At 70.8% G+C, this 56808-nt stretch carries 52 protein-coding genes and 2 pseudogenes (2 of these 54 running past the window's edge); 29 read left to right on the top strand and 25 right to left on the bottom strand.

Annotation, left to right across the window (positions count from 1 at the left end; genetic code table 11):
* Nucleotides 1-5: the end of a hypothetical protein gene (locus JKP75_RS09715; protein ID WP_200491622.1), read on the top strand. The gene continues 496 nt to the left of window position 1, outside the view; only the last 5 of its 501 coding nucleotides appear in the window; the start codon falls outside the window, past its left edge; its stop codon occupies nucleotides 3-5.
* Between the two features lie 67 nt (nucleotides 6-72).
* Nucleotides 73-462: a hypothetical protein gene (locus JKP75_RS09710; protein ID WP_200491623.1), complete on the top strand. Its 390-nt coding sequence runs from the start codon at nucleotides 73-75 to the stop codon at nucleotides 460-462.
* A 541-nt stretch (nucleotides 463-1003) separates the two neighbouring features.
* On the opposite strand, the gene JKP75_RS09705 is transcribed toward JKP75_RS09710, so the two are convergent.
* The 4 genes from JKP75_RS09705 to JKP75_RS21090 form a co-directional block, all read right to left on the bottom strand.
* Nucleotides 1004-1405, bottom strand: coding sequence for a hypothetical protein (locus JKP75_RS09705; RefSeq protein WP_200493012.1), 402 nt, complete (start codon nucleotides 1403-1405; stop codon nucleotides 1004-1006).
* Nucleotides 1406-1474: 69 nt separating this feature from the next.
* Entirely contained in the window at nucleotides 1475-2431 is a 957-nt protein-coding gene (locus tag JKP75_RS09700; RefSeq protein WP_200491625.1) for a hypothetical protein, read from the bottom strand.
* 62 nt (nucleotides 2432-2493) lie between these two features.
* The gene (locus JKP75_RS09695) at nucleotides 2494-3135 is read right to left on the bottom strand and encodes a hypothetical protein (RefSeq protein WP_200491626.1); all 642 of its coding nucleotides are present in this window, start codon (nucleotides 3133-3135) and stop codon (nucleotides 2494-2496) included.
* 703 nt (nucleotides 3136-3838) lie between these two features.
* Nucleotides 3839-4075, bottom strand: a complete 237-nt coding sequence (locus JKP75_RS21090; protein ID WP_051515995.1) for a helix-turn-helix domain-containing protein — start codon at nucleotides 4073-4075, stop codon at nucleotides 3839-3841.
* Nucleotides 4076-5155: 1080 nt separating this feature from the next.
* Between JKP75_RS21090 and JKP75_RS09685 the strand changes: the two genes are divergently transcribed.
* Entirely contained in the window at nucleotides 5156-6043 is an 888-nt protein-coding gene (locus JKP75_RS09685; RefSeq protein ID WP_040339455.1) for an alpha/beta fold hydrolase, read from the top strand.
* Between the two features lie 510 nt (nucleotides 6044-6553).
* Here the strand turns inward: JKP75_RS09685 and JKP75_RS09680 are convergent.
* Nucleotides 6554-8692, bottom strand: coding sequence for an MMPL family transporter (locus JKP75_RS09680; RefSeq protein WP_207147026.1), 2139 nt, complete (start codon nucleotides 8690-8692; stop codon nucleotides 6554-6556).
* 211 nt (nucleotides 8693-8903) lie between these two features.
* On the opposite strand from JKP75_RS09680, the gene JKP75_RS09675 reads away from it, so the two are divergent.
* From JKP75_RS09675 to JKP75_RS09655, 5 genes are all read left to right on the top strand, one after another.
* Nucleotides 8904-9806 carry an IS982 family transposase gene (locus tag JKP75_RS09675; protein ID WP_200491628.1) on the top strand — a complete coding sequence of 301 codons (903 nt, stop codon included), beginning with the start codon at nucleotides 8904-8906 and terminating at the stop codon, nucleotides 9804-9806.
* A gap of 85 nt (nucleotides 9807-9891) precedes the next feature.
* Nucleotides 9892-10524, top strand: coding sequence for a TetR/AcrR family transcriptional regulator (locus JKP75_RS09670; RefSeq protein ID WP_166518255.1), 633 nt, complete (start codon nucleotides 9892-9894; stop codon nucleotides 10522-10524).
* A 209-nt stretch (nucleotides 10525-10733) separates the two neighbouring features.
* Complete coding sequence (locus JKP75_RS09665; protein WP_040339453.1) at nucleotides 10734-11069, top strand: hypothetical protein; 336 nt, start codon at nucleotides 10734-10736, stop codon at nucleotides 11067-11069.
* A 74-nt stretch (nucleotides 11070-11143) separates the two neighbouring features.
* Nucleotides 11144-11665 (top strand): MarR family winged helix-turn-helix transcriptional regulator, encoded by a 522-nt coding sequence (locus JKP75_RS09660; RefSeq protein ID WP_051515993.1) that lies wholly within the window; start codon nucleotides 11144-11146, stop codon nucleotides 11663-11665.
* A 77-nt stretch (nucleotides 11666-11742) separates the two neighbouring features.
* On the top strand, nucleotides 11743-13371 hold the full coding sequence (locus JKP75_RS09655; protein ID WP_200491629.1) for an MDR family MFS transporter: 1629 nt from the start codon (nucleotides 11743-11745) through the stop codon (nucleotides 13369-13371).
* 681 nt (nucleotides 13372-14052) lie between these two features.
* On the opposite strand, the gene JKP75_RS09650 is transcribed toward JKP75_RS09655, so the two are convergent.
* Complete coding sequence (locus tag JKP75_RS09650) at nucleotides 14053-14397, bottom strand: helix-turn-helix transcriptional regulator (RefSeq protein WP_200493011.1); 345 nt, start codon at nucleotides 14395-14397, stop codon at nucleotides 14053-14055.
* Nucleotides 14398-14614: 217 nt separating this feature from the next.
* A pseudogene (locus JKP75_RS24490) lies at nucleotides 14615-15049 on the bottom strand (AraC family transcriptional regulator ligand-binding domain-containing protein); the annotation flags it as partial.
* Between the two features lie 173 nt (nucleotides 15050-15222).
* On the opposite strand from JKP75_RS24490, the gene JKP75_RS09640 reads away from it, so the two are divergent.
* On the top strand, nucleotides 15223-16725 hold the full coding sequence (locus JKP75_RS09640) for an NAD(P)/FAD-dependent oxidoreductase (RefSeq protein WP_040339451.1): 1503 nt from the start codon (nucleotides 15223-15225) through the stop codon (nucleotides 16723-16725).
* Nucleotides 16726-16798: 73 nt separating this feature from the next.
* A complete protein-coding gene (locus JKP75_RS09635) occupies nucleotides 16799-17734 on the top strand; it encodes an alpha/beta hydrolase (protein WP_137161232.1) in 936 nt (311 codons plus the stop codon).
* Nucleotides 17735-17813: 79 nt separating this feature from the next.
* Here the strand turns inward: JKP75_RS09635 and JKP75_RS09630 are convergent, their stop codons facing one another.
* Both JKP75_RS09630 and JKP75_RS09625 read right to left on the bottom strand, forming a co-directional pair.
* On the bottom strand, nucleotides 17814-18620 hold the full coding sequence (locus JKP75_RS09630; protein ID WP_051515990.1) for an SDR family oxidoreductase: 807 nt from the start codon (nucleotides 18618-18620) through the stop codon (nucleotides 17814-17816).
* A 359-nt stretch (nucleotides 18621-18979) separates the two neighbouring features.
* Nucleotides 18980-19243, bottom strand: coding sequence for an SOS response-associated peptidase family protein (locus JKP75_RS09625; protein WP_040339449.1), 264 nt, complete (start codon nucleotides 19241-19243; stop codon nucleotides 18980-18982).
* Between the two features lie 136 nt (nucleotides 19244-19379).
* On the opposite strand from JKP75_RS09625, the gene JKP75_RS09620 reads away from it, so the two are divergent.
* Entirely contained in the window at nucleotides 19380-20831 is a 1452-nt protein-coding gene (locus JKP75_RS09620) for an NAD-dependent succinate-semialdehyde dehydrogenase (protein ID WP_200491630.1), read from the top strand.
* Between the two features lie 42 nt (nucleotides 20832-20873).
* The gene (locus tag JKP75_RS23835) at nucleotides 20874-21062 is read left to right on the top strand and encodes a hypothetical protein (RefSeq protein WP_309229721.1); all 189 of its coding nucleotides are present in this window, start codon (nucleotides 20874-20876) and stop codon (nucleotides 21060-21062) included.
* Nucleotides 21063-21373: 311 nt separating this feature from the next.
* On the opposite strand, the pseudogene JKP75_RS24485 reads toward JKP75_RS23835, so the two are convergent.
* Both JKP75_RS24485 and JKP75_RS09605 read right to left on the bottom strand, forming a co-directional pair.
* Nucleotides 21374-21610, bottom strand: a pseudogene (locus tag JKP75_RS24485) (MFS transporter); the annotation flags it as partial.
* A 210-nt stretch (nucleotides 21611-21820) separates the two neighbouring features.
* Complete coding sequence (locus tag JKP75_RS09605; RefSeq protein ID WP_040339445.1) at nucleotides 21821-22132, bottom strand: EthD family reductase; 312 nt, start codon at nucleotides 22130-22132, stop codon at nucleotides 21821-21823.
* Between the two features lie 361 nt (nucleotides 22133-22493).
* Here JKP75_RS09605 and JKP75_RS09600 point away from each other — a divergent pair, with 361 nt between their 5' ends.
* Both JKP75_RS09600 and JKP75_RS09595 read left to right on the top strand, forming a co-directional pair.
* Entirely contained in the window at nucleotides 22494-23663 is a 1170-nt protein-coding gene (locus tag JKP75_RS09600; RefSeq protein WP_040339444.1) for an acyl-CoA dehydrogenase family protein, read from the top strand.
* A complete protein-coding gene (locus JKP75_RS09595) occupies nucleotides 23660-24724 on the top strand; it encodes an MBL fold metallo-hydrolase (RefSeq protein WP_200491631.1) in 1065 nt (354 codons plus the stop codon). Before JKP75_RS09600 ends, JKP75_RS09595 begins: the two co-directional genes overlap by 4 nt.
* Nucleotides 24725-24768: 44 nt before the next feature.
* Here JKP75_RS09595 and JKP75_RS09590 read toward each other — a convergent pair whose 3' ends face one another.
* The gene (locus JKP75_RS09590; RefSeq protein WP_081788669.1) at nucleotides 24769-25437 is read right to left on the bottom strand and encodes a TetR/AcrR family transcriptional regulator; all 669 of its coding nucleotides are present in this window, start codon (nucleotides 25435-25437) and stop codon (nucleotides 24769-24771) included.
* Nucleotides 25438-25455: 18 nt separating this feature from the next.
* Between JKP75_RS09590 and JKP75_RS09585 the strand changes: the two genes are divergently transcribed.
* From JKP75_RS09585 to JKP75_RS09570, 4 genes are all read left to right on the top strand, one after another.
* Complete coding sequence (locus tag JKP75_RS09585) at nucleotides 25456-27099, top strand: long-chain fatty acid--CoA ligase (protein ID WP_200493009.1); 1644 nt, start codon at nucleotides 25456-25458, stop codon at nucleotides 27097-27099.
* Between the two features lie 112 nt (nucleotides 27100-27211).
* Nucleotides 27212-27718 carry a PaaI family thioesterase gene (locus tag JKP75_RS09580; protein ID WP_170977905.1) on the top strand — a complete coding sequence of 169 codons (507 nt, stop codon included), beginning with the start codon at nucleotides 27212-27214 and terminating at the stop codon, nucleotides 27716-27718.
* The gene (locus JKP75_RS09575) at nucleotides 27715-28788 is read left to right on the top strand and encodes a BtrH N-terminal domain-containing protein (RefSeq protein ID WP_224499410.1); all 1074 of its coding nucleotides are present in this window, start codon (nucleotides 27715-27717) and stop codon (nucleotides 28786-28788) included. The genes JKP75_RS09580 and JKP75_RS09575 overlap by 4 nt, the downstream gene beginning before the upstream one ends.
* A 52-nt stretch (nucleotides 28789-28840) precedes the next feature.
* Nucleotides 28841-29569, top strand: coding sequence for a dienelactone hydrolase family protein (locus JKP75_RS09570; RefSeq protein WP_051515988.1), 729 nt, complete (start codon nucleotides 28841-28843; stop codon nucleotides 29567-29569).
* A 48-nt stretch (nucleotides 29570-29617) separates the two neighbouring features.
* Here JKP75_RS09570 and JKP75_RS09565 read toward each other — a convergent pair whose 3' ends face one another.
* Both JKP75_RS09565 and JKP75_RS09560 read right to left on the bottom strand, forming a co-directional pair.
* Nucleotides 29618-30049, bottom strand: coding sequence for a hypothetical protein (locus JKP75_RS09565; protein ID WP_200491634.1), 432 nt, complete (start codon nucleotides 30047-30049; stop codon nucleotides 29618-29620).
* Nucleotides 30046-32334, bottom strand: coding sequence for an MMPL family transporter (locus tag JKP75_RS09560; RefSeq protein ID WP_200493008.1), 2289 nt, complete (start codon nucleotides 32332-32334; stop codon nucleotides 30046-30048). Before JKP75_RS09560 ends, JKP75_RS09565 begins: the two co-directional genes overlap by 4 nt.
* A 235-nt stretch (nucleotides 32335-32569) precedes the next feature.
* On the opposite strand from JKP75_RS09560, the gene JKP75_RS09555 reads away from it, so the two are divergent.
* A complete protein-coding gene (locus tag JKP75_RS09555) occupies nucleotides 32570-33274 on the top strand; it encodes a TetR/AcrR family transcriptional regulator (RefSeq protein ID WP_051515987.1) in 705 nt (234 codons plus the stop codon).
* A 139-nt stretch (nucleotides 33275-33413) separates the two neighbouring features.
* Nucleotides 33414-35711 (top strand): (Fe-S)-binding protein, encoded by a 2298-nt coding sequence (locus tag JKP75_RS09550; RefSeq protein ID WP_200491635.1) that lies wholly within the window; start codon nucleotides 33414-33416, stop codon nucleotides 35709-35711.
* A gap of 218 nt (nucleotides 35712-35929) precedes the next feature.
* On the opposite strand, the gene JKP75_RS09545 is transcribed toward JKP75_RS09550, so the two are convergent.
* From JKP75_RS09545 to JKP75_RS09530, 4 genes are all read right to left on the bottom strand, one after another.
* The gene (locus JKP75_RS09545) at nucleotides 35930-36862 is read right to left on the bottom strand and encodes a VWA domain-containing protein (RefSeq protein WP_051515986.1); all 933 of its coding nucleotides are present in this window, start codon (nucleotides 36860-36862) and stop codon (nucleotides 35930-35932) included.
* A gap of 66 nt (nucleotides 36863-36928) precedes the next feature.
* Nucleotides 36929-37837, bottom strand: a complete 909-nt coding sequence (locus JKP75_RS09540; RefSeq protein WP_309229986.1) for a MoxR family ATPase — start codon at nucleotides 37835-37837, stop codon at nucleotides 36929-36931.
* Between the two features lie 120 nt (nucleotides 37838-37957).
* Nucleotides 37958-38794 (bottom strand): mycofactocin-coupled SDR family oxidoreductase, encoded by an 837-nt coding sequence (locus JKP75_RS09535; RefSeq protein ID WP_200491636.1) that lies wholly within the window; start codon nucleotides 38792-38794, stop codon nucleotides 37958-37960.
* Nucleotides 38794-39630, bottom strand: coding sequence for a mycofactocin-coupled SDR family oxidoreductase (locus JKP75_RS09530; protein ID WP_040339434.1), 837 nt, complete (start codon nucleotides 39628-39630; stop codon nucleotides 38794-38796). The genes JKP75_RS09535 and JKP75_RS09530 overlap by 1 nt, the downstream gene beginning before the upstream one ends.
* Nucleotides 39631-39752: 122 nt before the next feature.
* Between JKP75_RS09530 and JKP75_RS09525 the strand changes: the two genes are divergently transcribed.
* A complete protein-coding gene (locus JKP75_RS09525) occupies nucleotides 39753-40355 on the top strand; it encodes a TetR family transcriptional regulator (protein WP_040339433.1) in 603 nt (200 codons plus the stop codon).
* A gap of 507 nt (nucleotides 40356-40862) precedes the next feature.
* On the opposite strand, the gene JKP75_RS23830 is transcribed toward JKP75_RS09525, so the two are convergent.
* Nucleotides 40863-41483, bottom strand: coding sequence for a TetR family transcriptional regulator (locus JKP75_RS23830; RefSeq protein WP_200493007.1), 621 nt, complete (start codon nucleotides 41481-41483; stop codon nucleotides 40863-40865).
* Between the two features lie 318 nt (nucleotides 41484-41801).
* Here JKP75_RS23830 and JKP75_RS23825 point away from each other — a divergent pair, with 318 nt between their 5' ends.
* Both JKP75_RS23825 and JKP75_RS09510 read left to right on the top strand, forming a co-directional pair.
* Nucleotides 41802-42950, top strand: coding sequence for a cytochrome P450 (locus JKP75_RS23825; protein ID WP_309229720.1), 1149 nt, complete (start codon nucleotides 41802-41804; stop codon nucleotides 42948-42950).
* A 511-nt stretch (nucleotides 42951-43461) separates the two neighbouring features.
* The gene (locus JKP75_RS09510) at nucleotides 43462-44652 is read left to right on the top strand and encodes an NAD(P)/FAD-dependent oxidoreductase (RefSeq protein ID WP_200491640.1); all 1191 of its coding nucleotides are present in this window, start codon (nucleotides 43462-43464) and stop codon (nucleotides 44650-44652) included.
* A gap of 57 nt (nucleotides 44653-44709) precedes the next feature.
* Here the strand turns inward: JKP75_RS09510 and JKP75_RS09505 are convergent, their stop codons facing one another.
* Nucleotides 44710-45894 (bottom strand): cytochrome P450, encoded by a 1185-nt coding sequence (locus tag JKP75_RS09505; RefSeq protein ID WP_200491641.1) that lies wholly within the window; start codon nucleotides 45892-45894, stop codon nucleotides 44710-44712.
* Nucleotides 45895-45956: 62 nt separating this feature from the next.
* Between JKP75_RS09505 and JKP75_RS22665 the strand changes: the two genes are divergently transcribed.
* Nucleotides 45957-46538 carry a TetR/AcrR family transcriptional regulator gene (locus tag JKP75_RS22665; protein ID WP_040339429.1) on the top strand — a complete coding sequence of 194 codons (582 nt, stop codon included), beginning with the start codon at nucleotides 45957-45959 and terminating at the stop codon, nucleotides 46536-46538.
* A 164-nt stretch (nucleotides 46539-46702) separates the two neighbouring features.
* Here JKP75_RS22665 and JKP75_RS09495 read toward each other — a convergent pair whose 3' ends face one another.
* The 3 genes from JKP75_RS09495 to JKP75_RS09485 are packed head-to-tail and all read right to left on the bottom strand — an operon-like array spanning nucleotide 46703 to nucleotide 48710.
* The gene (locus JKP75_RS09495) at nucleotides 46703-47581 is read right to left on the bottom strand and encodes a sulfite exporter TauE/SafE family protein (protein WP_200491643.1); all 879 of its coding nucleotides are present in this window, start codon (nucleotides 47579-47581) and stop codon (nucleotides 46703-46705) included.
* A complete protein-coding gene (locus tag JKP75_RS09490; protein WP_200493006.1) occupies nucleotides 47578-47931 on the bottom strand; it encodes a rhodanese-like domain-containing protein in 354 nt (117 codons plus the stop codon). Before JKP75_RS09490 ends, JKP75_RS09495 begins: the two co-directional genes overlap by 4 nt.
* A 26-nt stretch (nucleotides 47932-47957) precedes the next feature.
* Nucleotides 47958-48710 carry a GntR family transcriptional regulator gene (locus JKP75_RS09485; protein WP_051515985.1) on the bottom strand — a complete coding sequence of 251 codons (753 nt, stop codon included), beginning with the start codon at nucleotides 48708-48710 and terminating at the stop codon, nucleotides 47958-47960.
* A 551-nt stretch (nucleotides 48711-49261) separates the two neighbouring features.
* Here JKP75_RS09485 and JKP75_RS09480 point away from each other — a divergent pair.
* The 5 genes from JKP75_RS09480 to JKP75_RS09460 all read left to right on the top strand — a co-directional run bounded on the left by JKP75_RS09480 (nucleotide 49262) and on the right by JKP75_RS09460 (nucleotide 52711).
* Nucleotides 49262-50491: an IS256 family transposase gene (locus JKP75_RS09480; RefSeq protein WP_200491645.1), complete on the top strand. Its 1230-nt coding sequence runs from the start codon at nucleotides 49262-49264 to the stop codon at nucleotides 50489-50491.
* A gap of 85 nt (nucleotides 50492-50576) precedes the next feature.
* Nucleotides 50577-50798, top strand: a complete 222-nt coding sequence (locus JKP75_RS09475; RefSeq protein ID WP_200491646.1) for a hypothetical protein — start codon at nucleotides 50577-50579, stop codon at nucleotides 50796-50798.
* A gap of 150 nt (nucleotides 50799-50948) precedes the next feature.
* Nucleotides 50949-51365: a hypothetical protein gene (locus tag JKP75_RS09470; RefSeq protein WP_200491647.1), complete on the top strand. Its 417-nt coding sequence runs from the start codon at nucleotides 50949-50951 to the stop codon at nucleotides 51363-51365.
* Nucleotides 51366-51380: 15 nt separating this feature from the next.
* The gene (locus tag JKP75_RS09465; RefSeq protein WP_200491648.1) at nucleotides 51381-51863 is read left to right on the top strand and encodes a DUF2243 domain-containing protein; all 483 of its coding nucleotides are present in this window, start codon (nucleotides 51381-51383) and stop codon (nucleotides 51861-51863) included.
* Nucleotides 51860-52711, top strand: a complete 852-nt coding sequence (locus JKP75_RS09460; protein WP_200491649.1) for a cytochrome c oxidase assembly protein — start codon at nucleotides 51860-51862, stop codon at nucleotides 52709-52711. The genes JKP75_RS09465 and JKP75_RS09460 overlap by 4 nt, the downstream gene beginning before the upstream one ends.
* An 894-nt stretch (nucleotides 52712-53605) precedes the next feature.
* On the opposite strand, the gene JKP75_RS09455 is transcribed toward JKP75_RS09460, so the two are convergent.
* Both JKP75_RS09455 and JKP75_RS09450 read right to left on the bottom strand, forming a co-directional pair.
* Nucleotides 53606-55765 (bottom strand): MMPL family transporter, encoded by a 2160-nt coding sequence (locus JKP75_RS09455; RefSeq protein WP_200491650.1) that lies wholly within the window; start codon nucleotides 55763-55765, stop codon nucleotides 53606-53608.
* A gap of 56 nt (nucleotides 55766-55821) precedes the next feature.
* Nucleotides 55822-56808: the 3' portion of an MBL fold metallo-hydrolase gene (locus JKP75_RS09450; RefSeq protein WP_200491651.1), read on the bottom strand. It continues 393 nt past the right edge of the window; only the last 987 of its 1380 coding nucleotides appear in the window; the start codon falls outside the window, past its right edge; the stop codon is at nucleotides 55822-55824.

Raw genomic sequence — 56808 nt, 5'->3', positions numbered from 1 at the left:
CGTAAAGTGATGAACCTACGGTTCAATGGTTTCGCCGGCGAGGTGCCGGCGCCACCAACGAGAGGGCCCACCATGGTCACCGACCCCACCACCCCGCACGAGCTGCTCAACCTCGCCAACGAGCTGGAAGCGACCGCTGAGCGACTGCGGGCGATCGCCCAGCGGACGATGCAAGGAACCCCGAACCGCGACGAGGAGGCCGTTCTCGCCCTCACCGACGCCGGCAGGGACCTCGTGCGCTACCTGCTCACCCAGGAGCAGGAGCGAGCCGACTACGGCAAGGCCCTGGAGGACCTCGGCATCACCGGCCCCTCACTCGGCGGCGTCGTCGGCGGTATCAAGCGGCGAGAGCTGGCCAAGATGCCGCCTGTCGTCGACTACGAGCTCATCGAAGGCACGAAGGACGACTGGCGGGTGCTCATCAACCAGCGATACGTCGAGGCAGCCCGCAAGGTCCTGTAGTTCACTGCTGCGCTCCGCTGCGACCGAAGGGCCGGCACTCCCGCGGGGTGCCGGCCCTCGGCGTGTCCCGGTGCAGGCGACCGCCCCTGAGAACCCCTCCGGTCGCACCCACAGCGCCCGACTTTAGGGCTGCGACCAGAAGGGTGCTGATTCTGCGCGCCAAGGGTGCACGCTCCCGAACCCGCTCGTAGATTCCCACCCTGGCCTGGGGCGTTGCAGATCTGCGAAGACCCCGAAGTGTCGTTCGGCGGAACGGGAGTGTCACTGGTCGGACTCGTTGAGTGGGGAGTGTCGTTCGGCGAACGTCCGCGAAGTGTCGCTCGGCGGAGCACCGCAGGTCGGACGCCGACACTCTCGCCGGATTCCACGCGAGGCGCCTCCTGCCATGCCCGCCGATCTGCTTATCGCGCTGAACACCGGCCCGGTCAGCATGAACCGCCGGCTGACCGCACGGGCCTAGCCGACGTCACCGGGGCGCATAACGACCTACCGCGCCAACGGGCCCACCGGGGCACCGGTAGGCCCGTAGTGCACGTTGTCGCTACTGCTCGCCCTGCACGGGACGCTCGAACAACTGCTGCTTGAGCTTGGCGAGCTCATCGAGGCGCTCCTTGAGGTAGTGGTCGGTGGTGCTGCCGCCGTCGTGGGCCAGGTGCAGCTTGGCGGCCTGCTGGTCGGCGGCCTTGAACACGATGCGCCCGCTGGTGTGCCTGACGTCGTGGCAGCGGAGCTCGATGCGCTCGGTCCACGGCAGGTTGCGGCGGACGCGGGCGAACAGGCTCTCGATGCGCTTGCGGGTGATGGGCCGGACGTGGCGGTAGACGAAGTTGCCGTCGGCGTCAAAGGTGTCGACCGGTCGGCCGTAGAAGACCGGCGAGGTGTCGGTGAGCGCCGGGACGCCGTGCCGGCGCTCCTCGGGCGTCGCATCCGGCGAGGCGGCCACCCGCGGCCCGCGGGCCAGGGCGTGGGTGAGCAGGTCGGCCAGGTGCGTGGGCGTGGTGGGCCGGTAGCGTCACGTCTGCTTCTTCTGGTCCCAGTAGCGGATGCGGCAGCCCTCGACGTCCAGTCCGCCGCAGGTCGTGTCCAGCAGCGCACCACGCCGCACGGCCTGGATGAGCAGGTGACGGAGGATGAGCCCGTCCAGCGTGGGGTCCTGCCCGGTGCTGACGGCGACCCCGTAGACCTCGAGGAACTCTTCCTCGGTCAGCGACCGGGAACCGGCCTCCTGCCGCGGCGGCAGCTTGAGCTTCGCGGCCGGGTTGGCCTTCACCTTGTCGTCGTCGCCGAGCCAGCCGAACATCCAGCGGCTGGCCTGCAGGAACTGCTCACGGGCGCCGCGGCCGTCGCTGTGCAGCAGCGGCCGGCCGGCCTGCTCGCGCTTGACGTTGCGCGCGACGGTGCGCTTGAGGCCGCGCCGCTGGGCCCACCACGCGGCGTCGGACAGGGTGCTGCGGGCGACCTTCTTGACCGGCATGTCCGGCACGCCGACGTAGCGGACGGCGCAGTCGGTGTGCATCTCGTCGTCGGGCATGGCGCAGACGTCAGCGTGGCCGTCGACGCCGCCCGGGCACGGGCAGGGGCCAACCGCGCACGCCGGGCACGGGCAGGGGCACATGCCCGGCAGCCCGTCGACGAGCAGCTGCAGGTAGGGCGCCCACGTCTTCTCGCTGCGCGGCAGGTCCTGACGCATGGCCCTCACGGCGTCGGCGACGGCCAGCCGGACCGTGTAGGCCTTCTTCGACACGTCCGCCGGCGGAAGCATGACCTCGACGACGTCGGGGTCGAAGCCCTGCCCGATGAGGCTGGCGCGCATCGCCTCCCGGGTGGTCGTGGCCGCGTCGACGCTCCTGCTCTTGTTGGCCTTCTTGGCCGGCTTGGCGGCCCGGTCGGCCTCGCGGCGGGTGGCGCGGCTGTCGGTCTCCTCGGGGTCGGGCAGGGCGCCGTCGTGCGGGGCGGGGATGGTGGTCATCGGAGGTCTCTCCTGCGTTGCGGCGGCACCGGTCGTGCCGCGGGCACCGGGGAAGGTGCCGGTCAGCCGACGATGCGCAGTCGCCCGCCGGAGCCGGTGGCGAGGCCGGCATCCGCCTTGCTGGCCTGCGGGATGACGGCGGCGTCTTCGGGGCGGGCGATGTCACCGGAGGCGGCCGCGGCGGGGCGCCGGAGACCGTCGAGCAGGCCGGTGACGCCGGCGTCGACGCGGCTGGCCGCGGTCAGGGTGACGGTGCGCCGGTCGCGATCGAGGACGGCGAGGACGTCGGCGCCGTCGGCGATGCCGGCCTCTCGGCGCACGCCGGCGGTGACGGTGAGCCGGCCACGGGCATCCAGGGGAAGGGCGTTGGTGGCGTAGTTCGGACGCGGCTGGTCCGGGCTTCCGGGCAGGTACACGGTGACCAGCGCGCCGTCGCGCTCGGCGGGGAGCCTGGTGGCGGCGTCGACGTCGACCGGCAGCTGCAGCCGGCCCTTGGCGTCCAGGGTGCGCATGAGCGTGGCGCTGCTGGCGGCGGCCATGTCGACCGACTGAGCCCAGATGCCGGACAGGTCCACGTGGGGACGGCCGTCGGCGCTACCGGCGCCGACGGCGACGGCGACGGCGACCAGGGTGAGCGCATCGGCGGGTGCCCGCTCACCGGCACTCCGGAGCAGCGCGCCGAGGCCCGTCCACGAGGACGGCACACCGGTCAGGGCGGGGGAGGCCTGCCGTCCGGTGGCCGGCGACGGGGTCGTGCCGCCGCCAGCCCCGGGGCGGGGGAGGGAGTGGGCGGGGGGGGGGGTGAGGGGGATTCGGCTGCTCGCCGGCGGGCGGCCGGGGGGGGGGGGGGAGCGGGGTTCGGCATGGACCGACCCGTCCCGGGCGATCCGGGTTGGGCAGTCGCGGCCAACAGCCGTTGGACCACTGCGGCGTCGGAGACGTGATCGGCCGGGGCATTGGGACGGCGATCGGCCGGCTTCGGCGGGATGGTTGCCGTGCCTGGGCCGCCCGGGACGGTGGCCGTGTGTGGATCGAGAGGGACCTGGTTCAGGTCTGGGAGGTGGGCATCAGCCCACTTCTGAGTGTCCGAGGGGGGACTTGAACTCCTGTCCTCGGTTCAGCATCTAGGTACGTCACGATGCTCTGAACTGGGCTTTTGCCTTGCGTCAGAGACGCCCAGACGACCCAGGTTCGCATCCAGATACCCCTAAATCCACGGGCAGCAGTATCACGCGGAGTATCACGAGGCGATCCTTCGCGGACCCGACTTCCGATCGGTCGGCCAGCTCAGGTCAACGAGTACGCCATCCCACGCAGACGATGCGCTGTCAGCTGGGCGGCGACTTGTCGGTACGGGGCCGCTAGGCGTCCTCGTTGCGATCAGCTGGGTCGTTGTGGAGTGCGCGGCTAACGACTACCAGCAGTGGTGTCGTTCGGGCCTCCGACAGCGTCGTCGACTGCCACGCCGAGGACGGCCAGCAGGGGTAGGCGTGGGATCAGTAGTCGTCGACCCAACCGGACCACCGGCAGCTCGCCGTTCTCGATGGCCCGGGTAACCGTGCGGACGTCGACACCGAATACCGAGGCCGCCTGCGCGATCGTCACAACGGCGGAGCCGCTGGCCCTGAGGTCCTCAAGGTTCACCGCGGTCCCTCCCTACGAGCGATGACGTCGGGCTGGATCGGGAGCGCCTTAGGACCGCACCCGTCCGTGCCGGAGGCCCGACGGATGGTCGTCTTACAGCCGGCCCCGAGCAGGCACACCGCCTCCTCCGGCGTCAGCAGCAAGGGACCGGCGCCCAGCACGTCGCGGAGCAGTTGCGCATCGCCCATGTCGCTATCCTCCGGAACTGTCCCGCTCCGCTGCCACGGCCCGAACCGTGCTGGAGCGGTTGCTGCCTGCTGCCTGCTGCCTGCCGTCCAACGATCGCGAACGAGGCTCCAGAAGTTCTCTCGTTCCAGTGCACGGCAGCACCGCCCGCCCGCCGTCATCCGACAGGCCGGCGCCTCGGATCCGTCTTCTGCTACCGGAGGATCCCCCCGGAGAAGTACCGGAGGTCAGCCTTGAGTACGGGACATCGGCTACTGCCCGGGCGCGTCAGTAGTGGGGCGCCCTTACGGACGGCGCACCGAGCTCGACCGTGCGGTCCCGCCCGCATGACCCCCCGGCCAGCGGGCCGTCGCCGATGCAAGTAGGGCACTCACAGGGCGGCCGGAACGTGCGGACCAGCTGGGGCAGGCCGACGGCCAGGTGAGGGTCAATGGGTCGCGCCGCCGCCGGGAAAGGGCCACCGGTGGCGAGTCCTGCATCCCGCTGGACGACACAACCCGCGCCGTCGGCGCCGAGGCCGGCTGGCTGATGGACGACGTACCCCGGCCGGGAACCGGATCCACGTGCGCCGCACCGCCAACCTGGACACCGGCGGAACGATCCACGACATCACCGACCGGCTGCCCCCGGGGAATGCGCTCCGTCGGCCCCGATTGCCGGGGCCGACTACATCGCCGCAGCTCAGGTCCTTGCTGTCGTGACGTCCACCGTGACAGGCCGCATCCGTCGCTAGCTCGTCCTGCGGCACGGTCGGTGACGAGAGGTGGGCGTCGCTACTCACCGGTTCGCGGCCTCCGCTTGACGGAGTTCGGCTGGTCGTCGCAGCGAGGCACCCGCCGCCGGATGACCGGTTTAGCGGGGATAGCCTGCCGTGGCGCATCGGAGGAGGATCCATTGGAGCACCACGATCCATCGCCGGAGACGGCAACCACCCCCCGCTGGTTCTCGGCGGCGCTGGCCTCGCGCCCGGACCACGTGGACGTGGACGTGGACGGCTGCGCGATCCACCTCCGCTGCTGGGGGGACCCGGCGCTCCCGGGCCTGGTGCTGGTGCATGGCGGCGCCGCTCACTCCGGGTGGTGGGATCACGTAGCTCCCTTCTTCGCCGGCGAACAGCGGGTGGTGGCGCTCGATCTGAGCGGGCACGGCGACAGTGGTCACCGTGAGCACTACGACATGACTCTGTGGGCGACCGAGGTGATGGCTGCGGCGGCCGCCGGTGGGATCACCCGGCCACCTGTGGTGGTCGGCCACAGCATGGGCGGCTGGGCGGCGGCAACCACAGGTGTCCAGCACGGCGAGCGACTCGCCGGCGTCGTCATCATCGACTCGCCCTTGAACGACCAGCCCCCGGAGGAGAAGGGAATCCGCCACCGGATGCGGCCGCGGCGGGTCTACCCGACCCTGGAGGAGGCGGTGGCCCGCTTCACCACGCTGCCGCGCCAGGACGTGATGCTCCCCTTCATCGCCCGGCACATCGCGGAGCAATCACTCCGGCAGGTGGAGGGTGGCTGGACCTGGAAGTTCGACCCCGCGATGTTCGGCCAGCGCGCGTTGATGCGGGAACTGCTGCCCGCCCTACGCTGCCGGGCCGCACTCCTCCGGTCCGAGTTCGGGTTGGTCCCGCCGGCGATGGCGGTGCGGATGGAACAGTTGCTACCCGTGGGGGTTCCGGTGATCGAGCTGCCCGACGCGGGACATCACCCGATGCTCGACCAGCCGTTGCCGTTGGTCGCAGCCCTACGCACCCTTCTCACGTCCTGGACCGCAGCGGCCCGCTGAGATCGGCCGCCGCTCTCAGCGGCGCACCACCCGGAGCAGTGCTGCCGGGGCGAGGTGTCCGGTGCCCCTGGCCGATCGTCGGACTCCGCCTCCGTCCACCCTCTACCGGGTCCCCGTCGGCGAGGTCGGGGACTGGTTGTAGTGCCCATGAGGGTTGTTGACGGCGTCGGGGGCTGGACCAATGGGGAGACCTCCGAGCGAAGGTGTGGGTGCTGACGCCGCACCGATCTTGCGAAGGTCCCATGTCCCTTCTGCGTCCCTCATTGCCGAATGGACGGCGTACCGGGGCGGCAACGATCACGGGCGACGCTCACCGGGCCGGTCCGTACGCCGAACCGACGGCAGTTCGGCCAACGGGATGAGCGTGAGGCGTCGGTGGCCTCCCGGAACTCCTTCCCCGACTCGTGGCCCCTGCTGGACCGGCTGGTGGAGCGAAACGCGGTATGGCGACGCTGGGAGGGCTGCTCCTCCATCTCCGGAAGCGGCCCTCCCAGCTGTCGCTCAGTGAGCTCAGCGACGGGCGTCGGCGAGCTCGCGGTCAGGCGCCGGGGTGTGGCGTTCCAGGGTCGAGCCTTCGATGTCCACGTTCGGCAGCCCGCGGTCCAGCCAACGGGGCAGATACCAGGCGCTGCGACCCAGCAGTGTCATGACCGCAGGGACGAGCGCCATCCGGACGACGAAGGCGTCGACGAGGACGCCGAAGGCGAGGGCGAACCCGATGCTCTTGATGGTGGCGTCCGGGCCGAGGACGAATCCCGCGAACACCGACGCCATGATCAAGGCTGCGGCCGTCACGACCCGCGCGCCGTGACGGAAGCCGCCGATGACGGCCTCACGCGGCTCGGCGCCGTGCACGTGCTCCTCCCTCATCCGGCTGACCAGGAACACCTCGTAGTCCATCGCCAGGCCGAACAGCAGTCCGATGAGCAGGATGGGCAGGAAGCTCACGATCGGCCCTGTCGAGGCGACGCCGAGCAGTTCGGCCAGCCAGCCCCACTGGAACACGGCGACGAGGGCACCGAAGGTGGCCGCAACGCTCAGGAGGAAGCCGAGCGTTGCCTTGAGCGGCACCAGGATGGAGCGGAATGCCACCATCAGCAGCAGCATCGCCAGGCCGACGACCACCGCGAGGAACAGCGGGAGTGCATCGGCCAGCTTCTCGGAGATGTCGATGCCGAGCGCGGTGTTGCCCGTGACGGCGAGCTCGGAGCCGGTCTGCTCCCTCAGGCCGGGACGGAGGTCGCGGATGTCGCCGACCAGATCCTCGGTCGCGGCCGCGGACGGCCCCTCGCTCGGGATGACAGTGATGGTTGCCGTATCGCCGGCCGGGTTCGGCCGCGGCGGTGCCGTGGTCGCCACGCCGTCGAGCGCGGCGATCGCCTCAGCAGTGGCGACGAAGGCAGTGTCCGGCGCCTCGGCGTCCGTAGCGTCCACGACCACGGTGAGCGGACCGTTGAAGCCGGGCCCGAAGCCCTCGGCCAGCAGGTCGTAGGCCTGCCGCTGAGTGGCCTCCTCCGACAGGTCCCCGTCGGTGGGCAGCCCCAACCGCAGGTCCAGGGCCGGCAAGGCGATGACCCCGAGGCCGATGACGGCAGCGAGGACGACGGGTACCGGTCGGCGGGTGACGAAGCGCGCCCACCGCGTGCCCCAGGACTCCGTCGTGGCCAGTGCTGCCTGACGGCGCCGCAGACCAGGCACCGGCCAGCGGCTGAACCGATCGCCGGCGAAGCCCAGCATGGCCGGCACCAGGGTCAGCGCGACCAGGACCGCCACGCCGGCCATGCCGGCCGCCACGAGACCCATCGTGGTCAGGAACGGGATGCCGATGACGGCCAGCCCGGCCAGGGCGATCATGACGGTCAGCCCGGCGAAGACGACCGCACTGCCGGCGGTGCCGACCGCTCGCCCCGCCGCCTCGCGGGCCGGCGTGCCCGTCGCCAGCAGCTCCTTGTGCCGGATGATGATGAAGAGCGCGTAGTCGATCCCGACCGCAAGCCCGATCATCAGACCGAGGGTCGGTGTGGCGCTGTCCAAGTCGACGACGGCCGAGAGGGCTTGGACCGCGGCCATGCCGGTGGCCACGCCGATCAGGGCGGTCAGGAGCGGCAGGCCCGCGGCGAGCAGCGTGCCGAAGGTGATCGCGAGGACGACGAGGGCGACGACGACCCCGGCCGCCTCGGCGATGCCCTGCTCGGGTGCGGCCTGGGTGGCCTCGCCGCCGAACTCCACCTGGAGCCCGGCGCCCCGGGCGCCCTCTCCCACGTCGAGAAGGTCGGCTCGCGCCTCGTCGGTGATGTTGTTGGGCTGCACCTCGTAGACGACCGTGGCGTAGGCGGTGGTCTGGTCCGCCGAGACGCCGCGGTCCTGGAAGGGGTCGCTGACCTCGGTCACCTGCTTCGCCTCCGCCGCGGCGGCGAGCGTCTCCTGGATGGCGGCGCCGATCTCCGGATCGCTCACCGTCCGACCTTCGGGAGCGCGGAAGACGATGCGGGCGGTGGCGCCACCCGCCGCGCCGTCGGGGAAGCGCTCCTGCAGCGTCTCCAACGCGGTGACCGACTCGACGCCGGGGATGGAGAGCTGAGCGTCGGCATCCTTTCCGACAGCGCCGGCCAGGCTGCCGAGCGCGACCAGGGCGAGCACCCAGGCCATGAGGACTGTCTTGCGACGGTGGAAGGCCCAGCGTCCGAGACGGTGGAGGAAGACGGCCACGTGTGGTGCTCCGGAGGTCAGGGGGGGCGGTGAGGGGGACCGGCATCGGTGACTAGCTAATCGGCTAGAGGCTACTAGATGAGTGAGTCCGATTGGCCGGGGCGCGTGTCGGTCCACCGATTGAGGAGCGGAGGGTGCCAAGACCGAGGTTGTGAGCAACGAACTCAACACCCTCCTGACGGCACTCTACGTAGAACTCGATGACCGCGTCTTGCCCCGGCTGGGCTGCTCGCGGGCACACCGGCGCGGCCGCAAGCCGGCACTGACCGATGCCGAGTTGCTGTGCCTGGTCGTGGCCCAGCAACTGCTGGGCGTGGCCAGCGAGCGGCGCTGGATCCGGTATGCCTGCACGCATCTGACCGGCATGTTCCCGCACCTGCCGGGGCAGTCCGGATACGGCAAACGGCTGCGCGCGGCCGGACCGCTGATCGCGTCGGTGATCACCGAACTGGCCCGCGACACCGACTCCTGGCACGACCTGCTGCGGCTGGTGGACTCCACCCCGCTGCCGTGCGCGGCCTCCCGGGAGACGGTCAAGCGCTCGGACCTGGCCGGACATGCCGGCTACGGCTTCTGCGCCAGCCACTCCCGCTTCTTCTGGGGGTTCCGGCTGTACCTGATCTGCACCGCGGAGGGCATGCCCATCATCTGGGGCCTGGCCGACCCCAAGATCGGCGAACGCGAAGTCACCCAGGCCCTGCTGGAACACCAACACCACCTCATCCGTGCCGGACAGGTCATCCTCGGAGACAAGGGCTTCGCCGGACGGGAGTTCGAGGCCTTCGTCCATGACGAACTCGGCGCCCACCTCATCCGTCCCGACCGCAAGGACGAGCCGGCCCGGCACGGCAAGCTAGCCCGCTGCCGGCAGTGGATCGAGGCGGTCTTCGACACCCTCAAAGGCCAGCTCAGCCTCGAAGACCACGGCGGGCGCACCCTGGCCGGGGTCTACGCCCGCGTCGCCGCCCGCCTGCTCGCCCTGGCCACCGCCATCTGGCACAACTGGCAGATCGGAGCCCCGATCAAGCGCTCCCTGATCGCCTACGACAGCTGACGATCAAACGGACTCACTCATCTAGCCATGCGGCTAGTAGCGCCGTGGGCCGTGGGGCACACGGGCTGATGGCTACCCTGACGTGGTGACCAGCCCGCAGCTCGCGACGTCGGCAGCAGGTAGCCCGACATCGGCTCCCCGCACTCCTGGGGCGCAGCGCGTGCTGGAGGCCGCCCTCGACCTGTTCGCCGCCCAGGGGTTCGACGGCACCTCGTTGCAGGAGATCGCGGATCGGCTCGGCGTGACGAAGGCGGCCGTGTACTACCACTTCCGGACCAAGGACGAATTGCTCCTCGCACTGGTCAGGCCGGCACTGGACGAGTTGATCCGACTGGTCGAGGCCAACAGCTCGAGGGAGAGCCGGCACCGGAGCCGGGGTATCGAGGTGGCCGGCTACGTCGACTACCTGCTGCGGCACCGTCGGCTGGCCGGGTACCTCGTCCGCGACGCCGCCGCCATGTCCAGACCTGCCGTCCTGGAACTCACGACGCGGCTCCGGGGCAAGGTGGAGTCGATGCTCCTGGGGGACGGGGCAGATGATCTGGGCGCGGTGTGGGGAGGCGCGACGCTGCAGGCGCTCACCGGGGCCTTGCTCGCCGCGCCGGCCGACGTCACCGAGGACTGGCTCCGCGAAGAGCTCACCGAGATCACCGCGCAGATGCTCGCCGGCTACCGCAAGGCAGTCCGTCGCCGGGGAGCCATGCTCTCCGTCGGGTGAGCCGGACCGCGGAACAGCCCACGTGCGGGGTCACCCGCTGAGTCCGCCCGCCTCGTGTCCGCACTCCATGCCGTGAGATGTGACGGGTGGCGAACCACCGCGCCTTCCAGGAGTCAGGACTGACAAAGGTCGGTATGACCCCCTCGGGCGACTAGGATCCCCTTCTTCCGTACGGGCGCCGTGGCCCCCGGGGACCGCGGCGCCACCGGTTGATCGGCGGCGACATGGACGGTGTCTCGTTCTCGGCCTGGCAAGCGCTGGATGCAGCGCTCTGGCGTCTGCTGGAGGAGACCCTGTCCGTCTTCACCTGGACGGCGGCAGCCGCATCATGTCTGGGGGCCGCGGCCTTGTCCTGCTACGGCATCTACGCCGCCGCCGGACACCTGCTCGGCCGTCGCCTCGGGCCGACCGAGCTCGTCGACAGCTTGCCTCCATCGGGAGTCGACGATCAGGTCGTGCACCGTGAGGCGGTGCGGGGTATTGCTGCCTTGGAGTCCTGGCTCGCCCAGGCGTCACCGGGATCGGTGGGCGACGACGATGCCTGATCGCGGCCGGGGAGGCTGCGGCGGACCAGCTCTGTGCGGCTGGACGCCGTACAGCAGCCGAGTATGGTTGGGACATGCAACCGGATCAGGGTGGGGTTGCCCTCGAGTCGCTGGAGCGCATTGAACAGGCGCTGACCCACCTCGTCCACCGAGCACAGCGCGTCCGGCTTCATACCGATGGGCCCGTACAGCTGCTGGACCGGAGCGCGTACACGATCCTCGGCCTCCTGAACGACGCGGGACCCATGCGCAACGGGGCGTTGGCGGCCCGCCTGCACCTCGACGCCTCGACGGTGAGCCGGCACGTGGCCGCCCTGCAGCAGGCCGGGCTTACCACGCGGGAGGCGGATCCGGACGACGGACGGGCCTGCCGGCTGCGACTGACGTCCGCCGGGCAGAGTGCAGTCGCGGAGACACGCCAGCTCCGCCGGAATGCCGTCCGCGAGCTGGTCGGCTCCTGGCCGACCGACGAACAGGACATGTTCGCGGCGCTGCTGGAACGGTTGAACGCGGATCTCGACGGCCTGGCCAGCGACGCAGCGCCTGGCGGACAGCCTGCCGACACGACTCGTGCGGAAGAGGTCGTGCGCGCGTGAGTTCTCCTGCTCCCCGTAACCCGCCTCCGGACTCCGCCGGCGGCGAGGGTCTGCCGCCGCTGGGGCACCGGCAGATCGTGACAGTGCTGGTCGGCCTCATGCTGGGCATGCTCGTCGCGGCGCTGTCGCAGACGATCGTGGCGACGGCGTTGCCGACCATCGTGGGGGAGCTCGGTGGGCAGGAACAGCTCGCCTGGGTGGTGTCGGCGACGCTGCTGACTTCGACTGCATCCACGCCGATCTGGGGCAAGTTGTCCGACCTCTACGGGCGGAAGATCATGTTCCAGTCCGCCATCGGGATCTTCCTGCTCGCCTCTCTCGCCTGTGGCTTCGCCCAGGACATGGCCCAGTTGATTGCATTCCGCGCGGTCCAGGGCATCGGCGCCGGTGGGCTGATGGCGTTGTCGCAGGCGATCCTCGGCGACATCGTCAGTCCGCGGGAGCGTGGTCGCTACCAGGGCTACATCGGATCGGTGTTCGGCATTGCCACCGTTGCGGGGCCCTTGCTCGGCGGGTTCCTCGTCGAGCACCTGTCCTGGCGATGGACCTTCTGGGTAGGCATCCCGATCGGCGTGGCCGCCCTGCTGGTCACCGAGCGGGTGCTGCGACTGCCGTTCCCGCGCAGCAAGCGCTCGATCGACTGGCTGGGCGCGTTCTTCATCGTGGGCTCGGTCAGCGCTCTGCTGCTGGTGCTGTCGCTGGGCGGCAAGGAGTTCGCCTGGAACTCCGCGTGGACCTACGCGCTCGCCGCCGCGGCGGCCGTCCTGCTGGCCCTCGCCGTGTGGCAGGAGCGTCGCGCTCGCGAGCCGATCATGCCGCCGCACCTGTTCGCGAACCACACGTTCGTCATCACAAGTCTGGCGGGCTTCGTCGTCGGCGTCGCCATGTTCGGGGCGATCGTCTTCCTGCCGCAGTATCTGCAGATCGTCAAGGGGCAGTCGCCGACCGCCTCCGGGCTGCTCACGCTCCCCTTGATGGTGGGCCTGCTCGGCGCCTCGATCGGGTCCGGGCGAGCCATCACCGCCACCGGCCGGTACAAGATGTTCCCGGTCGTCGGCCTGCTGCTGGCCGCCGCCGGGCTGGGACTCATGAGCCGGCTGGCCGCCGACACCTCGCTGGTCGTGGCCGGGGGGTACATGTTCGTCACCGGTGCCGGGATCGGGCTGGTCATGCAGGTCCTCGTTCTTGCCACCCAGAACGCCGTGGAGCGGAAAGATCTCGGCGTCGCGACCTCTGGTGCCACGTTCTTCCGCTCGCTCGGTGGCGCGCTGGGGGTGGCCGTGTTCGGCGCCCTGCTCACGCATCGCCTCGCCGACACCATCCCGTCCCGGCTCGCCGAGGCCGGCGTCCCGGCCGACAGGCTCGGGGGAGGGGCTCCGACGCTCGGCAGCCCTGAAGAGATCGGCGCGCTGCCCGAGCCGGTGTACACCGCGGTCATCACAGGCTTCGCCGATGCGCTGCAGACCACCTTCCTCGCCGCCGTCCCGTTCGCCTTGGTCGGTTTTCTCGTTCTGCTGTTCCTGCGGGAGACCCCGCTGCGCCGTCACCCGCAGGAGCAGACAAGCGGTGAAGACCTCGCCGAGGCCTTCGAGACGGCGGTCGTTCCGGACTCCGATCTCCGGCGCGGAACCGACGACGTCGCTCGCCCTCCTCATTCCGACACTCACGGCACGGCAGGCACGCAACCACCGAAGGCCCGGCCGTAGCGTTGTACGCCCGCGGCGGCCGCGACACGACCGCCTCCGCCGACCTCCGAAACGCGGAGGCCCGAGGGGTCATTCGGGTCGCAACCCCACCCGGTCGCGTGGGACAGCGGGGGCCGAAACCCTTCCTATTGCGGCGCCACGGGGCGACGATGGTTGCTGCGTGCAACGCCGGGAGAAGCGCCGACCGGCGGTGCTGTCTCACCCCCTGACGGCGCTGGACCCCTACGGAGTGGGGTGCGCGGTGGACTGCTATCTCAGAGGCACCCTGTATCTCCAGGCCGCTGCGATGTGGCTTCGGGCCGTGGCGCGGTTCCTGCTGTGGTGCCTCATGACTGGCGGCCTGGCCATGGGCACGTCGTGGGCAGGGCGTCCGGCGGTACTGACCAACTGGCTGGCGGCCGGGCCCCCGACCTGGCAGGGGCCGTGTCGCCGACAGGTCATGATCGCGCTGGAGGCGGCGCGGGGGTTCGCCGAGCTGGAGTCCTGGATGCGGGCCGGCTGTCCGCCACGGGCTGTTCGGCCGGAGCGGGACCGCACAGGGCCGCCGAAGACCTCTGACTGAGCGGCCTCAGGGAAAGGCTCAGTCCTGGGGTCGGTGCAGCCCTGGAGGGCCCGGCGCGTCGCTTCTCGACCCTCCGATGCGACACCGGGGTTCGATGCGCAGCTCAGCCCGCGCCGCCGTCACTCCGGCCCGGCCGCAGGCCGGGACGTGTCACCGCTCGTGGACGGCCGGGTTTCCCCCTCCCTCCAGCGGCCGGGGCTGACTCCCTTCCACCGCCGGAAGGCATGGACGAAGGTGGAGGCATCCGTGTAGCCGAGGCGTCGAGCGACCTGCTCGACGTTCAGACCGGCGGTCACGAGCAACTCCTCCGCCAGGTGTTCACGTGTCTGCTCCACGATCGCGCGGAACGTGGTTGCCTCGTCGCGGAGCATCCGGCGCAAGGTCCGCACGCTGACGTGCATCTCCGCGGCGACCTCCTCCTGTCCGAGGATCCGGCCCCCGGTGTGCACCAGGAGGTCACGCACCCGCCCGCTCGTCCCTCGCCGTGAGTGGCGGCGCTGGAGGAGGTCCCGGCACTGGGCCTCGCAGAGTGCGGCGGTCAGGGGGGCTGCCTGCGGCAACGGCTGGTCGAGGAGGGCAGCGTCGAAGACCAGGACCGACCGTGCGGCGCCGAACCGCGGCGGCACTCCGAACGCGGTCTCGTACGGCGTCGGATCGGCGGGCTGCGGCAGGTCGCAGCGCCACGCGCAGCGGCACGACAGGGCGCCCCAGTGTCTCCCGCCACAGCTGCAGGGCCGCCGAGCTGTCGCGGAGCAGGACGAAGCGCCGGACGTGTTCCGGGACGTCCAGGTCGTCGAAGAACAGCCGGACCTCGCCGTCGTCCTCCCGGGCGCTGACGCGCGTCAGCGCGTACGTGAGGTCCACGAATCGCATCGCGACCTCGGTCCCCTCGCGGAGGGTGCGGCTCGAGAGCAGGGCGAAGCCCCAGATGCCGTAGCTCGCCAGCCGGTATCGCGCTCCGGCGGTCAGGCCTGCGTCCTCGGGCAGCGAGCCGGCGATGGCAGCGATTGCACGCATCTCCTGCTCGCCGGTGATCTCGGCAGCCGGGTCCTCGAGGGCTTCTTCCGGTATCCCCCCGCCGGCCAGCACGTCACGGCGGGGGAGGCCGTGCTCCACGGCCAGCCCACACAGAAGTGCCACGCTGCCCGTGCCGCGGACGGGCGCGTCGAAGGGGTGTTGGGGGTTGGCCGGAATACTCAACTCACGGCCGATTGTGGCATGGCTCACCTCCGCCTCGCACGGCTAGCTTCCGTCGTGACCGACATCACCAGGCAGATGGGCAATGAAGCATGACCTTGACGGCAGAAGCAGCAACCGGCACCGCGGCGGAGACCCAGCACGTCGACGTGCTCGTGGTCGGGGCGGGGATCTCCGGGATCGGCGCCGCCTATCACCTGAAGCAGCAGTTCCCGGACAAGAGCTTCGTCATCCTCGACGCGCTGGACGCCCGAGGCGGCACCTGGTGGACCCACCGCTACCCCGGCGTCCGGTCCGACAGCGACCTGTTCACCTTCGGGTACAAGTTCAAGCCCTGGCGGGGGGCGTCGATCGCCACCTCGGACGAGATCCTGTCCTACCTGGACGAGGTCATCCAGGAGAACGACCTGGGCGACCGGATCCGCTACCGGCACCGGGTGAGCGCGGCCAGCTGGTCCTCGGAGGAGAAGCGCTGGACTGTGCAGGTGACCCGTGAGGACACCGGCGAGTCGCTGCGGTTCACCACCGACTTCCTCTGGATGTGCCAGGGCTACTACGACCACTCCCGGCCCCACCAGCCGCAGTGGGAGGGGCTGGACCGGTTCCGCGGTCATGTCGTGCACCCGCAGCAGTGGCCCGCGGACCTCGACTACGCCGGCAAGCGCGTCGTCGTCATCGGATCCGGAGCCACCGCGGCCACCCTCGTGCCGGCCATGGCGCAGGAGGCGGCGCACGTGACGATGCTGCAGCGCTCGCCGACGTTCTTCTTCGCCCGCCCCAGGACCCACGAGCTGGCGAACACACTCCGCGCCCTGGACGTCCCTGACGAGTGGACCCACGAGATCCTCCGGCGCGCGTACATCGCCGAGGGGGACGAGATCACCCGGATGTCCAAGGAGGCGCCCGACGAACTGCGGGCCTTCATCATCGAATCGATGCGTCCGCTGCTACCCGAAGGCTTCGACATCGACAAGCACTTCAACCCCACCTACCGGCCGTGGCAGCAGCGGCTCGCCCTACTCCCGGACGGCGACCTGTTCACCGCCATCCGGGAGGGCAAGGCATCGGTGGTCACCGACACCATCGAGACGTTCACCGCGACCGGGATCCGCACGTCCTCGGGTGAGGAGATCGAGGCCGACGTCGTCGTCACCGCCACCGGATTCGACCTGAGCCTGTTCGGGGGAGTTGCCTTCACAGTCGACGGAGAGCCGGTCGACTTCACCGAGCGGGTCACGTGGCGCGGCATGATGATCAGCGGCGTTCCCAACATGGCCTACGTGTTCGGGTACTTCCGCGCCAGCTGGACCCTGCGTGCCGACCTGGTCAGCGAGTTCGTCTGCCGGTTGCTCGCTCACATGGAGGAGCGGGGTGTGGCGACCGTCGTCCCCACGCTGCGCCGGGAGGACGACGGTATGCAGCTGCGGCCCTGGGGCGACCCGGAGAACTTCAACGCCGGCTACGTCATGCGCACCATGCACCTGATGTTCAAGCAGGGGGACCAGGAGCCCTGGGTCCACCTGCGCGAGTACGCCGAGGAGCGCGACTCGTTGCCTGCGCTCGACCTCGACGACAGCTCGCTGGTGTACGGCTGACCGGCCGTCGCGCCGCACCGCTTCCGGAGTCCCTTCCCGCACGTCCCCAGCCGTCCCCCACAAGGAGAACCCTGTGCCGGTTGACCCGCACATCGCCGCCGTCCTCAGCATGATCGACCAGGCAGGCATGCCGCCCATGTACGAGGGGAGCGCCGAGGCCGGGCGCGCCCAGTACCTCGCGCTCACCCACGGCTCCCGGGCGCCCGAACACGTCGTCCAGGTCGGGAGCAGTGAGGACCGGACGGTGCCCGGTGCCGAGGGTGACCTCGAGGCGCGCGTCTACCGCCCGGAAGGCGAGGGCCCTTTCCCCACGGTGATCTTCTTCCACGGCGGAGGCTGGGTCATCGGCGATCTCGACACCCACGACAACATGGCGCGCAACGTCTGCAAGGGCAGCAACGCCGTCGTGGTGGCCGTGGACTACCGGCTGGCCCCGGAGCACCCGTTCCCGGCCGCAGCGGACGACGCGGTGGCCTCCGCCCGCTGGATCGCCGGGCACCTCGACGAGTTCGGCGGGGACCAGCGGCTGGGCCTCGCCGGGGACAGCGCCGGCGGCAACCTCGCCGCGGTCGTGGCGCAGGTACTGCACGCCGACGGGACGCCGCTGGCCGGCCAGTTCCTGATCTACCCGGCCGTGGACGCGGAGGGGGAGTACCCCTCCCGCGTGGAGAACGCCAAGGGCTACTTCCTCGAGAAGGACACCATGGACTGGTTCTACGGCCACTACGCAGGCGCCTGGGACGACGCCAAGGACGCCCGACTGTCGCCGCTGCACGGCGCCGACCTGTCGGGGCTGCCTCCTGCGGTCGTCGTGACGGCGGAGTTCGACCCGCTCCGGGACGAGGGCGAGGCCTACGGCGAGGCGCTGCGTGCCGCGGGCGTCGCCGCGGACGTCCGTCGCTACGGCGGCATGATCCACGGGTTCTTCGACATGGGCGCCATCTCGCCGGCAGCGCAGAGCGCGATCGACGAGAGCAGCGCCCGGTTCGGCGAGCTGCTGCGCGGCTGAGGGGTCCGGGCAGCCGACCCGCCACGGGGGGGCCGGCTGCCCGGCGCTCGAGCCGTGGGTGCGACGAACCGCGGGTCGGTCACGCGGGGGACGTGTCCACCGGCGGGACGAATTCCCGGGCCACGACGCGGAGATCGTTGTGCTCTCTCGCCGCTGGAGAGCACAACCACCGGATGGCCGGGCCCATCACCGCAGGCTCCAGCAGGCCGCCCCGGGCCTCATCCGGCAGGTCGTCGGGGATCATGCCGGTGACCGTGGCGCCACCGGGCAGCAGCAGGTGGACGTGGACGCCCGTGCCGGCAAGGTCGGCGGCCATGACGCGGGACATCGCGTCGGTGGCGGCCCTGGACGGGCCGTAGGGCACGAACCCTCGGCGACGCATCGTCTCCTCGTTGATGCTGACGTTGACCACGGTGCCGTGTCCCGCCGCGACCATGTCGGGTACGACCGCGCGGGCCACCAGGAAGTAGCCGGTGACGTTGGTGGCAATGAGGTCGGCGAAGCCCGCCGGGGCGACCTCGTAGAACCGTCGCGGCTCGGTCAGGAACCGCGGATTGACAGTCCGCATGCCGATGCCGGCGTTGTTCACCAGGACGTCGATGCCACCCAGGGCAGCGCGCGCCGCCGCCACGCCATCGGCGACGGAGGCCTCGTCCCGCACGTCCATCGCAATTCCGGTCGCCGATCCGGGCCCGGCGGCAGTCTCCTGCTCGGCGACCCGGCGCGCGCGGTCGGCGTCCCGGCCGGTCAGGACCACTGAGGCCCCATCGGCCACCAGAGCCCGCACCATGCCCAGCCCCAGCCCGCTGGTGCCGCCGGTCAGCAGCACCCGCACGCCGCTGACATCGGTCTCCCGCGCTTGGCTCTCGATCGCCTGATCGGGCATCCGATCCTCCACCGCCGGGTTCCGCGTCCCCCAGAACCCTGCCATGACGCCGGGGCCCTCGCCGGGCGATGACGGACGGGCGATCAGGTCGAGGACGCAGCGGGTGGCCGTCCCGGGAGACGCAGGTGCAGGACCAGGACGAGCGCGCTGACGGCGAACAGGCACCAGGCCAGTCGGTGCAGGTTCCCGGTGTCGATCTGGTCGCCGAACAGCAGTCCCAGCAGGCTGGCCGAGAGGATGGTCCCCGAGGTAGCGCGAGGTCTGGAAGAGGCCGGCTGCCGCCCCGACCTCGTCAGGCGGGACCGTGTCGTACAACGCCGTCTGCAGCCCCAGGTTGGTGGATCCGACGCTCACGCCGATCACCGCGAGCAGCCCCGCCGTCGCCGCGTTCGACAGCTCCACGAGGGCACCAGGCCCCAGCGCACCGCCCGGAGCTCGCGGTGCACGCCGCGGGTCAGCGCGCCCTCGGCGTCGCGCTCCTTCTTCCAGCGGACGACGTGCACGTCCTTGGTCGGGGCGACGTTGTAGTCGGCCGGCACCGGGGACTGCCCGCCGGCCGGTACGGCCTCGAACTCCAGCGCCAGGTCCTCGGGTTTGCGGCTGGCGGCGTAGCAACCGCACATGGGCGCCTCCTGGCACAGGTTCGGCTGACCTCTCGCCCTGTAGGTGCGCCCGCTGACAGCGGGCCGCCCCGTGACAGCCGGGCACTCGTGGGGTAGGCCTAGGCGGAACAAGCCCCCCAGAGACGAGGATCACCGCGTGACCGCTACGCAGAACGCCCCCACCACCGCCAGCGACAGCGCCGAGCGGCGCTACGCGACCGTCAACCCGTTCACCGGCGAGACGGAGAAGGAGTACCCCTTCACCGAGACGTCGGAGATCGACGGCATCATCGGCCAGGCGCACACCGCGTACCTGGAGTGGCGCGACCGCTCGGTCGAGGAGCGCGCGGCCGTTGTCCAGAAGGCCGCCGAGCTGCTCGACGAGCGGATCATGGACTTCGCCGCCCTCATCACCAAGGAGATGGGCAAGCGCCGGGACGAGGCCGTCGGCGAGCTCTTCCTCTGCTCGATGATCCTGAAGTACTACGCCGGCAACGGCCCGAAGTTCCTCGAGCCGACCTCGATCGAGCCGATGATGGGCGGCGGAGAGGCCGTCATCGAGACGCGCCCCGTCGGCGTGCTCCTGGCCATCGAGCCGTGGAACTTCCCCTTCTACCAGGTCGTCCGCGTCGCCGGCCCGAACCTGGTGCTGGGCAACACCGTCATCCTCAAGCACTCGGAGATCACCCCGCAGTGCGCCGTGGCGATCGAGCAGCTGTTCCGTGACGCCGGCGCCCCCGAGGGCGCGCTCATCAACACCTTCCTCAAGATCGAGGACGTCGAGCAGGTCATCGCCGACCCCCGCATCCAGGGCGTGACGCTGACCGGCAGCGAGCGGGCCGGCTCGTCGGTCGCCGCCCTGGCCGGCAAGCACCTCAAGAAGTCCGTGCTGGAGCTCGGCGGCAGCGACCCGTTCATCGTCCTCGACGGTGAGAACCTGGAGGCGACCGTCAAGGCGGCCACCGCCGGGCGCATGGGTAACACCGGGCAGGCCTGCACCGCCTCCAAGCGGCTGATCGTCACCGAGGACGCCTACGAGCCCTTCGTCGAGGGCCTGAAGCAGGCATTCGGCATCTTCGCCCCCGGCGACCCGGCCGACCCGGCGACGTCGCTCGCGCCACTGTCGAGCGAGAAGGCGGCCGCGGACCTGCAGGCGCAGATCCAGGACGCCATCGACAAGGGCGCCACCGTCGTCGCGGGCGGCCAGCGCCCCGATCACGCCGGCGCGTTCGTGTCGGCGACGATCCTCACCGACGTCACTCCCGACATGCGGGCCTACCGCGAGGAGCTCTTCGGTCCCGCGGCCGTCGTCTACAAGGTGAAGAACGCCGACGAGGCGGTCGCGCTGGCCAACGACAGCGACTTCGGCCTGGGTGCAACCGTCATGGGCAGCAACCCCGAGGAGGCGCGGTCGGTGGCCGAGCGGCTGGAGGCAGGCATGGTCTGGATCAACCAGCCCACCGGCTCCTCCCCGGAGCTGCCCTTCGGTGGCGTCAAGCGGTCCGGCTACGGCCGCGAGCTCTCCGAGCTGGCCATGTTCGAGTTCGCCAACCGGCGGCTGCTCCGCACGGTCCCGGTCAAGAAGACCGAGAAGCCGCAGGCCGGCTGAGCACGTGCGGGGAGGTGCGGCGCGGGCGGGCAGACTGACCTCGTGAGAGACGTCTGGCCCGCGCCGCACCACCCTGCTCCGGTCGACGCCGTCGTGTCCCTGCCCGGGTCGAAGTCGCTGACCGCCCGGGCACTCGTGCTCGCCGCGCTGGCGGACGGCCCCAGTCGGCTCGTGCACCCCCTCAGGGTGCGCGACACCGACCTCATGGCCGCAGGCCTGGGCGCACTCTGAGTCGGCATCGACGACGTCGACGGCAGCGACTGGCTGGTCGCACCCGGAACGCTCAGCGGTCCGGTCACGGTCGACGCCGGGCTGGCCGGCACGGTGCTGCGGTTCCTCCCCCCGGTGGCCGCCCTCGCCGACGGCCCGGTCACCGTGGACGGCGACCCGCGACCTGCACGACCGCCCCAACGCCGGGCTGATCGACGGCCAGCGCGCGGGCCCGGCCCTCCACGACCAGCCGGCGGATGATCGCCATGCCGGAGGGGGTAGATCGCGGAGCTGCCCAGCGCCTGGACCGCCCGGATGGCCAGGAGCGTGGCGAAGTTCGGGGGAGAGCGGCGCCGCGGGCTGGCCAGGCCGACCAGCGCGAGCCCCGCGAGGAACAGTCGGCGTGGCCCGAACACGTCTCCGAGCCGGCCGGAGACCGGCTGGGCCACCGCGCTGGTCAGGTGGAACAGCGAGATCATCCAGGAGACGCAGGCGAACAACAGCTCGAAGTCCTCCGCCAGCTGGATCAGGGCGACGGCGATCAGCGAGGAATTGAGCGGGTTCAGCACCGTGCCGGAGGCGGTGGCGACGAGCAGGGGCCCGCGTCGCGGCCCCGCTCGCCCCCGGGACCCGGCACCGGAGCCCCCCCACCGGTGCGACGGTAGAGCCGCCGCCGCCTCCCGCGCCCGCCGGCAATGGGAAATCGGTCGAGGGAGCGCAGTCCCCTGGACCGACGCGGGTGCCGTCCCCCGTCGCACCGGAGGACGGCACCCGGCAGCTCAGGGAGTGAAGTCCTCTATGTCGTAGTGGCTCATGCTCGCGCCGCCGGTGGCGAAGTTCGGCACGTCGCCGGCGGCGGCCGTGCCCTCGGGGGACCCCATGCCGGAAGCGAACGCCTCGGCGGAGGCGAAGTCGAGCACGGCAACCAGGTACGGCGCGGTGTCGCCGTCCAGAGCGTTGGCGTGGCCGATGTCGAAGCGCACCACGCCGGGGATCTTCCGTGCGAGCGGGACGTGGACGTCGCGGTAGTGCTGGTCGAACGCAGAAGGGTCCGTCGGACGGCCGTACTGGACGAGCAATCTGTGCGTCATGCGTTCTCCCTACCGCACTGGTGGGCGATCTGGCGGTACTCCCGCTCCCGCAGGACGTGGTGGATCGCGCGTAGTGGAGCCGACATCCGCCACCGCTGCAGCCAGCGCAACCGGAGCCTCTCGGCGCTGCGAGTCCGCTGTCGGAATGGCCGGCGCGAACGATGCGGGTGTTGTGCGCCACATCCACGGACGACTAACCTGACGGTGACGTCAAGTCCTCCGTGGCCGTCCCCACGACCTGCTTGAGGTGTCGTAGTGGCTCACGTCGTTCGAGGCGCGGAGGGTGCATCGCGGCCCTGCTCGACATGCACGCGGCCGCCTGTGTACCAGCTGCGGGAGGACCGACCGGAGGAGAGCAGTCATGAGCCCTACCGACGTCACCGCGCACGCCCCCGACCCATGGAGCACGCCCGAGCGGGTGGCCCTCCGCCGGCTCGCCCGCGACTTCGTGGCCCGGGAGATCGCTCCGAACATGGCCGAGTGGGAACGGGATGGCGAGCTGCCGCGCGATCTGCACCGTAAGGCGGCCGGCGCGGGCCTGCTCGGCGTCGGGTTCGCCGAAGAGGTGGGCGGCAGCGGCGGCAACGCGATCGACTCGGCGGTCATGACCGAGGAGATCCTGCACGGGGGTGGGTCCACAGGTGTCTGTGCCTCGCTGTTCACCCACGGCATCGCCGTGCCGCACATCGCCGCCCACGGCAGCGCCGAGCTGGTCGACCGCTACGTCCGACCCACGCTGGCCGGGGAGCTGATCGGTTCGCTCGCGGTGACCGAGCCCGGCGGGGGCTCGGATGTCGCAAATCTGCGCACCCGGGCCGTGCGCGAAGGCGACGAGTACGTGGTCAACGGAGCCAAGACCTTCATCACCAGCGGGGTCCGCGCCGACTTCGTGACCACCGCTGTGCGCACCGGCGGACCGGGTCACGGCGGTGTCTCGCTGCTCGTCATCGACACGAACACGCCCGGGTTCAGCGTCTCCCGGCGGCTGGACAAGATGGGCTGGCGGTGCAGCGACACAGCCGAGCTGGCCTTCACCGACGTCCGCGTGCCGGCCGCGCAGCTGGTGGGCACAGAGAACTCCGGCTTCGTGCAGATCATGCAGCAGTTCCAGAGCGAGCGGATCGGCCTGGCAGTCCAGGCCTACGCCACCGCGGCCCGCGCCCTGGACCTGGCCCTCGGGTGGGCGCGGGACCGGGAGACCTTCGGGCGGCCGCTCTCCTCTCGACAGGTGATCCGGCACAAGCTCGCCGAGATGGCGCGTCAGGTCGACGTCGCCCGCACCTACACGCGAGCTGTGGCGCAGCGCTACCTGGCCGGGGAGGACGTCGTCACCGAGGTGTCGATGGCGAAGAACACCGCCGTCTACGCCTGTGACTTCGTGGTTGACGAGGCGGTGCAGATCTTCGGCGGCATGGGATACATGCGGGAGTCGGAGGTCGAACGGCACTACCGGGACGCCCGGATACTCGGCATCGGCGGCGGGGCGAACGAGATCATGAACGAGGTCATCAGCAAGCGGATGGGTCTGTGACCGCGGGGTCCGCCGGCCCGTTGTGGGTCACCGGCGTCAAGCAGCAACGGGCGTGGGTCGAAAACGTACTGCCGCCGGTGGAGCGGGTCCAGCAGGGGCTGTGGTCGATCCCGGTGCCCATTCCCGACAGCCCCCTGCGCTACGTCCTCGTCTACGCCCTCGAGCTCGATGACGGGGTGGCACTGATCGACGCCGGGTGGGACACCGACGACGCCTGGCAAGCCCTCACCCAGGGCCTGGCGACGGCGGGGTACGTGGTCGCCGACGTCCGCGGCGTCATGGTGACGCACATCCATCCCGATCACTACGGCCTGGCGGGCCGGGTCCGTGAGGCGTCAGGGGCCTGGGTGGGGCTGCATCCCGACGACGCTGCGCTGCTGCCGGCCCGGTACGGGGCCGGCATCACCGACCTGCTGGAGGGCATGGTCGCACTGCTGCGGAACTGCGGAGTGCCCGAGGACGAGCTCCGGGTCCTGTCCGGGGCCTCGCTGCAGATCGCCGACTACGTCCGCCAGGCCGAACCGGACCGCCTCATCCGCGACGGTGACCGGCTGCCCTTGCCTGGATGGGATCTGCGTGCCGTGCACACTCCCGGCCATTCGCCCGGGCACCTGTGCTTCCACGAGCACCGTCGTCGCCTCCTCTTCTCCGGCGACCACGTCCTGCCCCGCATCACACCCAACATCGGGGTGCACGCGCAGTCGGGCGGCAACCCGCTGGCCGACTTCATCGATTCCGTGGCGCGTGTCGGGGCGCTGGACTCCCACCTGGACGAGGTGCTGCCCGGGCACGAGTACCGCTTCGCCGGTCTGGCGGCGCGCGTGTCGGCGCTGGTGGGCCACCACGACGCCCGACTGCAGGAGATCCACGCTGCTGTGACGACGGCGCCCACGACCTGGGAGCTGACCGCCGCGCTGAGCTGGTCGCGGCCATGGCAGCAGATCTCGGGTTTCATGCGCAGAGCGGCTGTTGCCGAGACCCTGGCGCACCTGGTTCTCCTGGAGAGCAGGGGTCGGGTGCGGCGCAGCCGCGAGACGCCGTGGCATTGGGTGCAGCACTGACCGGCCGGGCCGCCCCGCGCGGTCCCTCGGCGGTCCCAGCAGGGTCAGCCCGCGCCGGGGCTCTCGGCGGTGCCTTCACCGGCGGGTCGGGCCGGCGGCGCCAGACCTATCGCCCCCGCCCACAACCGGGTGAGGACGTCGACGGCGGCGGCTTCGTCGAGTTCTTCCACCGGGTCCTGCCACACGTGGGCGAAGGACTCCACCATCGCGCCCAGCGCGCTGGCCGTCGCCCGCGGTGGCAGCAGCGGGTCGGCCAGGCCCAGCTCCTGCAGCCGGATCAGGCCCTCCATCCCACGCTGGACGAACGACTCACGCATCTCCGAGCGGAGCTGTCGGAAGTCCTCCTGGGTGTCCGCCAGCGAGTCCAGCACTCGGAGGATGCGGGAGTGCCGGGTGACAGCACGCAGGAAGGACCGGTTGGCGGCCTCGATGCGCGCGTACGCAGCTTTGGCCGGCAGGCGGGTACCGATCGAGGTCGCCGAGAAGACCTCTGCGGCGACCTCGCTGACGATCTCGCGGAGCAACGTCTCCTTGGAGTCGAACCACGTGTAGAACGTGCCGTGGGAGACCCCCGCGCGTAAGGCGATGTCATCGATCCCCACGGCGGAGAACCCGCACTCCTCGAACAGCTGCCGTCCGGCCGTCAGCAGTGCGGATCGGGTGCGGCGGCCACGCGCCGTGGCCGGAGGTGACGCAGGTCCTGCCGAGGTCATGCTCCGTCCCTTCCGCCGATGGCCGCGGGCTCCATCTTGACGACACCGTCAAGTTTGGACCAAGCTGCCGTGACCTGGGTCACGGACTGTTGTCCCGACGAAGAGGGTGGCGCATGGACGAGGGAATCGGTGGCTGGGTCGCCACGAGGGCGTTCCTGTCCGGGGACCGGGCTCGCACTGGTGGACGGAAACCGGCGCCTCACCTATGCCGAGCTGGACAGGAACATCGATCAGCTGGCCCGAGCGCTGCGTGCGCTCGGGGTCCGCCAAGGGGACCGGGTCGCCGGGCTCCTGCTCAACAGCACAGCGTTCCTCGAGACCATGCTGGCCACCGCGAAGCTGGGGGCTGTGTTCGTGCCCATGAACGTGCGGCTCGGGCCGGCGGAGGTCGCCTACCTCCTGGTCGACTCTGGGTCGGACACCTTCGTGTACTCGGCGCCCCTCGCGCCAATGGCGCGCGCAGCAGTCACCGCGGACGGGGTGCGGGTCCGGTCCCGCCTGGTCGTCGGCGGAGAGCCCGAGGACGGGGAGCTCGACTACGAGCAGGTGCTGAGCAGCGGCGATCCCCGGCCCGTGGATACCGACGTCGACCGTCGGGACCTGTCCTGTCTGATGTACACGTCCGGGACCACGGGACGTCCCAAGGGGGCGATGCTGACCCACGACAACCACCTGTGGAACGTCGTGAACAGTCTCTCCTTCGGCCGAGGGCTTCGCGAGAGCGACGTCACGGTGACAGTGGCGCCGATGTTCCACATCGGTGGCCTGGGTGTCCACACGCTGCCGCTGCTCTACGTCGGCGGGACCAACGTCCTGCTGCCGTCGTTCGATCCGCTCCGGACCGTGGAGGCCATGTCCCGGGAGCGGACCACCGTGCAGTTCATGGTCCCGGCGATGTGGGCGGCGCTCATGTCGGTGCCCGGTTTGGACGACTTCGACCTGTCGTCGCTGGAGCTGGCAGTGTCCGGGGGAGCGCCGTGCCCGCTGCCGGTCATCGACTTCTTCCAGGGGAAGGGACTGCCCTTCCAGGAGGGCTTCGGGATGACCGAGACAGCGCCCGGTGTGTCAGTGCTGGACGCCGACCACGTCAAGGAGAAGGCGGGTTCCATCGGCCGGCCGATGTTCCACGTCCGGGCGCGCATCGTCGATGACGCCGACAGGGACGTCCGCACCGGGGAGGTCGGAGAGCTCGTGCTGCGCGGACCCAACGTGTTCGCCGGCTACTGGGGTCTACCGGAGGCCACGGCCGAGGCATTCCGCGGTGGGTGGTTCCACACCGGCGACCTCGGGCGCATGGACCCCGAGGGCTTCATGACGCTCGTCGACCGCAAGAAGGACATGATCATCACCGGTGGCGAGAACGTGTACCCCATCGAGGCCGAGCAGGTGCTCTACCGGCATGATTCCGTCCGCGAGGTGGCTGTCGTCGGCGTCCCCCACGACCGCTGGGGGGAGACACCGGTGGCCGTCGTCGCGCTCCAGGACGGCGCCGCGACGACGGCCGAGGAACTGATCGCGTACGCCCGCGAACGGCTCGCACACTTCAAGTGCCCCACGCGGGTCGAGTTCGTCGCCGAGCTCCCGCGCAACGCCACCGGCAAGGTGCTGAAGACGGTGTTGCGGCAGCAGCACGGCGGAGGAGAAGCGGCGGTACACCGCTGAGCACGCCGGTCGGCGACGCCGAAGTTGCCCCCATCCGGCTCGCCGGGACGCACGGGCCGGAGTGTGCACGCGTGAAATCTCAATCAGACGGGTCCGACAGGAGGCAGTGGTGGTGGACGACGTGAATTCGGTGGTCGGCGACTGGGCGCGGGGGTTCGCCGGGCACGACCATGCCCGAGACCTGCCCCCGCACCATCCACGCTGCCTCGGCTGTGGCCCGGAGAACCCACACGGCCACCACCTGCAGGTCTGGCGAGAAGGGGACGCGGTCCGCGCCGAGCACGCCTTCGACGAGCGGCATGTCGGCGCGCCGGGCATCGCGCACGGTGGCGCGGTCGCCACGGTGCTGGACGACCTGTTCGGCTTCCTCCTCTACCGGATCGGGGAGCCCGCTGTCACCCGCCATCTCGAGGTCGGTTACCGGGCGCCGGTGCTGCTCGGAACCCCGTATCTGCTCGAGGCCGGACTACAGCGCCGGGAGGGCAGGAAGCTGTTCGTCCGGGCGCAGGGCACCGACGAGGGGGGCGCGCTCGTCGTCGAAGCGAACGCCGTCTTCGTCGTCGTCGGCCGGGAGCACTTCGCTCGTGGCGGCGGCGACGTGGTGAGGGTGGCACCGTGACCGGGGGACGGCTGCTGGAGGGTTACCCCCACCGCATGGCCGGGCACTGCGGATCCGGAGCCCTGCGGGATCTGCTGGAGTGGGCCGGCCTTGCCTGGGGAGGGGAGGCGGCCGCGGAAGGCCTGGTGTTCGGCCTCGGTGGTGCACTGCACTTCTCGTACATGCGGGTGCCGGGCCTGACCCCGCCGGTCTACCTCGTCGGCAGGGGAGGAGACATGGAGGTGGACCTGCTCGGTCGCCTCGGAGCCGGCGTGGACCTGCGGCGTACCGATGATGAGGCGCTGGGGTGGCAGTGGGTCCGCGACGAGCTGGTCGCCGGCCGGCCCGTCATGGTGTGGGCTGACATCGCCGAGCTCCCTTACCTCCGCGTCCGGCTGCAGATGAGCCGGCACGATGTCGTCATCGTCGGCTACGACGACGAGCGGGAGATCGCCTACGTCGTCGACAACGACCGCGAGGACGTCCAGGAGGTGCCCTACGCGGCGCTGGCCCGGGCGCGCCGCTCGACGGGGTTCCCGGCGCCCACACGGCACGCGACGTTCGCCGTGGAGTGGCCGGAGCGGCTTCCGGACCTGCGCTCCACCGCTGCGGACGCGTTCGCCGCCGCGGGGGCCGGGATGCGCAGCGGGGGTTCCGGGCTGGCGAACCGCCCTGACCTGCCGCCGGGCTCGATCAGTGCAGCCGGGCTGGCCGGCATCCGCCGATTCGCCGACGACCTGGCCCGCTGGCCGCAGGTCCTCGACGACGTGACCCTGGAGTCCGCGCTGGCTGCCCTCCCCGTGTTCATCGAGAAGGCGGGCACCGGGGGTGGGCTGTTCCGTCGGCTGCAGGCCGAGTGCTGCCATGACGTGGCCAGGCGGACGGGGAGCGCGGCGAGCGAACAGGCGGGCCTCGCCTACGACAGGTGCGCCGAAGGCTGGAGCCGGCTGGGCCGGTCTGCCAGAGTCGACACCCCGCTGCCGGACCGGGTCGCTGCCGTGGCGGAGGTGGCCGACCGGTTGCCCGGCCTGGAGGAGGAGGCCGTGGAGTTCCTGGAGGCGGCCGCCGAGGAACTGCGGGCGTCCATGTGACGCCGGGCCTGCCCCACAGCTCATCGACTGGTACTTGACCCCGGAGGCCGTGATGCCCGAGACGACGATCGGCGGGGCCGCGAGCGCCTCGCAGTTGAAGGCCTATCTCGCCGTACCGCCGGTCGGCACGGGCCCGTGGCCCGGCGTCGTGGTGGTGCACGAGGCCTTCGGACTCACCGACGACACCCGGCAGCAGGCCGACCGCCTGGCGGCCGGCGGCTACCTGGCCCTGGCGCCGGACCTGTTCAGCGCCGGGGGAGCTGTCCGCTGCCTTCGCTCGACGTTCCGGACGCTGGCCCGTGGAGAAGGTCCGGCCTTCGACGATCTGGCGGCTGCCCGTTCCTGGCTCACGGGGCGCTCCGACTGCACTGGGAGCGTGGGAATCCTCGGCTTCTGCATGGGGGGCGGCTTCGCCCTGCTCGCAGCCACCCGCGGCTTCGACGCCTCGGCCCCGAACTACGGGCAGATCCCATCGGACCTCGAGCGCGTGCTGCAGGGCGCGTGCCCCGTGGTGGCCAGCTACGGGGGTCGCGACAGGACCCTGCCCGGTGCGGCCGAGCGATTGGACGAGGCCTTGACCGGCCTCGCGGTCGACCACGACGTCAAGGAGTACCCACAGGCCGGCCACTCCTTCATGAACCGGCACAACGCCGGGCCACTCGCCGTCCTCGAGCGGGTGGCCGGCTTCGGCTACCACCATCCATCCGCGGAGGACGCCTGGCGGCGGATCCTCGGCTTCTTCTCCCACCACCTCCACGACGGGGACCCTGCTGCCGGCTGAACCTGCAGAGCGCTCGCCGAGCGGCCGGACGGCCGGCCGCCCGCGGCCCTACGGGCGCCGGCGGGCGAGGCGGCGTAGAAGCAGCCCGGCGGCGGCGGTGGCCGCGATGAGGTCCTGGCTGAGCAGGGCGGCCGGCATGCCCAGGACCCGTTGCGGGATGCGGTGCTGGTCGTAGGGGGACGTCCCGGGCACCAGCAGCGTGAGGTTGAACGGCGCCCAGCGGACGATGGGCAGCAGTGCGGCGGCGACGAGCAGACGCTCGTCGGGCCGATGCTCGTCGCCGGCGGCACGGAGCAGCCAGAGGGCGAGGACTCCCTCCGCCGTCGCACCGAGGACCTCGGAGGTCCCGTGCCACCGGGCGTGCGGACCGTACTCGGGACCGAAGGTGTGGCCGTGGTTCCAGTCGGCGAGCCAGGGGAGGGTCGCCGACGCTACGGCGGATCCGGTGATAAACCGTCGTCCCCACCGCGCGAGGGTCATCGGGATCCTCCCCCCGCGGGGATCGACGCCGGCTCCCGACCAGGCTGATCCGTGGCGGCGGGAACCTCCCCGCGCTCTTCGTCGAGCCGCTGGAGGAGCTTCTCACCTTCGACGTCGAGGTCGGGGAGGAGCCGGTCGAGCCATGCGGGCAGCCACCAGGCCCGGTCGCCGAACATGGCCATGACCGCCGGGACCAGGGTGAGCCGGATCAGGAACGCATCGATCAGGATGCCGACGGCGAGCGCGAAGCCGACCTGCTTGACCGTCGGGTCGGCGTTGAAGATGAAGCCGGCGAAGACCGCAGTCATGATGATCGCCGCAGCGACCACCACGCGGCTCGCCTGGGTGAACCCGTCGGTGACGCTGTCGGCTCCGTGACTTCCGTGGACGTGGGACTCGCGGATCGAGGAGACCAGGAAGATCTGGTAGTCCATCGCCAGCCCGTAGAGCACGCCGGTCGCGATGATCGGGATCACGCTCATCACCACGGTGGTGCTGTCGAGCCCGAACACCTGGTTGAGCCAGCCCCACTGGAAGACGGCCGTCGTCGCCCCGAACGTCGCCAGGATGCTGAGCAGGAACCCGACTGTCGCCTTGATCGGGACGAGGACGGACCGGAACACCAGGAGCAGCACGATCAGCGACAGGCCGAGGACGACCGCCAGGTAGAGGGGCAGCACCTCGGACAGTCGCTCGGACATGTCGATGCCGATGGCTGTCAGGCCGGTGACGCCGAGGGTGACCCCGAGGTCGCCCGCGTACTGCGTCGAGCGGTCGCGGATCTCCGCGACCAGGTCCTCGGTCGCCTCGTCGGTCGGACCCGTGGTCGGAACGACCTGCAGAACCGCGATGGTGCCGTCCTGGCTGGCGCCGGCGGGCATGGTCGTCTGGACGCCCTCGAGCGCGTCGAGGTCTGCCGCCAGTTGCTCCAGAGTCGGCGGCTCGATCGGTGCGCCCGGCTCGGCGGTCCGCACGGCCACGGTCAGCGGCCCGTTGAAGCCTTCGCCGAAGCCCTCGGCGACCACGTCATAACCTTCGCGCTGTGCGCTGCCGCTGCCGTAGCTCTCGGCCGAGGGCATCCCGAGCCGCATGCTGGACAGCGGCAGGGCGAGCAGCGCGGTGACCCCGGTGACCAGGAGGACGGCCGCCCAGCGGTGTCGCACGACGAGCCCGACCCAGCGACGCGCCGGGCTCCGGGAGCGGTCGCCGGGCCGGGCCTGGTGTGCCCGGGCGCGAGGTGAGCAGATGCGTTCCCTGACCAGGCCGAGCAGGGCCGGAAGCAGGGTCAGGGCGACCACGACGGCGATGGCGACTGTCGCGGCGGCGATGAGCGCCATCACCGTCAGCAGTTCGATACCCACGACCAACAGCCCGGTGAGCGCGATGACGACAGTCGTTCCGGCGAAGAACACGGCGCTTCCGGCGGTGCCCACGGCTCGGGCCGCGGCTTCTCCTGCGTCCAGACCGCGGGTCAGGATGAGCCACCGCTGCCGGTTGACGATGAACAGGGCGTAGTCGATGCCTACGGCGAGCCCCAGCATCAGCGCCAGGACCACGGACAAGGAGTTCAGTTCGAACAGGTGGGCCAGCGCGAAGGCGCCGCCGATGCCCGCGCCGACCCCGGCCAGGGCGGTGAGCAGCGGCAGCCCGGCGGCAACCACGGAGCCGAGCGTGACGACGAGGACCAGGGCCGCCACGGCGAGGCCGACGATCTCCCCGATGCCGATGATCTCGGGGATCTCCTGCAGGGTGGCGCCCGGAAGCACGGCCACCCCCGCTTCTTCCGCCGGTGCCTCCGCCGCTGCGACGGTGTCGGCCACGGTGCCCTGGGGGAGCTCGAACAGCTGGTCCTCGAACTGGAACTGGAACAGCGCGACGCGGCCGTCCTCGGACACCATCACGCCCGGGATCGGCCGGCCGTCCACGACCAATGCCCCCGGCGCGACAGCCGCCGCGCCGGGAGGCTGCGGTACGTCGCCCGGGGAACCGGCTGCGGGCGGGCCCCCTGGCTCTCGGGCTCCGGTCAGTTCGGCCGGATCCACGACCGGATCGATCCCGTAGACGCCCTGAACGGCCTCGGCGACCACCGGGGCGAGCCGGTCCGAGTCGAGACGCTCGCCGGACGACGCCTGGAACACCAGCGAACCCTGACCGCCGCTCACTTCCGGGAGTTCCCGGGCCAGTTCGTCGATCACCTCCTGGGCCGGTGTCCCGTCGATGCGGAACTCCGTGCTCAGCTTGGGGGGATTGAGGGCCAGTGCGCCGACGAGCGCGACCAGCAGCACCACCCACACCGCGACCACACGGAACGGGTGCCGATACGTCGCCCGCCCCACCCTGTACAGCAATGTCGACACCGCAGCCCCCAGAGCCGGTCAGTGCGTCACGGCTCCCATGAGGGCACCGTGGAAGACCAGAAGTGATAGGGAGCTATCGTATGCACGGAAGGCCCTGGCTGCAGCCGGTGGTCTCCAGCGGTACTGCGGGTGCCGCTCGCGTCGGCTGAGAGGATACCCTGCCATGACACCGCCGGCGAGTACACGGCGGCGAGACGCCCTCGCGAACAGCGAACGGTTGATCGCGGCCGCCCGCAAGGTGTTCGCCTCCGGTGGTCAGGGTTCGCTGGAGGAGATCGCGAGCGAAGCCGGAGTCGGGATCGCCACCCTGTACCGCCACTTCTCCGGCCGGGAGAGCCTGACCCGGGCGGTGTACCGATCGATCATGCGGGACGAGCTCCTGCCCCTGCTTCGTCAGTCGTGCGCCCAAGGCAGCGCCCGGCAGTCGTTCCTGCTGATCGTCGAGCGACTGCTGGAGCTACTCGACCGGGAGCGCGGACTGATCGCCTCGTCCGCTGACTTCGCGGTGCTGACCGACGACCTGCTGAGGGAGTTCCTGGAGCCCTTCGCCGTCCTGCTGCGGCACGCGCAGGAGAGGAACGAGATCCGGGCGGACCTGCAGCCCTACGACATCCCGCGTGTGCTCAGCATCCTCGTCGTCGGTCTCTCCACGCCCCCGGCCTCGCCGGCAGACCGGCGCCGGTACGTGTCCCTGGTCTTCGATGCAATGGGACCCGACCAGGCTGAGTCGCTGCCTCCCCTCGACGAGAAGGACGGCGTGGAGGGTATGCGAAGCGGCTTCATGGCAATCCGGATGGCCAGCTCCTCGCGCGAGCCGGACAGCAGCCGTCCGAACGGCGCCAGCCCTCAGGAAGGGGACGCCGGGTGATCGCCGAGGCCGCGTTCTCGCGCGCGAGTTCCGGGGCGCGGAGCGATGAGCCCCCAGGCGCACACCGCACAGAGTTTCGCCGTCGCCGATCGGCGCACGGGAGTCAACCGACGCCGTCAGGCGTGCGGGGGAGGAATTGATGACGGGCCCGCTGCAGGTCGTCCTGGGGACGATCAGCGTCCTGTTCCTGTTCGTTTCGGTGGTGATGGCCTACCGGGCCGTCCGCGCGATGGTGCGGATCATCCGCACCGGCCAGCCCGACGGCACCCGGTGGGGGCCGGTGAGGACCCGCCTGAAGACGACGCTGGTCGAGTCGCTGGGTCACACCCGGATGCTGAAGTGGTCCTCGATCGGGGTCGCGCACTGGTTCGTCTTCATGGGGTTCTACGGCCTCGTGCTGACGCTGGTGGAGGCGTTCGGTGAGGTGTGGAACCCCGCTTTCCACATCCCGCTGATCGGTGAGTGGGGCGTCTGGAACCTGTTCGCGGACATCATCGGCACCGGCACGATCCTCGGGATCGGCTACCTGATCTACCGGCGCCAGAAGGACCACCCGCGCCGGCAGGGTCGCAAGAGCCGCTTCGCCGGTTCCAACGAGGGCCGCGGCTACTTCGTCGAGTTCGTCGTCGCCACCGTCGGTGTCTGCATCCTGCTGATCCGCGCGCTCAAGGTCTCCAGCGACCTCACCGAGGCCCCCGGCTGGTCGCACCCGGTCTCCGGCGCCCTGGCCACGATCCTCCCGGACAGCCCCGACCTGCTGACGGTCGTCGCCTTCGTCAAGATCGTCGTGAGCCTGACCTGGCTGGTCGTCATCAGCCGGATCCTGAACATGGGTGTCGCCTGGCACCGGTTCAGCGCCTTCTTCAACATCTACTTCAAGCGCAACGCCGACGGCGCCCCCGCGCTCGGCCCGCTGCTCCCGATGACCTCGGGCGGCAAGCCGATCGACTTCGAGGACCCGGGCGACGACGACATCTTCGGTCGCGGCAAGATCGAGGACTTCACCTGGAAGGGGATGCTGGACTTCTCCACCTGCACGGAGTGCGGGCGGTGCCAGAGCCAGTGCCCCGCGTGGAACACGGGCAAGCCGCTCAGCCCGAAGATGGTGATCATGGATCTCCGCGATCACCTCTACGCGAAGGCCCCCTACCTCCTCGGCGCGCAGACGGCCAGCGAGACCGCTCCCGACTACGACGTCCTCAAGCCCAGCGACGAGCAGGTCTGGGCCTCGGGCTACGCCCGCATCGAGGGCACCAACGACGCGCAGGCGCACCGCCCGCTCGTCGGCACCCTCGAGGAGGGCGGGGTCATCGACCCCGACGTCCTGTGGAGCTGCACCAACTGCGGTGCCTGCGTCGAGCAGTGCCCGGTGGACATCGAGCACGTCGACCACATCAACGACATGCGCCGCTACCAGGTCCTGATCGAGAGCAACTTCCCCTCCGAGGCCGGCGTGATGCTGACCAACCTGGAGAAGCGCGGCAACCCGTGGGGCATGGGCGGCAACGTCCGCGAGGACTGGATCAAGGAGCTGGACTTCGAGGTCCGCATGGCCGACGGCCCGCTGCCCCACGAGGTCGAGTACCTGTTTTGGGTCGGCTGCGCCGGCGCCGTCGACGACCGCGCCAAGAAGGTCACCAAGGCCGTCGCGGAGCTGTTGCACACCGCGGGCGTCGAGTTCGCCGTCCTCGGCAGCGGGGAGACCTGCTCCGGTGACCCGGCCCGCCGCCTGGGCAACGAGTTCGTCTTCCAGCAGCTGGCCATGGAGAACGTCGAGACCCTCAACAGCGTCTTCGAGGGCCGCGTCCCCGGCACGCGCAAGATCGTGGCCACCTGCCCGCACTGCTTCAACTCGCTGGGCAAGGAGTACCCGCAGGTCGGTGGCGAGTACGAGGTCATCCACCACACGCAGCTGCTCGGCCAGCTGATCGAGGAGGGCCGGCTCGTCCCGGTCACCCCGATCGACCGCAAGGTGACCTACCACGACCCGTGCTTCCTGGGCCGGCACAACAAGGTCTACACGCCGCCGCGCGAGATCCTCGAGTCCGTCCAGGGCCTGTCCACGCAGGAGATGCACCGCTGCAAGGACCGCGGCTTCTGCTGCGGCGCCGGCGGTGCCCGCATGTGGATGGAGGAGAAGATCGGCAAGCGGATCAACATGGAGCGCACCGAGGAGGCGCTCGAGCTCGATCCTGACGTCATCTCCACCGCGTGCCCGTTCTGCATCACGATGCTCTCCGACGCCCTCACGTCGAAGAAGCAGAACGGCGAGGCCGGCGAGCACGTCGAGGTCCTCGACGTCAGCCAGATCCTGCTGCGCTCGATGCAGCCGGTGGCGGCGGGCGTCCAGGGCGCGGCCTCCGGTGCCGACGTCGGCACCAAGACCGACGACGTCGTCGGGCTCGACTCCGCGGCGACGGAGCACGACCCTAAGTAGGAGAAGGACCGGCGACGGCGCGTGTTCCCCGCCCGGGGAGCACGCGCCGTCGCCGTTTCCTGCACAGTGGCCGCGTGCTCCTGCGGCTGCGCCTGACAGTCCCTCCGGACGGGACGCGCAAGGTGCGGGCATGCCGCTCGACCACGCCGCCTCGAGGCGTAGGCGGAGACTGCTGGACAGGGTGGGGGAGGGCGCAGTGCGTGACGAATCCCCACAGGTCAATCACTGAAGACAGCGGAGAGCGCCGCAGCGACGTCCCGGTGGTCGCTGACCAGCCTGGCCCGGCCGCGACCCAGCCGGGCGAGGTCGCGGCCGAGCTCGACGTCCTGCTCCCCGGAGGTGTCAACCAGGACGTCCAGCCGCGGAAGCCGCGCAGCGGTCAGCCGCGGGTCGGGTCCGGCGTTGTGCACGCAGTCCGACAGCAGGAGCACCCGTGCGTCACGCGGCGGCACGCCCTCCAGCTGATGGGCCGCGGTATCCAGCGCGAAGGACACGTTCGTCAGCCCCTGGGTCGGCACCCGCAGCAACAGGTCGAGCACGGCGAGCGGCGCGACCTGCTCGCCCATCCGCACCAACACCGCAGCGTCGGACCAGAAGGCGACGACGGCGAGCGAGTCGCGGGCCAGCTCGCCGGCCAGCGCCCCCACCGTGGCCGCCGCCGTCCGCACCCGCTCGCCCTTCATCGACCCCGACACGTCCACGACGAGCACGACCGAGCGACGCTGCCGTACCCGCTCGCGCACCACCAGGTCGGTGCCCTCCGGGTACGGGATGCCGACGATCGCCTCGAGGGTGCGCTCCAGGTCCAGCTCGTCGGACCCCCCGCTCCAGGACAGACTGGCCAGCTCGCCCACGCCGCGCCGGGACCGCTGGTCGCGCGGCGGGCGCGGCACAGCGAGCCGGCGGGCGATCTGCCGCGCGCGTGCCCGGGTCAGCTGGTCCGCCCCGCTCTCGGTCGCCAGGTCGGCCAGCGCGATGAGGTCGGCCGGTTCGTCGGTCGTGCCGGACGCGGTCCCGCCGGCCCGGGTCGCCGCCGTCTGCGTCCGCCGCCGGTCGCCGGAGACGAGCGCCATGCCGCCCTCGCCGCGGGACGGCTCATAGAGCGTCGGCTGCTCGGTGAGCTGCTTGGGCCTGCGCCGGAGTGGTCGCATTCCCCGGGTCCGGCTCGCGCCCGGGCGGTCGCGGCGGGTCACCGGGGAGTCGGCGTCGACGGCTCTTCAACCAGGCTCCGCCGCCGCCGGGTGGAGCAGGAAGTGGTCCTGCCAGATCTCCCGGAGCACCGTCTCCGGCGTCGTCTCCAGCGTCTCGTCGAGGAACACGCGCCCGGACAGGGCCAGCAGCATCGCGTCCAGGACGATGTCGGTGTACTCCTCGGGCAGCCCACGCGGCGGCGCGACCGACGGTTCGGCCGGCAGCTGCACGTCGCGGATCGCGGCCAGTTGGGCGGCGATCAGCGCGAGGTCGATCGCGCCCCGCACGCTGCTGCCCTGCCGCAGGTCATCCCGCTCCCGGGTCGCCCGGGTGAGCGCCACTGCGTCCGCGAGGAGCCGCGGCGACTCCAGCCCGGTCCGGCGGCCGGCTATGCCCCGCTCGGCCTCGGCATCCTGGTAACCGATCACCAGCCGGCACAACCGGTCGTGCACGGACGTGGACAGCCGGGTGGTGCCGATCGTGTCGTAGGGGTTCATCGAGGCGATGACGCGGAAGCTGGCCTCCGCCTCGACCGTGCCGACCCGGGGCACCGCGATCCGCCGCTCGGCCATCGCTGTGAGCAGCGTGTTGAGGGTGTCCTCCGGCGCCCGGTTGAACTCCTCCACGTAGAGGAAGCCGCCTGAGCGCATCGCCTCGACCAGCGGGCCTGGCACGAAGTTCTCCGGGGAGTAGTCCTCGCGCAGCACCCGGGCGGGGTCGTGGTGCCCGACGAGCCGGGTGGGAGGGAGGTCGGCGTTGCCCTCGACGAAGACCAGCGGGATGCCCCACTCGGCCGTGATCGAGCGCAGCAGCGTCGACTTCGACGTCCCCGGCGGTCCCTCGAGCAGCACGTCCCGGCCGGCCGCGACCGCGGCCAGCAGCAGGTCCAGCTCCCTGGTGCGTCCGACGAGGTGCTGGGCGACCCGGGTGCGGATCGTGCGGACGTGCGCGCCGTCGTCGAAGGTGACCCGGTGGCCGGTGACGACCGGGTCGTCGCCGGTGGCGTGCGGGATGTGCTCGGTCAGGACGAGCTCCTCGGAGAAAGGCGGCGGGCGCTACTTGACGGTGTACCCGGCGTCCACCGGGAGGGTCACCCCGGTGATGTATCGCGCCTCGTCGGAGACGAGGAACAGGATGGCGTTGGAGATGTCGACAGGCTCCACCCACGGGACGGGCAGCGCATTGGTGGACTGGAAGATCGGCTCGGCCTTCTCCCGGCTGGGTGCCGGATCGTCGGGCGCGAACAGTCCCCAGGTCTTCTCGTTCTGGATCATCACCGTGTCGACCCCCGTCGGGTGAACGCTGTTGACCCGGATCGAGTGCTGGGCGAACTCGTTCGCCAGCGTCCGCATGATCCCCACGACGCCGTGCTTGGCCGCGGTGTAGTGGATCGTGTTCGGCGTCCCCTTGAGCCCGGCCGTCGAGCTGGTGAGGACCATCGCCCCGCCCCGGCCGCCTTCGATGAGGTGCGGGAGCGCGACCTTGCACGTGTTCCACACCCCGGTCAGGTTGATGTCGATCATCTCCCGCCAGGCGTCGTCGGAGACCTCGAGGGCCGGCTGGATCTCGAAGACGCCGGCGTTCGCCAGCACGATGTCCAGCCGTCCCAGCTGGGCGACCCCCTCGTCCACCGCGGCCTTGAGCGCCCCGCTGTTGCGCACGTCGGCCTTGGTGGCGACGATCCGCCGGTCCAGCGCCTCGACCTGCCGCACTGTCTCGGCCAGGTCGTCCTCGGTGGCCGGCGGGAACATCTGGATGGACGGCACCGGCCCGGCGATGTCGACGGCGATGATGTCTGCGCCCTCCTGGGCCAGCCGCAGCGCGTGGCTGCGGCCCTGGCTCCGGGCGGCGCCGGTGATGAATGCGACCTTGCCCTCGACGCGTCCGGCCATCACTTGATCACCGACCCGGCGTCGACCGGCAGCTGGACGCCGGTGACGTACCGGGCCTCGTCGCTGACCAGCCACAGGATCGCGTTGCTGATGTCGACCGGCTCCACCCACTCGATCGGGAGTGCGTTGAGGCTCTGGAACGCCTCGCCGACGTCGTCCCGGGTGACGTCCGACGGCGACTTGTCCGGCCGGAAGAGGGTGTAGGTCTGCTCGTTGTGGATCATCGTGGTGTCCACCGCGGTGGGGTGCACCGAGTTCACCCGGATCATGTGCGGCGCCAGTTCGTTGGCCAGTGTCTTCACCAGTCCGACGACGCCGTGCTTGGCCGCGACGTAGTGCGCCAGGTTGGCCAGACCCTTGATCCCGGCGGTCGAACTGGTCAGAACGATGGCCCCGCCGTTCCCCCCGGCCTTCAGGTGGGGAAGAGCGGCTCGCACCGTCTTGAAGACCCCGGTGAGGTTGACGTCGATCATGTCGTCCCACATCTCGTCGGTCATCTCGTCGACCGGTGCGAAACTGGCGATCCCGGCATTGGCCAGCACGATGTCCAGCCGGCCGAGCTGGGCGACACCGTCGTCCACCGCGGCCTTCAGCGCGGCGCTGTCCCGGACATCGGCCTTGCTGGCGATGATCCGTCGGTCCAGCGCCTCCACCTGGCGGACCGTCTCGTCCAGGTCCTCCTGCGTCGCCAGCGGGTACCCCACCGTCCCGACCGTCCCCAGCAGGTCGACGGCGATGATGTCCGCGCCCTCCTGCGCCAGCCGCACCGCGTGGCTGCGGCCCTGGCCGCGAGCCGCCCCGGTGATGAAGGCGACCTTGCCTTCGACTCGTCCCACGGCGATCTCCCTTCGTGCGCCGGCCGATTGCCGACTGTGACCTGCGTCTCAGGTTATGGCACCGTGTGTCAGAAATGGAAGGGCGCTCGATGCCTGGATCCGGAGGGGAGGTTGCTGAGGGGATGGAGCAGGGGCGGGTCGCGACTGGCGACCGCGGCGGCAGGCCGGCGATCACGAGCGCCCACGAGCTGGCGGCCGTGGCGCAGCGGCTGTTCGTCGCCCACGGGTTCGACGAGACCAGCGTGGAGGACATCGCGACGGCGGCCGGTATCAGTCGGCGCACCTTCTTCCGCTACTTCTCGGTCAAGGCCGACGTCTGCTTCGCTGACTCGCCGACAGAGCTGGTCCGGCTGCAGCAGGCGTTGTCGGCGGCGGACCCGCATGAGTCCTACCGCCTCGTCATCGTCCGAGCGGTGGTGGCGGCCCTGCGCTTTCCGCCCGGGGAGCGGGAGTGGGCGTGGCAGCGGGCGCAGCTGGTGCTGGAAGTACCTGTCCTGCAGGCCCATGCGACGCGGATCTACGCGCAGTGGCGAAAGGCGGCCGCCGAGTTCGCGCGAGGCAGACGACCCGACGACGACGTGTTCCCGGTGGTCGTCGGGCACGCGGTGCTGGCGGGCACCCTGGCCGCGCACGAGTACTGGATCACCCATCCGGCCAGCGGACTGGATGACGCGCTCGTCCGGATGTTGGACCTCCTGCTCCCACCCGAGCCGCCCGCACCCTGACTCAGCTCGGCTTCCTCCACACCTTCCACAGCTGCCTCACGGCCGTGAGGCCGACTCGCGCGAGCGCCGGGCCGGTCGGAATGCCCGGTCAGGGCCGCAGCGTCCCGGACCATGGCAATGGCCCCAGAGCTGAGGGCCGTGACCTGCGCAAGGGCACTCGCGCTTGCCGACGCACGAGCGAACGCCTGTCCGCCGGCGGGTCGCCGGCGTGAGCTATGAGATGGGCGGGGGACGGCGCTCGTCCTCGCGGCGAGGTCGTGCCCTGCCCGCGACCTCGAACGATTCGTACAGCACCTAGGTAGCGGTGCTACGGCAGGGCGGCCCTCCTGCGACCCCGCGCTGGCGTGAGTGGCGGGATCGGACACGCACGATCAGCACCACGGTCGTGGCGGAGCGGAGGCGTGGTCGAGTCCGTCCCGATGAAGCAGGGCGGTCGGGCCCCGTCGTCACGAGCGGCCCGCCGTATCGCCTCTCGTGGACGGCTGCGCCAGCTGAAGCCGCCCGGGTTCATCGCCGGGGGGAGTCCCCTACGACCTGGTCGAGTTGCAGGGTGCGCAGGGCGATCCGAGTCAGCCGGTGCGCGGTGGTCGTGCGGTCATCGACGGGGAGTACCAGATGGCTGACGGCCAGTCGGACCAGTGCGTCCACGCCGTCGGCCAGGTCTCGTGGGTCGAGCTGCGGGAAGTGCTGCGTGAACCAGCTGATCAGGGTTCGGGTGGCGGCGTCGAGCACCGGCGCAGAACGCGTCGTGAGCATGGGCAGCAGGTCGTTGTCGGCGTCACGTGCCGAGGTGAGGATGGCGCACAGCAAGGGGCTGGCGTCGGCCTCGCCGAGCACGTACTCGATTGCTGCGGAGATTCCCCCCGCGGCGTCCTGAGGGTGCGCGTCGAGGGTGCGGGAGATGCCGACGAGGAACCTCTCGGTCTCCTGCATGATCAGCGCTTCGCCGAGTCCCTGCTTGTCGCCGAACTCCTTGTACAGCGTCGGGCGCGATACCCCTGTCAGCGCGGCGACGTCCCCCATGCGCACGCCGGACCAGCCCTTCTCCACGGTCAGGGCCCGCACTGCGTCCAGTGCGCGGTCGCGCACGTGCTGGCGGAAGGTCAGACGAAGAGGCTCTGCCGCCACTGGCCGTCTCCGTCCCCTCGTGCTTGTTGAGTCTTTGACAAGTGCCGACAGTCTGTCACGGCGCACTGCCCGAAATCCCCGCTCGCGAGGCCAGCCGTGACAGATTCGGTGATCGAGTCCAAGACTTGACAAAACCGTGCCGTGTGTCAACCTAAGCGTCACCCGTATGGAGCAGACCTTGGAGCCGTGATGACCGCTGTTGCCCAGCCACGCGACACCCGCCCCTATGACCAGGCGGACCTTTCGTCCCGAGCGTTTTGGTCGCAAACGGCCGCCGAGCGGGAGAAGACCTACGCCGTGCTGCGCGCCGAGCGTCCGGTGACATGGCACCAGCCGGTCGAGGACATGCTGATGAAGGACCCGAACGACCAGGGGTTCTGGGCCGTCGTGCGCCATGCCGACCTGGTCGAGGTCACCAAGCGGCACGAGGACTTCATCTCCGGCGAGGGCATCGTGATGGAGTCGATGCCGCAGGAGTTGCTCGACGCGGGGCAGGGCTTCATCGCGATGGACCCGCCACGGCACACCAAGATCCGGCGATTGCTGAGCTCGGCGTTCACCCCGAAGCAGATCCGTCGCATCGATGACCAGATCCAGGCCAACGCACGGCGCATCGTGGACGACATCGCCACCCGGGGCGAGGTCGACTTCGTCCCCGAAGTGGCGGCTCTCGTCCCGATGCACAACATCTGCGACATGATGGGCATCGACGAGGCCGACCGGGCGAGGATGGCCTACGAGTCGCAGTTCGCCGGGGGCTGGAACGACCCGGAGCTGATGGGTGACCAGGAACCCCTCGGCCGCCTGTTCGAGGCCATGCTCCACCTCGGTGAGCTGTCCGGACGGTACATCGCCGAGCGCCGGCGCAACCCGGGCGACGACCTGCTCAGCAACCTCGTGCAGGCGGAGGTCGACGGCGAGCGGCTGACCGACGAGGAGATCATGTCCTTCTTCGGGCTGCTCACCATTGCCGGCAACGACACGACCCGGCAGAGCACCAGCCATGCCATGAAGGCCCTGACCGACTTCCCCCAGCAGAAGGCCTGGCTGATGGAGGACCTCGACGGCCGGCTCAAGGGGGCGGTCGAGGAGATGGTCCGCTGGGCCACACCGATCATGACCTTCCGGCGCACCGCCTCCCGCGACTGCGAGCTGAACGGGCAACAGATCACCCAGGGCGACAAGGTCGTCATGTTCTACGCCTCGGCCAACTGGGACACCGAGGTGTTCGACGCGCCCGAGCGCTTCGACCTCTCCCGGAACCCGAACCCGCACGTGAGCTTCGGCGGCGGCGGCATCCACCACTGCCTGGGCAACCAGCTGGCCCGCCAGCAGCTGGCGGCCATCTACCGGGAGCTGCTGACCCGGCTGCCCGACATCGAGGTGGCCGGCGAGCCCTCCTACACGGTCAGCACCTTCTTCCACGGCGTCAACCACCTGCCCGTGCGCTTCACCCCAGAGCGCTGACCGACCCACCCGATCGGAAAGGACACTCGCGTGAGGATCGTGCTGGACGAGAGCAAGTGCTCGTCGTTGGGGATGTGCGAGTCGGTCGCCCCCGACTTCTTCGAGGTCCGTGACGACGGCGCACTCGAGCTGCTGAATCCCACGCCCCCGGGGGACCCAGCGGGCGCTGATGGAGGAGGCCGTCGCGGCCTGTCCCACCAGCGCGCTGAGCATCGAGGAGTGAGGTTGGTCCATCGCCGGGAGCGCGACGTCCCACGTCTTCGGGAACCCGGGCCTGCACGTAGCCGGCGGCTGGGCGATCTCGGCCGACTTCGGTCTCGACGCCTCGCTGACCATCACCGCACAGGTTGATCCCGCCTCCCTCTGGCTTGAAGGGAGAGCGGGCTCCAGGCCACCGCTGGGCGCGGCGACCAGCCCGTCGCGCCTTCCACTGCTCCCGGCTCGTGTGACCGCCGACCGCTGCTGCGCGCTGTGTCTCGGCGCACCAGCGCTGACTGTTCTCTGGAGAGTCATGCCCGAAGCACCTTTCGTCGTCGTCGGCGCCTCGCTTGCGGGACTGCGTGCGGTCGAGTCGGCCCGCAAGGCCGGATACTCGGGTCGGCTGCTGCTCGTCGGGGCGGAGGAGCACCTGCCCTACGACCGGCCACCGCTGTCCAAGGCATTCCTCGACCCGGGCGACGACCCGGCGATGCCGCACCACCGCACCGACGACGAGCTGCGAGCCCTGGACGTCGAGCTGCGCCTCGGCGTGCCCGCGACCGCGCTCGACACCGATGCCCGGGAAATCGTCCTGGGTGGTGAGGAGCAGCTGCGTTACGAGCGGCTGGTCATCGCGACGGGTGCGCGGGCCCGGCAGCTGCCCGGCGAGCAGCTCGACGGTGTGCACACCCTGCGCACGGTCGAGGACGCCCGCAGCATCCGGGGGGCACTGGACGCCGGACGCCGCATGGTCGTCGTCGGTGGTGGCTTCATCGGGTCCGAGGTCGCCTCGGCCGCCCGCAAACGGAACGTCGACGTCACCATCCTCGAGGCGGCCCCTCTGCCGCTCGTTCGTGCCGTCGGCGAGCAGATGGCAGCCGCCTGCGCAGACCTGCACGCCCGCAACGGCACCGAGCTGCGGTGCGGTGTCTCCGTCACCGGGCTCGAAGGCGAGGGTCGAGTGGAAGGTGTCGCGCTGTCCGACGGCTCGGTCCTGCCCGCCGATCTCGTCGTCGTCGGCATCGGTGCCGACCCCGTCACCGACTGGCTCATCGCTTCAGGACTGCACGTGGAGGACGGCGTCGTCTGCGACGAGACCTTGCGTGCCGGCCCCGAGGTGTACGCCGCGGGTGACGTCGCGCGCTGGCACAACGCACTCTTCGGCCGGACGATGCGCCTCGAGCACTGGACGTCGGCCGCCGAGCAGGGCGCCGCTGCCGCCCGCAACGCTCTGGCTCCCGCTCGGGCCACCCCGTACAGCGCCGTCCCCTACTTCTGGTCGGACTGGTACCGCGACAAGCTCCAGATGGTCGGTATCACCGCCGCCGACGAGGTCACGGTGATCGGGGACCTCGACGACGCTCGATGGCTCGCCCTCTACCGCCAGGACGACCTGCTCGTCGGCACCTTGGGGCTCAACATGCCGGGCAAGATCATGAAGTACCGGGCGATGATCGGCTGGCGAACCGCCTGGCAGGACGCTCTCGCCTTCGCCGGCCGATGAACAGCAGGATGTCGGTCGAGGCGCCGCCGAGCACCGCAGCGTCCCGGCCTGGGAGAGTCAGATGGTGATGGTCAGCGACCCGTAGCCACGGATGGGGCCTGACCGCAACCTGACCGGCGCGGCGCCGGTGTCGAGCCGCCAGGCATGGGTCCGGCTGAGCAGCTCGTCGAACACCAATCGGGTCTCGAGTTGGGCGAGCGCGGCGCCGAGGCAGAAGTGGATGCCGCGGCCGAACGCGAGCTGCCTGTCGACGACCCGGTCGATGTGGAAGTGGTCGGCGTCCGGGAACGCGCTGTCGTCCCGGTTGGCGGAGCCGAACAGCAGCAGGACCGTGTCGCCGGACCTCATCTGGACGTCGTGCAGGAGCACGTCTCGCGTGAGAGTGCGCGACAGGCCCTGGACGGGGGAGTCGTAGCGGAGCATCTCTCCCACGGCCGACGGAAGAAGACTGCGGTCGCGCGCGAGCCGGTCGATGACCTCGGGCCGCTCGGCCAGGACGGCGATGGTGTTGGAGATGAGGTTCGTGGTGGTTTCGTGGCCGGCCACCAGCAGCAGGAGGCAGAAGCCGAGCAGCTCGTCCTCGGAGAGCCGTCGGCCCTCCACCTCCGCGGTCACCAGCGCCGACATGAGGTCCGGTCGTGGCCGCGCCCGGCGCTCGTCGAGGAACTGGCGGAAGTACTCGTAGAGCGCAGCCGCGGCGTCGAGGTTCGACCTCATCGGATCGGGCGCGGAGATGTCGGTGGTCACCAGCGCCGTCGACCAGGCCTTGAACTGGTCCCGGTCCTCACGCGGCACGCCGAGCAGGTCGGCGATGACCATCGCCGGCAGCGGGCCGGACAACTCGCGCACCACGTCGCCACCGCCGGCGGTGACCAGACGCTCGGTGAGCTCCGCAGCCATCTGCTGCACCGGTGTCTCGAGCAGGGCGATCCGGCGCGGCGTGAAGGCCTTGGCGACCACACGCCGCAGGAGGTCGTGCCGCGGTGGGTCCATCATGATCATCATCGGCAGGAACGCGCCCGCCAGGTCGAAGCCCTGTGCCGGGAAGATGCCTCGAGCGGAAGAGAATGTCGTCGGGTCCTGGAGGGCTGCGCTGACATCCTCGTAGCGACTGAGTACCCAGCAGTTCCGTGGCGCGCACCAGTAGACAGGGCGGGTGGCGCGCAAGTCCGCGTAGACGGGGTACGGGTCGTCCTGCATGGCCGGGTCGAAGGGGTCGTACCGGAGGTCTGTCTCTGGCATGGTGACCCCTTGCGTCGGGAGTTTGTACTCGCAGTCTAAACAGCAGATCGGGAGGAGTGTCAATGCGTGCGGTGCCGGTCCAGATCGCCGCCCGGCTGCCTGCGGCCGCCGAGCTGTTCGCCGACCGGGGTGTCGAGAGCACGAAGATCGAGGATGTCGCGGCCGCCACAGGCGTGCCGAAGGCGACCCTCTACTACTACTTCAGTGGTAAGGAGGAGATCCTGGCGTTCCTGTTCCAGGACGTCCTCCGTCACATTGCGGATCAGGTCGCCATCGCGGCGATGGGGGAGGGCAGCGCCCGCGACAGGCTCGTCGGCGTCGTTCGTGCCCAACTCGCGGTGATGGCCGAGCAGCCGGCGGTCTGTCGCGCGCTGACCGGAGAGTTGGGCCGGGCCGGTCGGGTGCCTGCGCTGGCCGCCGCGATCCGGGCGGCCTACCACGCTCCCGTGGTCGAACTCTTGCACCAAGGCGCCACTGACGGCTCTCTTGCGCAGGTCGCCGACGCCGACGCCGCCGCCCTGATGATCTTCGGTGCTGTGACTGTCACTGGGCTGTCGCACCTCATTGCCGGCGGCAGAATTGGGGTCGACGACGCCACAGGCACCCTCGTCGCGGTCCTGCTGGACGGGCTCGGCGCCCACTGACTGCTACCCGCCTCCACCGCCTCTCCCGGGGGATCGCCGGGTCGTAGGTCAGGTCGTCCGGTCGCCCTGCCACGGTGAACATTGACGGCGGAGCAGAAGCGAGCCCATCCGACTCGGTCCCCAGCCGAAGTGCCGCCGGAAGGGTTCAACCGCTGACAGGTCGATCAGCCGGCCAGGCCCAGGATGCTGTCGGTACCCGTGTAGACGGCGACAGCGATGAGGAGCACGGCGAAGGCCTGGGTGAGGGTGGTACCCGACAGGCGGTCGGCGACCTTCTTTCCGGCCAGCGAGCCGGCGACCGCCGCCAACGTGAAGGGCACGATCACGGACCAGTCGAAGTCTGCGGACCCGGTTCGCGCCAGCAGGGAGCTGGCCGAGTTGAGGGCGATGATCATCAGCGACGTGGCGACCGCCTGCTGCATGGGCATGCGCAGGGCGAGGACCAGGGCCGGCACGACGACGAAGCCGCCGCCGACGCCGAAGAAGCCCGTCATGAAGCCGACCAGCAGGCCGGTGGCAACGATTTTTCCGGCCTGTGCGCCGGTCCACCGCCGACTCGTGTGCCTGCCCCCGGTGACGGATGATGCGGCCTCGGGCTCGGCCTCGGCCCCCGCGCGCGGCGCGGCCTCGACGGCGCCGACGCCGGAGTGCACGAGCCGCCGTTCCGGAGGGGAGTTCGTGGAGCTGCGGCTCTGGGCCAGCATCCCGGCAGCGGCCAGGAGGATGACCCCGGCGAACACGAGCAGCAGTACGTCCGCGTCGACGAGGCGGTTGGCCGCGGTGCCGGCGAGGCTGGCGGCGACGCCGACGATCCCGAAGGCGAGGCCGACGCCCCATCGCACCCGCCCGCTGCGCACGTGCCCGAGGGCCCCGGTGACGGCGGCGATGCCGACGATGAACAGGCTGCTGGTCGTGGCCGTGCGGGCATCCTGCCCGATGACGTAGACGAGCACGGGCACGGCCAGGATGGAGCCTCCGCCGCCGAGGGCGCCGAGGCTGAGCCCGATCAGCAGTCCCAGCCCGATCGCCGTGGCGGCGATCACGCGACCGTGCCCGGCTGCCCGCTGTCGGTGACCACCGGCAGACCGGCCTCGGCCCACCCCTTCATCCCGCCGGCGAGGTTGTGCACGGGCACCCCGGAGGCGGCCAGCAGATCGGCGGCCGTCTCCGAACGGTTGCCGGACCGACAGACCGCGATGGCCGGCCGGCCGGCGGGGATGGACTCGGGCCGCAGCTCGCCCAGCGGCACGTGCTGGGCTCGAGGGGCGTGGCCTGCGGCCCACTCCTGCGGCTCACGGACGTCGAGGAGTAGCGCCTCGCCGCGGTCGAGCATCTCCTCGGCCCGCTGCGCGTCGACGTCGGGGAGCCGGTCCTGATGGTTCGCAGTTGTCATGTCCGGCGTCCTTTCCGGTGCGGAGGTCAGCTGTACGTAGGCGTCAACATCAGGCTTCCGTGCCCGCCGGGTGTCCCGTGGGCGGATGTCAGCGCGCTGGTGAGCGCAAAGCGGTCGGCGCGGATCACGGTGTGCCGCCACTCGATGGGCACGCCGGAACTGATGCCGACCCGCTCGACGGCGAACGCAGCCGACGGTGGCTGCAGGTGCAGTGTCCGGTGCTCGGCCGGGGTGGGGATGATCGCGCGCACCGTCTCCTCGCCGGCGGTGACCGGGATGCCCGTCGTCGCCAGGAGTTGGTCGTAGAGGCTGGTGTGGCGGAAGTCGACCCCGAGCAGAGGTTCGCCCACCGAGGCCGGCAGCCATACACGGTCCAGCGCGAGCGGCGATCCGCCGGCCAGGCGAAGTCGCTCCAGGTACAGCAGTGGGGTGGACTCCTCGAGGCCGAGCCGCGGCGCGATGACGCCGTCGGCCCGGATGTCGAGGGCGCGGACCTCGGACAGCTGCTCGAGCCCGGTGTCCTCGACGGACGCGAAGAGCGAGTAGACGATCCCCGTCGGCTGTTCGATCACCGTGTCGGGCGTTGCCACGCGTGCGCGTCGGCCGCGGGAGACCTTCAGCACGCCCTCGGCCCGTAGGTGGCGGAGCGCTTCGCGGACGGTGTGCCGGCTCACGCCGTACTGCTCGACCAGGTCCAGTTCGCCGGGGAAGCTGCCGGCGAAGTCCCCGCGGTCCAGCCGAGCGCGCAGGTCGGTGAGCAGTTGATGCCACAGCGGCATTCCCGGCGTGCGCGTCAGGCGCCCCGCTCCGTTTCTGCCTGACGCCGAATCGACCGTCATGAAGCTCCCTGCCGTGCCGCCGAGAAGTCTCCTGATCCGGCTCCGACGTGGGGGTGCGCGTCACATCGGAACGTGTACGGTCATGTCTACACCAATTGTCCGGACAGGTGCAATCCGCAGGTCGAGTCACGGTGCAGGTCGAGGTGATTCCCATCGACGCGCTGCCGGAACGTGGTGGTGCTGTGGCTGGCCGGTGCGGGATGGGGGCGTCGATGCGATCGGCTTCTCGGCCGTCGGCTCGCGCGGGAGCAGGAGAGCGCGCCGCCAGGGGGCGCTTCACGTGGCGGGTCGAGGAAGTGCTGACCGCCGATCTGGGCTCCGCGGAGTTCGACCTGGTGCTGGACCTGCACCTTCCGCGCCCCCAGCTGGTGACGTCCCCGCTGGTGGTGTAAGTCCAGGCCACGACCGCGTGGGTGATCACGTGCGAGGGGCCATCGTGTGATGGTCAGCGAGACCACGCCAATGGTTCTCGCGGAAGGACACAGCACACGATGGCCCTGGACCAGTCTGCCCTGCTCGAGGTGCTCGATGCACTGAAGGCCGCCGATGTCGATGACCGGATCCGGTCGGCAGCGACCACGATCTACCAGGCCTTGATTGAGGCCGAGCTCACCGCGGTGATCGGTGCCGCCCCGCACGAGCGCACCGAGGCCCGGACCGCGCAGCGCAACGGCTCCCGCCCGAGAACCCTGTCGACGACGGCCGGGGATCTGGAGTTGCGGATCCCGAAGCTGCGCGCCGGCTCGTTCTTCCCATCGCTGCTGGAGCGGCGTCGGCGGATCGACCAGGCGCTGTTCGCGGTGGTCATGGAGGCCTACCTGCACGGCGTCTCGACTCGGAAGGTCGATGACCTGGTCAAGGCGCTCGGCGCGGACACCGGGATCAGCAAGAGCGAAGTCAGCCGGATCTGCGCCGACCTCGATGAGGAGGTGGCCGCCTTCGCCGACCGCTCGCTGGCCGATCAGGCCTTCCCCTACGTGTTCCTCGACGCGACCTACTGCAAGGCGCGAGTCAACCGGCGGGTGGTCTCCCAGGCCGTCGTGATCGCCACCGGGGTGGCCGCCGACGGACACCGGGAGGTGCTCGGCTTCGCCGTCGGCGACTCCGAGGACGGCGCCTTCTGGACAGCGTTCCTGCGCTCACTGAAGGCCCGCGGGCTGACCGGCACGCAGCTGGTCATCTCCGACGCCCACGCCGGGTTGAAGGCCGCCATCAGCGCGGTCCTGCTCGGCGCCAGTTGGCAGCGCTGCCGGGTGCACTTCATGCGCAACGTGCTCGCTCAGGTGCCGCGCGGCAACAGCGAGATGGTCGCCGCCGCCATCCGCACGATCTTCGCCCAGCCCGACGCCGAACACGTGCACTCCCAGCTCGACGTCATCGCCGGCATGCTCGGCCGCCAGTTCCCGAAGGTCGAGGCGATGCTGCGCGAGGCCGAGGAGGACCTGTTGGCCTTCGCTGGATTCCCGGTCGCGCACTGGAAGAAGATCTGGTCGACCAATCCCCTGGAACGGCTGAATAAGGAGATCAAGCGCCGCACCGACGTCGTGGGCGTTTTCCCCAACCCCGAGGCACTGCTGCGGCTGGCCGGCGCGGTGCTGGTCGAGGCGCACGACGAATGGCAGGTCTCCGACCGCCGCTACCTCTCCGAGGGCTCCATGGCCGTGCTCAACCACCCGAACCCGACCAAGGAGGTGGCGCAACCGGCACTGATCGCGTCATAGTCACCACACCGCTGACCAACACGGTGAGGACTACATCCACCACTCAGCGGGACGTCACCCCCCAGCTGGTCGACGTCCTCGCACGGTGGCCGACGTCGTCCGCCCGGCCGGCACCTGCTGGTCCTCGGGCACGACCGGGCAGAACCTGGCCCGCGGCATCGGTGGCCCGCAGGAACCCGAGTGCTCCACCACCGCGAGCTGCTGCGCGGAGCGGTCGCGAGCTGGAGCATCGCGCCTCGAGCGCATCGACCGGGCAACCGACTCCCGCACCGCGGTGGACACGCTCGTGTACGGACGGCGTCCCTGACGACGGTGTAGATCCGCGCCGAGGGGCTAAGACCGCGATGACCGATCAGGAGGAAGCCCCATGGTGACTGCTAGCGAGTCGAGTCGTGCCCGAGCACTGCTTTCGGCAGCAGGCCGCGGCGCGGCCGCGGGCGTGCTCGGGGTGGCTGTGATGACGGCGGCTGAGAAGCTGGAACAGGCCGTCACCCACCGGCCGAACTCCTACATCCCCGCCCGGACGCTGCTCACGCTGCTGGGCCGCCATCCGACCGACGCCGACCGTCCGACGGGCTGGAACTGGGCGATGCACTACGGGACCGGGGCCGTGCTGGGGGCCTTGCGCGGTGTGTGGGCTGCGGTCGGGCTTCGTGGCCCGCAGGCGCACGCGGCGCACACCATCGTGCGGCTGTCGACCGACCAGACGCTGGAGAACACCACCGGGGTGGGGGCCCCGCCGATGGTCTGGCCCCGCAACGAGCACGTCGTCGACATCCTGCACAAGGCCATCTACTCGGTCACGACCGGGCTGATTGCGGAGCGGTGGATCCAGCCCTCCCTGCAGTCCCGGCGTGGGCTGACCAGCCACTGACGCAGGAGGACGGGTATGACGGACACCGCCCCGCGACAAGTCGCGGCGGACCGCCGCCGATCGGTGTGGACCGGCACCATGCTCGGCATCGCCATCATGGCCGCCGCCGATGAAATCGTGTTCCACCAGATCCTGAGCTGGCACCACTTCTACGACCGGTCCACCCCTGACATCAGCCTGCTGTCGGACGGATTGCTGCAGACGGCCTACCTCGTGCTGCTGGTCGCCGGATTCTTCTGGTTCGCCGACCTGCGCCGCCGCGGAACGCTGGCGCGGCGTTCGGCGTGGGGCGGCTTCGTGCTCGGCCTGGGCATCTTCCATCTGTTCGACGGGATCGTCGACCACAAGCTCCTGGACCTCCACGAGATCCGCTACGGGGTTGATGTGCTGCCGTACGACCTGGCCTGGAACGGCGTTGCGCTGGTGCTGCTGGCGGTGGGCGCGATCATGCTGTGGCGGTCCCGGGACGAGGGGCCGGCCGGGGCCGATCGGCGGTGAGCACGCCGAGTGGAGCCCTCGCCGTGCTCGCCCACGGCGGCTCGCATGGGATAGGCGCGGCCGCCGCCACGTGGCTCCTGCCAGTGCTGGTCGCCGCCGTGCTCGCCGCCGGCTACCTGGCCGGCGTCGTCCGGCTGCGGGGGAGCGGACGCGGTTGGAGCCGCGGACGGACGGCGAGCTTCCTGCTGGGTACCGGCCTGATCAGCGCCGCGCTGTCTCCAGCGGTCGACGCCGGCACGGCCGGCGGGCACATGGCGCAGCACCTGTTGCTGGGGATGTTCGCGCCGATCGCACTGGTGCTGGGCGCCCCGGTGACCCTGCTGCTCGCCGGGCTGCCCGTGTCCGCTCGGCGCCCGGTGGCCGTGCTGCTGCGATCCCGGGCGCTGCACGCGCTGTCCCACGTGGCCACCGCCGCCGTGCTGAGCGTCGGCGGGCTGTACCTGCTCTACCTGACGCCGCTGTACGCCCTCAGCGCGCGCTCGGAGGTGGTGCACCACTTGGTGCACCTGCACTTCCTGCTGGCCGGGTACCTGTTCGCCTGGGCGGTGGCCGGCCCCGATCCCGCTCCGCGCCGACCAGGCATGGCGGTACGCCTGGCCGTCGTCGTCGTCGCCGGCGGCCTGCATGCCTTCCTGGCCAAGCTGCTGTACTCCCGTGCTCCTGTGCTCCCGGTGGGCGGAGGGCACGACGCTGCGGAGGTGGAGGCTGCGGCCCAGGTCATGTACTACGGGGGCCACGTCGCTGACCTGCTGCTGCTCGTCGCCCTGTTCGCCGCCTGGTATCGGCGCACCGGACGCTCTCTGGCGCGCGAAGCGACCTCGGCCCCCAGCACCCCCGCTGCTGTGTGAGTCTGCGGCTCCTCGCCGCGGCGGAGCGCGTGTCGTCAGAAGGGGACGGCTGCCCGATGCGTGTCGGCGACGGCAGCGACAAGGCGCCGCCAGCGTGACTCGCCGGCCGGAACGGGGGTGTTCGCAACCGGCGTGGTCGTCAAGGCCGGCTCCGCGGTGAGGCCGGGCTGCAGCGGCGCGGGTGAGGGCAGGGGCGCGGCGATCTGGGTCAACGAGAATCCTTCAGGGCAGTGCGGGCGGGCGCGGTAGGCCGCTGGGTGGCTTCCTCAGCGGGAGTGCGTGCCGCCCGGACAGAGCCGGTCGTCGACCGAAAGCGGGGTCACCGCGAGAAGGCACACGCAGAACGCGGGCCGACCCGGTGCAAATCCCCAGTACACAGATCGAGAATAGGCAGAAGGCGCCGACGAGTGCAACAGGCCTGGCAGGAGCGGTCCCGGGCATACCTGTCGAACGGCCCAGGTCTGACGGTGGGGGTACCAGTCAGCCGACTCCCTCCCGACCATCTCGTTGCCTCGGCGAGGGCGTGCCGCAGGGGGCTGCGCGGACGAGGTTCGAGGGCGTGGGCACCGGACCGCCCGAGTGGCAGGACATGCGGAACGGGCTGGACGGTCCGGAGACCGCCCAGCCCGTCAGGGACAGACCTGCACTGCGCCCGGTGGGTGAGCGCGGAGGCGGGTGGAGTCAGCGCCCGATCAACCTGCTCAGCCAGCCGCCGGACCGCTCGGGGCGAGGGTGGCCCGGGCAGCGCTCGGCGCTGGGGATGCCGGCCATGACCTGGTCGACGTGTTGGCCGCATCCGGCCCAGGTGGTCCTGCCGCAGGTCTTGCAGGTGGCTGCTCGGCACATGGTGGATCTCCTCGTTGTCGGTGAGTGGGGCGGCCGTCGGCCACCGGATCAGTCGTGGGCGAAGCGGATGTTCGGCAGGACCCGGGTGAGCCATGCCGGGCTCCACCAGGCGGCTGCGCCGGTGAGCCGGAGCATCACCGGCAGCAGCACGAGTCGGACGAGGAAGGCGTCGAGCAGGACCGCGACGCCGAGGATGATCCCCATCTCCTTGGGCGGCAAGGGGCCGGACAGGGCGAAGGTGAAGAACACCGCGACCATGACGGCGCCTGCAGCGAAGATGACCCGGCCGGAGTGTGCAAGGGCGCCGATCATCGCCTCTCGCGGGTCACCGGTCCGCTCGTAGTGCTCCTTGGCGCTGGCCAGGAGGAAGACCGTGTAGTCCATGGCGATGGCGAAGATCATCGCGAAGAAGAACACCGGGGCCCAGGCGTCGAGGAAGCCCTGGCTCTCGAAGCCGAAGAAGCCAGCCCCGATGCCCTCCTGGAAGACCAGGCGGGCGACGCCGAACGCGGCGGCGGTGGACAGCAGGCTGGCCAGGGTGCCCAGCAGCGAGATCAACGGCGCCTGCAGTGCGACCAGCAGGAGCAGGAAGCCCAGCACGAGAACGACCCCGATGACCAGGGGCGTGGACTCGTCCAGTTGCGTCTTGAGGTCGAGGTTCTCCACCGGCGCGCCGCCGACCAGGGCGGAGTCGGGGAGGTCGGCGCGCAGCCGGTCGACCAGCGTGGACAGCTCGGGGTCCGAGGGGTCCACGGTGGGGACGGCCTGGATCATCGCCAGATCGGTGCCGTCCGACGCCGGCATGGGGGGCATCACACCCGCGACGGCGGGGTCATCCCCGAGGACGGCGGCAGCGGTCGGGGCGTCAGCGGTGTCCACGACGACCTGCAGGGTCCCGGGCGCCCCCTCGCCGAAGGCCTCCTGCACCTGGTCGTAGCCGATCCGGGCGCTGGCGTCCTCCGGGAGCACCTTGATCGAGGGCATCGCCGTCTTCAGTCCGATGATCGGGGCGGCGAGGGCGAGCAGGACGAGCAGCGAGCCGATGCCGTAGACCATCGGTCGCTTCCACAGGCGCTCACCCCACGCGGCGAAGCGCGGGGAGCGGTGCTCTCCGGCGCGGACCCAGGGAAGCGCGATCCGGTTGATCTTCAGGTCCAGCTTGAACAGGACCAGGGGGAGCAGCGTCAGGGTGGCGGCCAGGACGAAGACGACGGCGAGCATGATGCCGCCGGCCATCGACCGGAACGACGGCGAGGGGACCAGCATCACCGCCGACAAGGAGACGAGCACCGTCGCGCCGGAGAGCAGGACGGCCTTGCCGGCGGTGTCCATGGTCTCGGCGATCGCGCGCACCGGTGGTGCGCCCGCGCCCATCCGTGCCGCGCGGTAGCGGACCACGAGGAAGAGCGCGTAGTCGATCCCGAGGGCCAGGGCGAACATCATCGCGAAGTTCATGGCCCAGATGGAGACCGGCACGAGCTCGTTGATCAGGACCAGCGAGCCCGCGGAGGCGACCAGTCCGGCGAGCGTGAGCAGCAGGGGCAGCCCGGCGGCGACCAGCGCGCCGAAGGCCAGCACCAGGATGCCCAGGGTCACCGGCCAGGACAGCATCTCCGACTTGAGCATCGCGTCGAGGTTGGCCTCGTTGAAGTCCGACCACAGCAGCGAAGCGCCGGTCGGGTTGACCTCCACCGACCCGGTGGACATCGCCTCCAGAGGTCCCTTGAGGTCGTCGGCGGCCCGGACCATCTCGTTCGTGTCGGCGCCTGCGCCCGCGAGCAGGACGGCGGTGCTGCCGTCCGGGCTGAGTGTCGCGCCGGGTTGCGGCTGGAGGACCTCGCCGATGCGATCCTCGCCGGCGAGGAGCTCGGTGGCGCGGGCGAGGACGTCCGCCCCGGCGCCCTCGGTCACCGGGCCGTCGGAGCTGTGGACGACGACCTGGATGGCCGAGCTGGCGTTGCCGCCGAAGTGGTCGACGGCGAGTTCGCGGGCGGCGACGGATTCGGAGCCGTCGGCCTGCCAGCCGGCTCCGGACAGTGCGGCCTCGACGCGGGGGGCGAAGAAGCCCAGGCCGACGATGAGCAGCAGCCAGACGACGGTCGTCGTCCTGGCGTGGGCGGTGACCCAGACCCCAAGCCGGCCGAGCGGGCCAGGGCGGAATGACGTGGATACGGAGTCGGGCTGGCGGCTGGTCGCCGTCGTGGTCACGGATGAGTCGCTTTCGTCAGAAGGGGAGTGGGTGGCGGCCGGCGACGGCCGCCGAGTCAGCGAGCGGCGGAGTCGTCGTGCAGACCCACGGCGGCCGCACCGACGTCGGGATCGCCGTAGCCGCCGTTGACCAGCACGGGCCGGCGGCCTGCGCGAGCGAGCATCGAGGCGGCGATGGAGGCGCGGTAGCCCGAGCCGCAGTACACCCACACGTCGCCGTCGGGAACCTCGTCGAGGCGGCCGGGCAGGTCGTGGATCGGGATGTGCCGGGAGCCGCGCACGCCGCCTCCGGCGCGCTCGTCGTCGCGGCGCGCGTCGAGGACGACAAGGTTCGGGTCAGAACCCAGCGCCGCGGCCAAGCCGGAGAAGTCGCTGACCGGGTAGGAGGCAAGCTCGCGGCCGGCGGCCAGGGCCTCGGGGCTGCCGATCGCAGCACCCGCGAGCCGGTCGATGCCGATGCGGACGAGCTCGCGGCGGGCCTCGGCGACCTGCTGCTCGGTCTCGCCGATCAGGGTGATCGGTCCGCCCCATGGGATGAGCCAGCCGACGTAGGTGACGAAGTTGGCGATGGCCAGCTCGAAGTTCAGGGCCCCGGGCAGGTGGCCGGCGGCGAACGCGGTGCGGGTACGCAGGTCGATCACCCACTCGCCGGCGGCCAGCCGTCCGGCCAGCTCGGCGGGGTCGACCTGTCGCGGCGCGGAGAGGTCCACGGGCGCCGGGCCGGCGGCGTTGCCCGGCCCCATGTGGCTGTACCAAGCAGGAATCGCCGTCAGGCCGGCGATCAGCTCGTCGACGAAGGTCTGCTCGTCCCGGGTCAGGGCCGGGTTGACCTTGGCCTGCTCGCCGACGGTGGAGGAGTCGCCGCTGGTCGGGGTGGCCGCACAGAACGAGCCGAAGCCGTGGCTGGGGAAGACCGGAGTGCCGGCGGGCAGCTCGTCGACGAGCCGGCGCACCGAGTGGTACTGGGCGTGGGTGAGCTCATCGGTGTGCTCCGGACCGACCAGGTCGGTGCGGCCGGTGGCGCCGTACAGCATGGAACCGCC

This window comes from Blastococcus sp. TML/M2B, from assembly GCF_016612865.1.
GTDB lineage: Bacteria > Actinomycetota > Actinomycetes > Mycobacteriales > Geodermatophilaceae > Blastococcus.
This window is presented reverse-complemented; position numbering and strand designations above follow the sequence as displayed.

Excerpts from the sequence above, each read along its gene's own strand:
- JKP75_RS09590 (WP_081788669.1), bottom strand. The coding sequence starts at position 25,437 with ATGACCTCGGCAGGACCTGCGTCACCTCCGGCCACGGCGCGTGGCCGC.
- JKP75_RS09630 (WP_051515990.1), bottom strand. The coding sequence starts at position 18,620 with ATGCCCGATCAGGCGATCGAGAGCCAAGCGCGGGAGACCGATGTCAGC.
- JKP75_RS09640 (WP_040339451.1), top strand. The coding sequence starts at position 15,223 with ATGACCTTGACGGCAGAAGCAGCAACCGGCACCGCGGCGGAGACCCAG.
- JKP75_RS09600 (WP_040339444.1), top strand. The coding sequence starts at position 22,494 with ATGAGCCCTACCGACGTCACCGCGCACGCCCCCGACCCATGGAGCACG.
- JKP75_RS09510 (WP_200491640.1), top strand. The coding sequence starts at position 43,462 with ATGCCCGAAGCACCTTTCGTCGTCGTCGGCGCCTCGCTTGCGGGACTG.
- JKP75_RS09625 (WP_040339449.1), bottom strand. The coding sequence starts at position 19,243 with ATGTGCGGTTGCTACGCCGCCAGCCGCAAACCCGAGGACCTGGCGCTG.
- JKP75_RS09660 (WP_051515993.1), top strand. The coding sequence starts at position 11,144 with ATGCAACCGGATCAGGGTGGGGTTGCCCTCGAGTCGCTGGAGCGCATT.
- JKP75_RS09585 (WP_200493009.1), top strand. The coding sequence starts at position 25,456 with ATGGCCGCGGGCTCCATCTTGACGACACCGTCAAGTTTGGACCAAGCT.
- JKP75_RS22665 (WP_040339429.1), top strand. The coding sequence starts at position 45,957 with ATGCGTGCGGTGCCGGTCCAGATCGCCGCCCGGCTGCCTGCGGCCGCC.
- JKP75_RS09490 (WP_200493006.1), bottom strand. The coding sequence starts at position 47,931 with ATGACAACTGCGAACCATCAGGACCGGCTCCCCGACGTCGACGCGCAG.
- JKP75_RS09480 (WP_200491645.1), top strand. The coding sequence starts at position 49,262 with ATGGCCCTGGACCAGTCTGCCCTGCTCGAGGTGCTCGATGCACTGAAG.
- JKP75_RS09710 (WP_200491623.1), top strand. The coding sequence starts at position 73 with ATGGTCACCGACCCCACCACCCCGCACGAGCTGCTCAACCTCGCCAAC.
- JKP75_RS09465 (WP_200491648.1), top strand. The coding sequence starts at position 51,381 with ATGACGGACACCGCCCCGCGACAAGTCGCGGCGGACCGCCGCCGATCG.
- JKP75_RS09570 (WP_051515988.1), top strand. The coding sequence starts at position 28,841 with ATGCCCGAGACGACGATCGGCGGGGCCGCGAGCGCCTCGCAGTTGAAG.
- JKP75_RS09680 (WP_207147026.1), bottom strand. The coding sequence starts at position 8,692 with ATGGCCTGGGTGCTCGCCCTGGTCGCGCTCGGCAGCCTGGCCGGCGCT.
- JKP75_RS09545 (WP_051515986.1), bottom strand. The coding sequence starts at position 36,862 with ATGCGACCACTCCGGCGCAGGCCCAAGCAGCTCACCGAGCAGCCGACG.
- JKP75_RS09555 (WP_051515987.1), top strand. The coding sequence starts at position 32,570 with ATGACACCGCCGGCGAGTACACGGCGGCGAGACGCCCTCGCGAACAGC.
- JKP75_RS09605 (WP_040339445.1), bottom strand. The coding sequence starts at position 22,132 with ATGACGCACAGATTGCTCGTCCAGTACGGCCGTCCGACGGACCCTTCT.
- JKP75_RS09535 (WP_200491636.1), bottom strand. The coding sequence starts at position 38,794 with ATGGCCGGACGCGTCGAGGGCAAGGTCGCATTCATCACCGGCGCCGCC.
- JKP75_RS09700 (WP_200491625.1), bottom strand. The coding sequence starts at position 2,431 with ATGACCACCATCCCCGCCCCGCACGACGGCGCCCTGCCCGACCCCGAG.
- JKP75_RS09550 (WP_200491635.1), top strand. The coding sequence starts at position 33,414 with ATGACGGGCCCGCTGCAGGTCGTCCTGGGGACGATCAGCGTCCTGTTC.
- JKP75_RS09485 (WP_051515985.1), bottom strand. The coding sequence starts at position 48,710 with ATGCCGCTGTGGCATCAACTGCTCACCGACCTGCGCGCTCGGCTGGAC.
- JKP75_RS09525 (WP_040339433.1), top strand. The coding sequence starts at position 39,753 with ATGGAGCAGGGGCGGGTCGCGACTGGCGACCGCGGCGGCAGGCCGGCG.
- JKP75_RS09470 (WP_200491647.1), top strand. The coding sequence starts at position 50,949 with ATGACGGCGGCTGAGAAGCTGGAACAGGCCGTCACCCACCGGCCGAAC.
- JKP75_RS09505 (WP_200491641.1), bottom strand. The coding sequence starts at position 45,894 with ATGCCAGAGACAGACCTCCGGTACGACCCCTTCGACCCGGCCATGCAG.
- JKP75_RS09565 (WP_200491634.1), bottom strand. The coding sequence starts at position 30,049 with ATGACCCTCGCGCGGTGGGGACGACGGTTTATCACCGGATCCGCCGTA.